Source organism: Rhodococcus sp. (in: high G+C Gram-positive bacteria) (genome assembly GCF_049286785.1).
In the GTDB taxonomy this organism is placed as follows: Bacteria; Actinomycetota; Actinomycetes; order Mycobacteriales; family Mycobacteriaceae; genus Rhodococcus_F.
The window spans coordinates 1-48,641 of record NZ_JBAQEO010000395.1; the positions used below are offsets into that span (position 1 = coordinate 1).

General features: G+C 65.7%; 43 protein-coding genes and 1 pseudogene. 24 read left to right on the top strand and 20 right to left on the bottom strand.

Annotated elements, in window-relative coordinates; all coding sequences use genetic code 11:
- Positions 1 to 1,103 (bottom strand): DUF475 domain-containing protein (locus tag WAW17_RS14690; RefSeq protein WP_422333687.1); only part of this gene is annotated, 1,103 nt, incomplete at its 3' end.
- Between the two features lie 130 nt (positions 1,104 to 1,233).
- Positions 1,234 to 1,809: a TerD family protein gene (locus WAW17_RS14695; RefSeq protein ID WP_422333688.1), complete on the bottom strand. Its 576-nt coding sequence runs from the start codon at positions 1,807 to 1,809 to the stop codon at positions 1,234 to 1,236.
- A gap of 253 nt (positions 1,810 to 2,062) precedes the next feature.
- On the opposite strand from WAW17_RS14695, the gene WAW17_RS14700 reads away from it, so the two are divergent.
- From WAW17_RS14700 to WAW17_RS14725, 6 genes are all read left to right on the top strand, one after another.
- Entirely contained in the window at positions 2,063 to 3,184 is a 1,122-nt protein-coding gene (locus WAW17_RS14700) for a hypothetical protein (protein ID WP_422333725.1), read from the top strand.
- Positions 3,185 to 3,197: 13 nt separating this feature from the next.
- Entirely contained in the window at positions 3,198 to 4,421 is a 1,224-nt protein-coding gene (locus tag WAW17_RS14705) for an HpcH/HpaI aldolase/citrate lyase family protein (RefSeq protein WP_422333689.1), read from the top strand.
- Positions 4,418 to 5,701, top strand: a complete 1,284-nt coding sequence (locus WAW17_RS14710) for a phosphoribosyltransferase family protein (protein ID WP_422333690.1) — start codon at positions 4,418 to 4,420, stop codon at positions 5,699 to 5,701. Before WAW17_RS14705 ends, WAW17_RS14710 begins: the two co-directional genes overlap by 4 nt.
- Positions 5,698 to 6,807 (top strand): cysteine protease StiP family protein, encoded by a 1,110-nt coding sequence (locus tag WAW17_RS14715; protein WP_422333691.1) that lies wholly within the window; start codon positions 5,698 to 5,700, stop codon positions 6,805 to 6,807. Before WAW17_RS14710 ends, WAW17_RS14715 begins: the two co-directional genes overlap by 4 nt.
- Before the next feature lie 47 nt (positions 6,808 to 6,854).
- Entirely contained in the window at positions 6,855 to 7,727 is an 873-nt protein-coding gene (locus tag WAW17_RS14720) for an HAD family hydrolase (RefSeq protein ID WP_422333726.1), read from the top strand.
- A 63-nt stretch (positions 7,728 to 7,790) separates the two neighbouring features.
- Positions 7,791 to 8,981, top strand: coding sequence for a TerD family protein (locus WAW17_RS14725; protein ID WP_422333692.1), 1,191 nt, complete (start codon positions 7,791 to 7,793; stop codon positions 8,979 to 8,981).
- Between the two features lie 35 nt (positions 8,982 to 9,016).
- On the opposite strand, the gene WAW17_RS14730 is transcribed toward WAW17_RS14725, so the two are convergent.
- From WAW17_RS14730 to WAW17_RS14740, 3 genes are all read right to left on the bottom strand, one after another.
- Positions 9,017 to 10,411, bottom strand: coding sequence for an ABC1 kinase family protein (locus WAW17_RS14730; protein WP_422333727.1), 1,395 nt, complete (start codon positions 10,409 to 10,411; stop codon positions 9,017 to 9,019).
- A 109-nt stretch (positions 10,412 to 10,520) separates the two neighbouring features.
- Positions 10,521 to 11,375, bottom strand: a complete 855-nt coding sequence (locus tag WAW17_RS14735) for an LLM class F420-dependent oxidoreductase (RefSeq protein WP_422333693.1) — start codon at positions 11,373 to 11,375, stop codon at positions 10,521 to 10,523.
- Positions 11,376 to 11,457: 82 nt separating this feature from the next.
- A complete protein-coding gene (locus tag WAW17_RS14740) occupies positions 11,458 to 11,778 on the bottom strand; it encodes a GYD domain-containing protein (protein ID WP_422333694.1) in 321 nt (106 codons plus the stop codon).
- Positions 11,779 to 11,936: 158 nt separating this feature from the next.
- Here WAW17_RS14740 and WAW17_RS14745 point away from each other — a divergent pair, with 158 nt between their 5' ends.
- The gene (locus WAW17_RS14745) at positions 11,937 to 12,758 is read left to right on the top strand and encodes a DUF72 domain-containing protein (RefSeq protein ID WP_422333695.1); all 822 of its coding nucleotides are present in this window, start codon (positions 11,937 to 11,939) and stop codon (positions 12,756 to 12,758) included.
- 64 nt (positions 12,759 to 12,822) lie between these two features.
- Positions 12,823 to 13,296 carry a hypothetical protein gene (locus WAW17_RS14750; protein ID WP_422333696.1) on the top strand — a complete coding sequence of 158 codons (474 nt, stop codon included), beginning with the start codon at positions 12,823 to 12,825 and terminating at the stop codon, positions 13,294 to 13,296.
- A gap of 26 nt (positions 13,297 to 13,322) precedes the next feature.
- Here WAW17_RS14750 and WAW17_RS14755 read toward each other — a convergent pair whose 3' ends face one another.
- The gene (locus tag WAW17_RS14755) at positions 13,323 to 13,838 is read right to left on the bottom strand and encodes a MarR family winged helix-turn-helix transcriptional regulator (protein ID WP_422333697.1); all 516 of its coding nucleotides are present in this window, start codon (positions 13,836 to 13,838) and stop codon (positions 13,323 to 13,325) included.
- Between the two features lie 73 nt (positions 13,839 to 13,911).
- Here WAW17_RS14755 and WAW17_RS14760 point away from each other — a divergent pair, with 73 nt between their 5' ends.
- The 5 genes from WAW17_RS14760 to WAW17_RS14780 all read left to right on the top strand — a co-directional run bounded on the left by WAW17_RS14760 (position 13,912) and on the right by WAW17_RS14780 (position 20,536).
- Entirely contained in the window at positions 13,912 to 15,339 is a 1,428-nt protein-coding gene (locus WAW17_RS14760; protein ID WP_422333698.1) for an FUSC family protein, read from the top strand.
- A gap of 32 nt (positions 15,340 to 15,371) precedes the next feature.
- Positions 15,372 to 16,454: a VIT1/CCC1 transporter family protein gene (locus tag WAW17_RS14765; RefSeq protein ID WP_422333699.1), complete on the top strand. Its 1,083-nt coding sequence runs from the start codon at positions 15,372 to 15,374 to the stop codon at positions 16,452 to 16,454.
- 78 nt (positions 16,455 to 16,532) lie between these two features.
- Positions 16,533 to 18,335, top strand: a complete 1,803-nt coding sequence (locus tag WAW17_RS14770) for an N-acyl-D-amino-acid deacylase family protein (RefSeq protein WP_422333700.1) — start codon at positions 16,533 to 16,535, stop codon at positions 18,333 to 18,335.
- Positions 18,332 to 18,943: a TetR/AcrR family transcriptional regulator gene (locus tag WAW17_RS14775; RefSeq protein WP_422333701.1), complete on the top strand. Its 612-nt coding sequence runs from the start codon at positions 18,332 to 18,334 to the stop codon at positions 18,941 to 18,943. The genes WAW17_RS14770 and WAW17_RS14775 overlap by 4 nt, the downstream gene beginning before the upstream one ends.
- A 129-nt stretch (positions 18,944 to 19,072) precedes the next feature.
- Positions 19,073 to 20,536, top strand: coding sequence for a DUF4185 domain-containing protein (locus WAW17_RS14780; RefSeq protein WP_422333702.1), 1,464 nt, complete (start codon positions 19,073 to 19,075; stop codon positions 20,534 to 20,536).
- 25 nt (positions 20,537 to 20,561) lie between these two features.
- Here WAW17_RS14780 and WAW17_RS14785 read toward each other — a convergent pair whose 3' ends face one another.
- Positions 20,562 to 22,211 carry an FAD-binding dehydrogenase gene (locus tag WAW17_RS14785; protein ID WP_422333703.1) on the bottom strand — a complete coding sequence of 550 codons (1,650 nt, stop codon included), beginning with the start codon at positions 22,209 to 22,211 and terminating at the stop codon, positions 20,562 to 20,564.
- A 237-nt stretch (positions 22,212 to 22,448) separates the two neighbouring features.
- Here WAW17_RS14785 and WAW17_RS14790 point away from each other — a divergent pair, with 237 nt between their 5' ends.
- The 4 genes from WAW17_RS14790 to WAW17_RS14805 are packed head-to-tail and all read left to right on the top strand — an operon-like array spanning position 22,449 to position 26,247.
- Positions 22,449 to 24,347, top strand: a complete 1,899-nt coding sequence (locus tag WAW17_RS14790; protein ID WP_422333704.1) for a hypothetical protein — start codon at positions 22,449 to 22,451, stop codon at positions 24,345 to 24,347.
- Positions 24,344 to 24,541: a hypothetical protein gene (locus tag WAW17_RS14795; RefSeq protein ID WP_422333705.1), complete on the top strand. Its 198-nt coding sequence runs from the start codon at positions 24,344 to 24,346 to the stop codon at positions 24,539 to 24,541. The genes WAW17_RS14790 and WAW17_RS14795 overlap by 4 nt, the downstream gene beginning before the upstream one ends.
- The gene (locus WAW17_RS14800) at positions 24,542 to 24,919 is read left to right on the top strand and encodes a hypothetical protein (protein WP_422333706.1); all 378 of its coding nucleotides are present in this window, start codon (positions 24,542 to 24,544) and stop codon (positions 24,917 to 24,919) included.
- Positions 24,916 to 26,247, top strand: coding sequence for a hypothetical protein (locus tag WAW17_RS14805; RefSeq protein ID WP_422333707.1), 1,332 nt, complete (start codon positions 24,916 to 24,918; stop codon positions 26,245 to 26,247). Before WAW17_RS14800 ends, WAW17_RS14805 begins: the two co-directional genes overlap by 4 nt.
- A gap of 16 nt (positions 26,248 to 26,263) precedes the next feature.
- Here WAW17_RS14805 and WAW17_RS14810 read toward each other — a convergent pair whose 3' ends face one another.
- Positions 26,264 to 27,070 (bottom strand): family 1 encapsulin nanocompartment shell protein, encoded by an 807-nt coding sequence (locus WAW17_RS14810; protein ID WP_422333708.1) that lies wholly within the window; start codon positions 27,068 to 27,070, stop codon positions 26,264 to 26,266.
- Complete coding sequence (locus WAW17_RS14815) at positions 27,067 to 28,113, bottom strand: Dyp-type peroxidase (protein ID WP_422333709.1); 1,047 nt, start codon at positions 28,111 to 28,113, stop codon at positions 27,067 to 27,069. The genes WAW17_RS14810 and WAW17_RS14815 overlap by 4 nt, the downstream gene beginning before the upstream one ends.
- 177 nt (positions 28,114 to 28,290) lie before the next feature.
- Between WAW17_RS14815 and WAW17_RS14820 the strand changes: the two genes are divergently transcribed.
- Together WAW17_RS14820 and WAW17_RS14825 are read left to right on the top strand one after the other, a co-directional pair.
- Positions 28,291 to 28,716: a pyridoxamine 5'-phosphate oxidase family protein gene (locus tag WAW17_RS14820; RefSeq protein WP_422333710.1), complete on the top strand. Its 426-nt coding sequence runs from the start codon at positions 28,291 to 28,293 to the stop codon at positions 28,714 to 28,716.
- Positions 28,717 to 28,718: 2 nt separating this feature from the next.
- Positions 28,719 to 29,384 carry a cyclase family protein gene (locus WAW17_RS14825; RefSeq protein ID WP_422333711.1) on the top strand — a complete coding sequence of 222 codons (666 nt, stop codon included), beginning with the start codon at positions 28,719 to 28,721 and terminating at the stop codon, positions 29,382 to 29,384.
- Here the strand turns inward: WAW17_RS14825 and shbA are convergent, their stop codons facing one another.
- Complete coding sequence (gene shbA, locus WAW17_RS14830; protein WP_422333712.1) at positions 29,385 to 29,984, bottom strand: RNA polymerase sigma factor ShbA; 600 nt, start codon at positions 29,982 to 29,984, stop codon at positions 29,385 to 29,387.
- Positions 29,985 to 30,153: 169 nt separating this feature from the next.
- On the opposite strand from shbA, the gene WAW17_RS14835 reads away from it, so the two are divergent.
- Positions 30,154 to 31,341, top strand: a complete 1,188-nt coding sequence (locus WAW17_RS14835) for an AAA family ATPase (protein ID WP_422333728.1) — start codon at positions 30,154 to 30,156, stop codon at positions 31,339 to 31,341.
- Between the two features lie 140 nt (positions 31,342 to 31,481).
- Complete coding sequence (locus tag WAW17_RS14840; RefSeq protein ID WP_422333713.1) at positions 31,482 to 32,198, top strand: M50 family metallopeptidase; 717 nt, start codon at positions 31,482 to 31,484, stop codon at positions 32,196 to 32,198.
- A gap of 31 nt (positions 32,199 to 32,229) precedes the next feature.
- Here WAW17_RS14840 and WAW17_RS14845 read toward each other — a convergent pair whose 3' ends face one another.
- From WAW17_RS14845 to WAW17_RS14855, 3 genes are all read right to left on the bottom strand, one after another.
- Complete coding sequence (locus WAW17_RS14845) at positions 32,230 to 33,237, bottom strand: NAD(P)H-dependent glycerol-3-phosphate dehydrogenase (protein WP_422333714.1); 1,008 nt, start codon at positions 33,235 to 33,237, stop codon at positions 32,230 to 32,232.
- 87 nt (positions 33,238 to 33,324) lie between these two features.
- A complete protein-coding gene (locus WAW17_RS14850; RefSeq protein ID WP_422333715.1) occupies positions 33,325 to 34,167 on the bottom strand; it encodes a class I SAM-dependent methyltransferase in 843 nt (280 codons plus the stop codon).
- A 129-nt stretch (positions 34,168 to 34,296) separates the two neighbouring features.
- Positions 34,297 to 36,996: a LuxR C-terminal-related transcriptional regulator gene (locus WAW17_RS14855; protein WP_422333716.1), complete on the bottom strand. Its 2,700-nt coding sequence runs from the start codon at positions 36,994 to 36,996 to the stop codon at positions 34,297 to 34,299.
- Between the two features lie 207 nt (positions 36,997 to 37,203).
- Between WAW17_RS14855 and WAW17_RS14860 the strand changes: the two genes are divergently transcribed.
- Positions 37,204 to 38,172, top strand: coding sequence for a glycoside hydrolase family 43 protein (locus WAW17_RS14860; protein ID WP_422333717.1), 969 nt, complete (start codon positions 37,204 to 37,206; stop codon positions 38,170 to 38,172).
- A 17-nt stretch (positions 38,173 to 38,189) separates the two neighbouring features.
- On the opposite strand, the pseudogene WAW17_RS14865 reads toward WAW17_RS14860, so the two are convergent.
- Positions 38,190 to 38,294: pseudogene (locus WAW17_RS14865) on the bottom strand (sulfite exporter TauE/SafE family protein); the annotation flags it as partial.
- A gap of 219 nt (positions 38,295 to 38,513) precedes the next feature.
- Between WAW17_RS14865 and WAW17_RS14870 the strand changes: the two are divergent.
- Both WAW17_RS14870 and WAW17_RS14875 read left to right on the top strand, forming a co-directional pair.
- Positions 38,514 to 40,448, top strand: a complete 1,935-nt coding sequence (locus tag WAW17_RS14870) for a 2-oxoacid:acceptor oxidoreductase subunit alpha (protein WP_422333718.1) — start codon at positions 38,514 to 38,516, stop codon at positions 40,446 to 40,448.
- A gap of 5 nt (positions 40,449 to 40,453) precedes the next feature.
- The gene (locus WAW17_RS14875) at positions 40,454 to 41,524 is read left to right on the top strand and encodes a 2-oxoacid:ferredoxin oxidoreductase subunit beta (protein WP_422333729.1); all 1,071 of its coding nucleotides are present in this window, start codon (positions 40,454 to 40,456) and stop codon (positions 41,522 to 41,524) included.
- A 4-nt stretch (positions 41,525 to 41,528) separates the two neighbouring features.
- Here WAW17_RS14875 and WAW17_RS14880 read toward each other — a convergent pair whose 3' ends face one another.
- The 6 genes from WAW17_RS14880 to WAW17_RS14905 all read right to left on the bottom strand — a co-directional run.
- On the bottom strand, positions 41,529 to 42,902 hold the full coding sequence (locus WAW17_RS14880) for an MFS transporter (RefSeq protein WP_422333719.1): 1,374 nt from the start codon (positions 42,900 to 42,902) through the stop codon (positions 41,529 to 41,531).
- A 148-nt stretch (positions 42,903 to 43,050) separates the two neighbouring features.
- Positions 43,051 to 43,845, bottom strand: a complete 795-nt coding sequence (locus WAW17_RS14885) for a 1,6-dihydroxycyclohexa-2,4-diene-1-carboxylate dehydrogenase (RefSeq protein ID WP_422333720.1) — start codon at positions 43,843 to 43,845, stop codon at positions 43,051 to 43,053.
- Positions 43,842 to 45,374 (bottom strand): benzoate 1,2-dioxygenase electron transfer component BenC, encoded by a 1,533-nt coding sequence (benC, locus tag WAW17_RS14890; RefSeq protein WP_422333721.1) that lies wholly within the window; start codon positions 45,372 to 45,374, stop codon positions 43,842 to 43,844. The genes WAW17_RS14885 and benC overlap by 4 nt, the downstream gene beginning before the upstream one ends.
- Positions 45,375 to 45,405: 31 nt before the next feature.
- Positions 45,406 to 45,915, bottom strand: coding sequence for a benzoate 1,2-dioxygenase small subunit (benB, locus tag WAW17_RS14895; RefSeq protein ID WP_422333722.1), 510 nt, complete (start codon positions 45,913 to 45,915; stop codon positions 45,406 to 45,408).
- Positions 45,916 to 45,929: 14 nt separating this feature from the next.
- Positions 45,930 to 47,321 (bottom strand): benzoate 1,2-dioxygenase large subunit, encoded by a 1,392-nt coding sequence (benA, locus tag WAW17_RS14900; RefSeq protein ID WP_422333723.1) that lies wholly within the window; start codon positions 47,319 to 47,321, stop codon positions 45,930 to 45,932.
- 131 nt (positions 47,322 to 47,452) lie between these two features.
- The coding region (locus tag WAW17_RS14905) for a glutamine synthetase (RefSeq protein WP_422333724.1) at positions 47,453 to 48,641 on the bottom strand (1,189 nt) is incomplete at its 5' end.

Here is a 48,641-nt window from a genome sequence, read left to right on the forward strand (position 1 = left end):
CCGACGGTGACCGGTTTCTGCTCGGCGATGTCGTCTTCCGAGCCGGCGGCGTCAATTCTGCGGTTGCGCATGATGCTCGTGATGAACGCGACACCGATGAAGGCGACACCGACCAGGCCGGTGATCAGCTCGTTGACGTGAACACCGATCGACACCAGCAGGATCAGCGACAGTGCGCCGATCGCCCAGTGGGCGCCGTGCTCGAGGTACACGTAGTCGGACAGGGTGCCCTTGCGGACCAGGAAGACGGTGATCGAGCGGACGAACATCGCGCCGACGAAGCCGAGGCCGAGGGCGATGATGATCGGATCCGAGGTGATGGCGAAGGCACCGATCACGCCGTCGAAGGAGAACGACGCGTCGAGGACCTCGAGGTACAGAAAGAGGAAGAAGCCGGCCTTACCGGTGGCCTTGGCCAAGTCGGTCGGCCCGCCGCTGGACTGGACTTCCTCTTCGCCTTCTTCGGGTGCGTTGAACAATTCACCGAGGCCGTTCACCGCGATGTAGGTGATCATGCCGGCCACACCGGCGATCATGACGGTGGAGACGTCATCGGAATCGGCGAGGAAGTTCGCGGCGATCAGGAGCATTGCGCCCGAGACGACCACCGAAAGCTGATCGAGCTTGCCGATACGTGCGAGGGGCCTCTCCAGCCATGACAGCCACGTGATCTCACGCTCCTCGAAGATGAATCCGAGGAACAGCATCAGCAGGAACATGCCACCGAATGCGGCGATCTGCGGATGGGCGTCCATCATGATCGACTCGTAGGTGGGGGAGCCGTCGGTGGGCGGGTTGAGTGCCAGGTCGAGCGCGGCAACGGGGCCGAGCCCGGACGCGAGCCACACGATGACGAGCGGGAAGATCAGACGCATGCCGAATACGGCGATCACGATGCCCACGGTGAGGAAGATCTTCTGCCAGAACTCGCTCATTCGCCGCAGCACGGTGGCGTTGATGACCGCGTTGTCGAAGGACAGGGAGATCTCGAGAATCGACAGTATGGCAACGAGGAGAACGGCCTCGAGGCCGCCGTAGACCGCAGCGACGACGAGCGAGATCGCCGTCACCACGAAGGAGAGACCGAATATTCGCAGAACCACGGAGCGTGGCCTTTCTTCTAGGGGCAATGCCGGGTGGCTACTGCTGGATGAACGCACACCGGAAGAGGGCTCCTCGGCGAAGAGGCTGCGGAGCCCTCTTCCGGTACGAGAGAAATCGAAAAGACGCTGGTCAGACGTTGACGCCGTAGTCGCGAGCGATACCCGCGAGACCGGAGGCGTAGCCCTGGCCGATCGCGCGGAACTTCCACTCCGCGCCGTGGCGGTACAGCTCGCCGAAGACCATGGCGGTCTCGGTGGAAGCGTCCTCGGAGAGGTCGTAGCGGGCCAGTTCGGTCCCGTTGGCCTGGTCGACGACGCGAATGTAGGCGTTACGCACCTGGCCGAACGACTGCGAACGGGTCTCCGCGTCGTAGATCGAGACGGGGAACAGGACGCTCTCGATGTTCGCGGGAACAGCTGCGAGGTTGACGTTGATCACCTCGTCGTCGCCCTCGCCCTCACCGGTGGTGTTGTCGCCGACGTGTTCGATCGAGCCGTCGGGGGAGCGTAGGTTGTTGAAGAATACGAAATGCTGGTCGGAGACGACCTTCTTGTCGGCTCCGGCAGCGATGGCGCTGGCGTCGAGATCGAAATCGGTGCCGGTGGTCGACCGAGCGTCCCATCCGAGTCCGACAGCCACGGCTGTCAGATTCGGCGCCTCCTTCGTGAGAGAAACATTGCCGCCCTTGGTCAAGCTGACGCCCATTCAGGGGTCCTTTCGAGAGGGGGTGGGTGGACCTCGACGGATGTCGAAGTTCCGGGATCGTTCTCCACCACGATAATGATTTTGTCCGACTTGTCCCATCACGGCAGTTGTCCACAGGTTTGTGCACAGGATTTTCGACGGACTCTGAGCGATCGGCGGGGCACGTACCATTCAGACTGTGACGAGCGGATGGTCGGGAGTCTTCCGAGGAAGGCCCCGAAACGACGAGTCGGCTCGTCGCGCCCACGACACGATGGTCGCAGCCTTTCTCGACATGGACAACCGGCAGAGCATCGCCGCAGCCGCGGTTGACGCGTCCCTTCAGTTGACTCCGGAGCGGGGAATCCGACGACTGTGGGAGCCGGTCCGCGATTCCTGCTACCAGGCCGCGACCGCCTATCTGGATGCGGAGGATCAGTTCGGCAGCGTCCAGACTCCGGCGGCCGCCGCGGCGTTCGAGCAGGTCACCCGGCAATTGGTGACGGCCACTCAGAAGCTTGACGAGTTCTACGCCGCCCACCGCGGACATCTCGACGAGGCCGGTGCGATGTTTGCGGCCGTCCCGCAACTCGCACAGCAGGCCGTCCAGGTAGCGCAGAACGCCCGTGAGGGTTTGCAGGGTGCGGGGGAGGCGTACGCGGACTATCCGTCGGTGCGGGCCGGTGACGCTGCGCTCGAAGCCGCGCTGGCCGCGTTGAGGGGCGCACGCGCCGCGAACGAGATCCGTTCGGCGGCGGCCCGGGTGCGGGACGAGTCGGCCGCGCTCGAGAAGGCGTTGGCAGCGGCTCCCGCCAAGGACCGCGACGCCCGTAACGCGGTGGCCTCCGTCACGACGAGGATCGCCGCCGTGGAGACGCGCAGTGAGCGGCTTTCGCCCGCCTACTCGGCGCTGTTACGCGAGTTCAACGCTGCGAGTTCCGCGGATCTGGTTCACAACGAACGCGAGAGTCACCGCCACCTCGAACAGGCCCGGACCGATCTGCAGCAGGCACAGACTGCACTGCGGACGGGAAACCCGGAAGTCGCGCTCGAACTGACAGGAGCTGCCCGCACACATCTTGCGGATGCCGAGGCGAAGGTCGACGGGGTCACCGACCGGCTCCGGCTGCTTCGGACGGTCCGGGAGAATCCGCGGGCCAAGGAGAACGAGATCAGATTTCACCTGCGCGACGCCCAGATGTTGGCTGTGAATTGTGGGCTCGTGAGGGAATGGGGTTCGGTTCTGGACGCTCAGCTCGAGCGGATAGATCGCATTGCAGGGACACTGACGGGCAGACATCCCGACTATTGGGCATACATCACTCAGCTCGACGCCGTGTCGGACTTCATTTCCGAGGTGGTTCACAAGATGAGAGGTCACGTGGCACAGAAATGACATGGGGGGACGAATGAGTATCAGCGAAGAGATGGCGGCGGCGGTGCCGTCCGAGTTGGGATCGGTGGTACCCGAGGTACGCCATTTTCGCCATCTCGACTCCGAGACGCGGGAGCGGTTGTTCCTCCACGCTCCGCAGTCGCTCGGTCCGGTCGAGGATCGTGTGGCCCTGGCCGTCGCGCTGGGCGCCACACTGTATGTGCCGGCGACCCGATCCGACCTCGCCGACACCGTGCTGCGGAGATCGGGCGAGGGCGTGTGTTCCATGGTTCTGGACCTCGAAGACGCCGTCGCCGACGACCAGGTGGAGTCTGCGCTGCTCAACGCTGTGGATGCGCTCGACCGGCTCGCCGCTCTCGGCGGCGCGAACATGCAATTGTTCGTCCGGGTCCGGGCAGCCGCCGACATTCGCCGGATCGTGGACCTGTCGACCATCGGGGTTTCCGTGCTGACGGGATTCGTGGTGCCCAAGTTCCGTGGCGACAGCGGACGAGTATTTCTCGAGGAACTGGCCGCCGCGTCCGAGCGGGTGGGTAAGCACCTGTACGTGATGCCGGTACTCGAGTCGCCGGAACTCGTTCACCGGGAAACCCGCGACGACGAACTCGCGCAGATCGGTGCCGTGCTCGCCGAGCACCGCGAGCGGATCCTTGCAGTGCGGATCGGTGCCACCGATATGTGTGCCACGTTCGGAATTCGGCGCGACCGTGATCTGACGATCTACGACGTGCGTGTGGTCGCCGATGCGATCGCCGCGATCGTCAACTACCTGGGCCGCTCCGATCACACCGGGCACGTCATCACTGGCCCGGTGTGGGAGTACTTCGCCGATCACGAACGGATGTTCCGCCCGACACTGCGCGCCACCCCGTTCGAGGAGCACGACGAGGTCCGGTTCCGTCAGCAGTTGGTGAGCCGTGATCTGGACGGTCTGTTGCGCGAGATCGCGCTCGACCGAGCCAACGGCATCCAGGGGAAGACCGTCATCCATCCCACGCACGTGGCGCCCGTTCACGCGCTGTCGGCGGTCACTCACGAGGAGTACCACGACGCTGTCGACATCCTGGGTGCCGAGAACATGGGTGGGGTCCAGGCTTCGGGTTACCGCAACAAGATGAACGAGATGCGCCCACATCGCAGCTGGGCCGAGAAGACGCTCGTCCGAGCCAGGGTGTTCGGTGTGACGAAGGAAGGAATCACATTCGTGGACCTGTTGACCGCTCTGGCCGTCCGATGACCTCCCCCGCCGCGGTGCGCGAGGTGCCCTGGGCAACGGAACATCTGGGACTCGCTCTCACGCAGGTGAGTTCGACCACGGGAATGACCATTGCCGACCTCGTCGAGCCGGGTCTTCGCCGGAACCCGCGCCGTGCACACCTTCTGGTCTCGACGGTTCTGGGTAAGCATGTACCGACGGATCCCCTCACCATCATCTCGGCGGGTGAACGCCTCGGCGACCTGGTGGCCGGGCTGCTGGGTGCGGACTCCGATGCCGTGGTTCTCGGATTCGCGGAGACGGCAACAGGTCTGGGCCACTGCGTGGCAGCACGGCTGTCCGCGCCGTGTTACCTGCACTCCACTCGCCGCGACGTTCCCGCGATCGGGACTTCCGCCGGCTTCGAGGAGGGGCACTCACACGCCACCAGCCACCAGTTGCAGCCGACGTCCGCGGAGTTGTTCGCCAACGACCGCCCCCTGGTGCTGGTCGATGACGAGATCTCCACCGGTGCCACAGCACTGGACGCGATCCGGGCGCTGCACGCGCTCACCCCGCGCAGTCGGTACGTCGTGGCCTCGCTCGTCGACATGCGCACCCAGGAACATGCGGTTGCGGTCGACGCCGTGGCCGACGAACTCGGCGTGCGGATCGACAGCGTGAGTCTCGCGGCCGGCCGGACGGAGCTCCCCGAAGGGCTCATCGAGAGTGTCGGGGCTCTTCCGGATCCGGTGCTCAATCCTGTCGGAAGCCGGACCGGAACCGTGGAGCGTATTGATATCGCCTGGCCCGCAGCGGTTCCGGAAGGCGGTCGGCACGGGTTCCTGCGTGCCGATGCCCAGCGGTTCGGGCGAGCGGTCGAGTCGGCGGCAGCTGCCCTCGGTGAGCAACTCGACCCCGCACGTCCCGTGATCGTCGTCGGGCACGAAGAGTTGATGTACCTCCCGCTGCGGATCGCCGAGTCGCTCGCGGCCACCGGTCGACGGGTGCGGTTCCAGACGACCACCCGGTCACCGGCGTACGTGCTCGACGAACCCGGATACCCCTTGCGCCGCGGTTTCTGCTTCACCGCCCCGGAGGCCGGCGAGGATCAGCCGCGGTACCTCTACAACGCCGAGTGGCCGGGCGAGGATGCGGTGGTGCTCGCGATCGTGGACGCCGCCGCGGATACCGGCCGTCTCACCGCGGACGGTGGCCTGCTCGACGTGCTCACCGCCGCAGGCGCCGACGTCGTTCTCGCAGTGGTTTCGGGAGCCGACCCGGTGTCGCTGCGGGCCGCCCGGATCGGAGCATCGTCATGAGCGGGCCGCTGACCGGACCGGACTTCGGGTCGTACGCGGCCGACGAGGTGCGCTGGCTCCTGAAGGACCTCTCACATGTGGACCTCGAGGCGGACGTCGCCGAGCGGGAGCTCCGTATCCAGGCCGGTGACGCGCACTACGCGGAATCCCTGCCGATCGAGTACCAACCCGACGCGCAGTACCGTGAACTGTTCGAAAAGGTGCTGCAGGACAGCGCCATCCGGCTGGCCCGGGCGGTCGGAACGGTGACGGATCTGGTGCTGGCCGAACGCGGACGGGACATCACACTCGTGTCGCTGGCTCGCGCCGGCACCCCTGTGGGCGTGCTCATGCGCAGGTGGGCGCGGGACGTACACGGGCTCGAGGTGCCCCACTACGCCGTCTCCATCGTCCGTGATCGCGGGATCGATGCGAGGGCGCTCGATTACCTTGCGCAGCATCATGATCCGAAGAACGTGGTCTTCGTCGACGGCTGGACGGGGAAGGGCGCCATCGCACGTGAGCTGTCGCAGGCTCTTGCGGAGTACCGGGAAACGGGCGGCGCCGAGTTCGACGCCGACCTTGCCGTCCTCGCCGACCCGGGCAACTGTGTCCGCACCTTCGGCACCCGCGACGACTTCCTCATAGCGTCCGCCTGCCTGAACTCCACCGTGTCCGGGTTGGTGTCCCGTACGGTTCTCAACGACACCCTGATCGGTCCCGGAGACTTCCACGGTGCCAAGTACTACGCGCACCTCGTCGGCGAGGACGTGTCGAATCATCTGCTCGACACGGTGTCCGGATCCTTTGCCGATGTGCGCGAGCATGTTCCCGGCGACGTCGAGGATCTGCTGCGATCCGATCGGACACCGAGCTGGGGCGGGTGGAAGTCCGTGGAGGCGGTCCGCGAACAGTACGGCATTTCGAGTGTGAACTTCGTCAAGCCCGGTGTGGGGGAGACCACCCGTGTGTTGTTGCGACGGGTCCCGTGGCGAGTTCTCGTCCGCGATCTCGATGCGCCCGAGCATGCGCATATCCGGCTGCTCGCTGCGGCGCGGTCCGTCCCCGTGGAAGAGGTTTCGGACCTGGCCTATTCGTGCATGGGCCTGATCAAGGATCTCTCGTGAACAGCGGTTCCAGGAGCGCGCTCGTCGCGACCGATCTCGATCGCACCATGATCTATTCGCGCATCGCAATGGAACTGGGCGTCGCCGAGAGCGACGTGGCGGAGTCATCGGATGCGGGGTCATCGGATGCGGGGTCGTCCGACGCGGACGAACTGCTGTGTGTGGAGATCTACGAAGGAAAGCCGCTGTCGTACGTGACCTCCACTGCCGCGGCCCTGCTGCGTCAACTCGCCGCCTCGGCGGTCGTCGTGCCCACGACCACCAGAACGCATGCACAGTTCCAGCGGATCGACTTGCCCGGCGCTCCGTGGCGGTATGCGATCACCACCAACGGCGGCAACATTCTGGTGGACGGTGTTCCGGACACGCACTGGCGCAGCGAGGTGGTGTCGGCGATCGCCGTAGGCGGGGCGTCGCGGGAGGAAGTGGAAGCCGAACTGGAGCGGCGTATCGACGACAGTTGGGTGCGCACGTTCCGGGTGGCCGACGAGCTGTTCTCGTATCTGGTCGTCGACCTCGATGCGATGCCCGCGGACTTCGTCGAGGACTGGGCCGGCTGGTGCGGCACCCGCGGCTGGGGAGTGTCCCGGCAGGGCCGGAAGATCTACACGATGCCGGGCGCCGTCTGTAAGAGTCGTGCCGTTGCCGAGGTCCGGTCCAGGCTGGTGGACGAAGGGGTATTGACGTCCGAAGCCCCGGTGCTTGCGGCGGGAGACGGCGCGCTGGACGCCAACATGCTCAGCAACGCCGATGCCGCGATCCGGCCGCGCCACGGCGAACTCGATGCTCTGGGCTGGCAGCATCCCAGGCTGTCCGTCACCGAAAGCAGTGGCATCTCTGCTGGTGAAGAGATTCTGCGCTGGTTCTCGGCGCGCGCCGCGACGGGTGCGGGGCCGAGGCCGATGGCACGACTTTTGTAGGTTGTAGGCAGATCCGAACATTCGGGACAATCCCGACGCTCCGACAGTGAAGGAATCACCGCAGTGTCCACTCCGCTTGCCAAAGGCCAGAACGGCCCCCTGAGCGTCAACGATGTCATCGTCTCGCTCGACCTGACGGCCGCCGCAGATCTGTCTGCCCTGCTGGTGACGGATGCAGGGAAGGTGCGTTCGGACGCTGATTTCGTCTTCTTCAATCAGCCGACGGGTCCCGGCGTCCAACTGGTGCAGGGTGCACCCGGGCAGGCGGCGTCGCTGAAGGTGTCACTCGGATCGGTGCCGGCCGATATCGCTCAGGTGCGTGCGGTGATCACCCTCGACGACCCCAACAGCAGCTTCGGGCGTTTCGCACCCCCGACCGCCCGCGTCGCCGACAGTGCCGGCAGCACCCTCTACGAGTACAAGATCGACGGCCTCGCATCCGAGTCGATCGTGATCGCGCTCGAGCTCTACCGTCGTCAGGGTGCGTGGAAGGTGCGCGCGGTGGGCCAGGGTTATGCCGGCGGATTCGCGGCCCTCGTCACCGACCACGGTGTCTCGGTGGACGACGCTCCCGCACCGGCAACACCGCCGCCCGCGCCCACTCCGCCCGCGCCCACTCCGCCTGCAGCCCCCGCTGCCCCTGCTGCTCCGGCCGAGGTGAGTCTCACCAAGGCACGCCCCGTCAGCCTCACCAAGGGGCAGAAGGTGACACTGCGCAAGGAGGGCGGCGTGGCGTTGACCTCCATCCAGATGGGCCTCGGATGGGACCCCCTCGAGAAGCGGGGGATGTTCGGAAACCGTTCGGCCAATGTGGACCTCGATGCTTCGGCTGTGCTGTTCGCCGACAACAACTTGATCGACGTCGCCTACTACGGACAGCTCACCTCGAAAGACGGGTCGATTCGCCACCAGGGCGACAACCTCACCGGTGAAGGCGAGGGGGACGACGAGGTGATCCTCGTGGACCTCACGCGCGTACCGCCGCACGTGACGACCATCGTCTTCATCGTGACGTCCTACCGCGGGCACACCTTCGAACAGGTGAAGAACGCGTTCTGCCGGCTGGTGGACACCACGACGCGCGCCGAACTCGCCCGATTCACCCTGCAGGGGGGAATGCCGTTCACCGGCATGGTGATGGCCAAGGTGTACCGCGCCGGCGGTGAGTGGAAGATGCAGGCCATCGGCGAGGGCATCCAGGCCAAGCACGCAGGCGAGGCCGCTCCACAACTCACGCGGTTCCTCGGCGTCTAGACCGGAAACGTGACGTTCGTCTGCTCGAGACGGCGTCATTCGTCCGGCAGTTCCACCCCGAGCTCGAGGGCCTTCGCGGCCACGGCGTCGGGGAAGACGTTGCGGAACAGGAAGAGGTCTTGTCCGAGCACCCAGCCGGGTGCGAGTTCGGTTGCGTAACGCTCGAAATATCCGAGTTGCTTCCCGAACAGCACGAGTTCCTCGGGGCTGGAGATACCCCAGATCCTGCCGATTCCCACCAACGCCATGATCAGCTCGCTGAGCCGGAGTTCACCCAGATCGCGGCCCAGGATCGGTGCGAGTGCGGTGGCCACCTGAAGTCCGAGCTCTTCGTCGGTGGCCTCGTGCTCAGTCGCGTAGCCGAGTGCCCGAATTCCGCGCGCCATCCGGGAGAAGTCGCCGTCGATCAATGTTGCGTAGAACATGTCGCTGAGGATCTGACGCCATTCGGTGGGCAATTCGCCGACGATGCCGAAGTCGAGCATGGCGATACGGCCGTCATCCAGAACCCACAGGTTTCCGGCGTGAACGTCGCCGTGGAAAGGGCCGTGCAGGAGCACCGATTCCAGCCAGACCTTCACTCCGCGACGGATCAGCATGCGGGTGTCCAGGCCCGAGATGTCGGGGAAGCGGTCCAGGGGCACCCCCCGCATACGTTCCATGCAGATCACGTGCGGGCCACAGTAATCCCAATACACCTCGGGAGTGGTGACGCCCTTGTTGTCGCCGAACGCCGCGATGTTGGCGCGGAACCGGCTCTGACGGTCGGCCTCCACGGCGCTGTTGAGTTCGGTCATCGTGGCGGAGTGAAGGTCGCGGATGATCGCGGTGGCGTTGGCGATACGAAAGAACTCGAAGAGTCGTTCGAGGACGCGCGCACCCCAGTATGCGGCACGTAGGTCCACGGCCATCCGGTGGAAGATGTCGGGACGCTGCACCTTGATGACTGCCTCCCGGCCGTCCGGCAGCACACAGGCGTGGACCTGGGCGACGGAGGCCGCCGCGAGCGGGACGTCGTCGAACGACACGAACAGGTCGTCGATCCGGTGACCCAGATCGGTCTCCACCACCGCGCGGGCCTGGTGCACGGGCACTGGCGGCACGTCGTCGAGGCAGCGCAGGCAGGCATTGGCGAGGGGGGCGGGGAACACCCCCGACGACGACGCCATCAGCTGTCCGACCTTCACGAAGGTGGGCCCGAGTACTTCGAAGCCGTCCACGAGGCCCTCCGACGCCGCCTCTGCGAGGGTGCGGCCGCGGGGTCGGAGGGGCCAGGTGACCACTGCGAGCACCGTGTACGCCAGGACGACGACCCCGATGACCAGAGCGCGCCACAATTCGGCACCGCCGAATCGGTCGAGGGCTGCCGCCTCGACGGTGAGGGCGGTGGCCGGTGGACCCGAAGCGTACGGGCCTACCGGGTGTGACATGGATTCATGCACAGTTCCGTTCCTTGCGTTCGAAACAGACCATACCCGGAGGCTCCGGGATCGTACCCAGTATGCGTCACCCACCGTCACACTATTTTGTTTGCACAACTCACAATCCGAGCGGACCTGCCAACGCGCGCAGACCCGGAAGGGGGTCGTCCGCCATCGGGAGTACCTGTACGGCCACATGATCGGCGCCCGCGTCGAGGTGTTCCCGGAGTTTGCCGGCAACGTACTCGGGCTCACCGTGCACGGCGAGCGCGTCGATGAGGTCGTCGCTTCCGCCATTGTCGATCTGCGCGTCCGTGTAGCCGAGACGTTTGAGGTTGTTGACGTAGTTGCGGAGATGCAGATAGGGGTTCTCGACGGCGGCGCGGCCGATGGACCGGGCCCGTTCGGTATCGGTATCGAGCACTACCTTGTGCTCGGGTGCGATCAGGACGTCGGGCCCGAGGAGTTCGCGGGCTTCTCGGGTGTGCTGCGGTGTGGTGAGGTAGGGGTGGGCGCCTGCCGCGCGGGCGGCGGAGAGTTCGAGAACCTTCGGTCCCAGAGCTGCGAGCACTCGTCGGCCGGCAGGCACACCGGCCGCATCCAGGATGTCGAGGTACTCCACCAACGCCGAGTACGGCTTGCTGTAGTTCAAGCCGGGCTGCTCAGGATGTCCGACGCCGATGCCAAGTAGAAAACGCCCCGGATGCTTCGCCTCGAGGCGATGGAACGATTCGGCGATCTCGCCGGCCGGTACGGTCCAGATGTTGACGATGCCGGTGGCGACCGTGATAGTCGACGTGGCGTCGAGTAATCGTTCGGCCACGACGAGGTCCGCGCGTGGGGAGCCGCCGATCCACAGCGTGCCGTAACCGGCCTCCTCGATCGCGGTGCCCAGTTCGGGCGCAAAAAAGGGGGCGGCGCGCCATACGCCGAATTGTCCGAGCTTCGGGGTTTCTGCTGTGGTCTCCGTCATGTGGCGTGCAACCCCGCTGCGTCGTCGTTCATTCCTTCCGTGGATGGTGCAGCCACGGAAGGTCGCCTACTCGTCCAGGCGCTCAACTCCCCGGTGGCCGGTACTCCGCTTCGGTGCGCACAGCCCGGTCCACCTGTTCCGGTGTCAGGAGCACGACCGATTCCGAGCGGGCAGCGCCCGAGGCCGTGGTGCGGATACCGAGTGCGGCGGCCGCTACCTCGTCCGGAACGTCACCGATCACGAAGAGATCACGTCCACCAAGTGCGAAATAGCAGGATTCGACTGTGCCACCCACGCTTTCGACCATCTGTGTGATCGCGTCGCGTCGTGCGGTGCCACCTTCGGCGAGCAATCCCTGCGCACCTTCCGGTGAGTACGTGACCTGCCAGAGGTATCTCGGCATCGGGTCCTCCTCGAGTGTGGGGATCACTCCATGGTTCACCCCCGGCGTGGACGCACGCAATAGGCCCGGCGTGGATGCACGCAATAGGCCCGGCGTGGACGCACGCAATAGGCCCGGCGTGGACGCACGCAATAGGCTTGCGACGCTACGCTCGTGGCATGGCTGAGGTCCGTGTGGGCATATCCGGTTGGACGTACGCCGGCTGGCGCGGCGACTTCTACCCGGAAGGACTCGCCCACCGCAAGGAGTTGGCTTATGCCGCTGGGAAATTGACGTCCATCGAAATCAATGGATCCTTCTATTCGTTGCAGCGGCCGACGAGTTACGCGAAGTGGCGAGACGAAACTCCGGACGATTTCGTATTCGCAGTGAAGGGCGGGCGCTACATCACCCATATGAAAAGACTCGTCGGGGCCGAGAGCGCGCTGGCGAACTTCTTCGCCTCCGGTGTGCTCGCGCTCGGTCCCAAGCTCGGACCGATTCTGTGGCAACTTCCTCCCACACTCGGATACGACGCCGGCGTCCTGGCCGACTTCTTCGAACAGTTGCCCCGCACCACCGAGGAGGCGGCGAAGCTCGCGCGCCACCACGACGAGAAACTCGGCGAGGACAGGGTGTTGACGGAGACCGACGCCGATCGTCCTCTGCGCCATGCGCTCGAGGTTCGTCACCACAGCTTCGACGCGGACGACGCCAAAGATCTGCTGCGCGCCCACCACATCGCGTTCGTCGTCGCCGACACCGCCGGCCGGTACCCGTTGGTGGACGTTCCCACCAGCGACTTCGTGTATGCCCGACTGCATGGTGACACCGAGCTGTATGCCAGCGGCTACAGCGACGAGGCGCTGGACGAATGGGCTCGCAGAATCGAGGTTCGACTGGAAGAGGGGCTCGATGCGTTCGTCTATTTCGACAACGACATGAAGGGCTACGCGCCCTTCGATGCGATGCGCCTGCTGGAGCGCTTGGGCGGAAGATGACGTGTCGGTGCTGCGTGGGAACGTGGACACCGCAGCTGCCGCCGGACGAGAAGAGGAACCATCGATGTGGCCCACCCATTGGCCGCGGACCGCGCGTGAGATCGCCGAGGCGATCGACTCCGGTGTCGCGGCGGCCCGAGCATCGGCCGAAGCGGGTGTGCGGTCGGCGGCAGACGAGCTGGCGGCGCTGCCTCTGGAGCAGGTGGGTGCGGTCTCTGCCGCGATCGTCCGCGAACTTCTCGAGACCGTGCATCCGGATGGTCTGACGGGCGAGGACGTGCAGGACGTTCTCACGCGGTGCGTACGGTCGGCGTCCGTCTGGTTCCCCACCGTGGAGGTCGATTCCCTGGTTTTCGTGCTCACCGGCGCGCTCGGCGTCGCGGATGTCGAGGAAACACCGACACGGCCCGGGCATACCGCCGAGGCGTCGATCCTGTTGATCTCGGATCTACTCGGGACAGCGGAGGCTCCGGCCGACGGCTACATCAGGCGGGCCCTCGACGAGATCGCCCGGGCCGAAACGGTGGAGATGCCCTGACTATGGGGTGGAGATGCCATGACGGCCTATGGTCGAACCCGGGACTCGACGTTGACGGCGATCCGGCGAAGTAGCCCGGCGAGTACTCCGAGTTCGTTCTCGTCGAGACCGGAGAGAAACTGCCGGTCGCGCTCGACACGTTTCGGGAATTCGGCGTCGACGAGTGCGCGTCCGGCTTCGGTGATGTGGATGAGTACCACGCGGCCGTCGCGCTCGAACGGCAGTCGTTCCACCAGTCCGGCACGGGTCAGTCGATCCACCTGTTTGGTGGTGGATGCCCCGCTCGCCATCGTCACGGCGGTCACCTCGCTGGCCCGGAGCGGACGATCGGCGCGGGCAAGCGCGCACAGAACCTCGAATTCGGCGCGAGAGACGCCCGCCGCATCCAGCGATCGATCGAGTTGGTGCAGGGCCTGTGATCCGATGCGGGTGATACGGCCCATCACCTCGATCGGTGAGGTGTCGACGTCCGGGTAGGTCGCGGCCCATTCACGTCGGACGCGATCGATGAAATCCTCATCCGGGTCGATTACGGGGCTCATGCGTTCATCGTAGCGACCAACTTCACAGTAGTTTATAACTGTTTTACTAGTGAAATATCTGTACGATCGCGTTATGCAGGCCTCCCCCCGACTCTCTTCTTCACCCGGTCGGTTCCATCACACGCGCGGTGCACTCGCGCACTCGGTGGCGCCATCGACCTGGCGTCGCGCGTTCGAGGTCCGGCCTGTCGATGCCACCACCGCTGTCGCACTGCGCGTCGGGGCGGCGACGGCTGCGGTACTGGTGGCCGGGGGTCTTCTCGGGCACCAGGAGCTCGCCGGCCTCGCGTCACTCGGCGCGTTGACCTCGGCGTTCGCCCGTAACGAGCCGTACCCGCGGCTGGCGCGGAAGCTGGCGGTCGTCGGCGCCGCGCTCATCGCCTACGTCGCGGGTGGTGCGCTGCTCGGCGCGACTGGTGTACCGCTCGGAGTGCAGGTAGCGCTGATGGCGGTGGCGGCGGGCGGTGCCGCCTGGATACTGGGCGGCTTCCGTATCGTCGGTCCCGGACCGGTCATCCTGATCTTCGCCGCCACGGCCGCGGTCGGTTACGCCACCGAAGTCTCCGACCTCGTGCCGGCGGTATCGGCGGTGACGCTGGGGGTCGTCGTGGGCTGGGGGGTCGCGATGATGCCGTGCCTGTTCGTTCCCCTGGGTCCGGCCCGGCTCGCGGTGGCACGGGCGCTCGCCGCGGTGTCCGCGTTGGAATCCGATCGCCGAGAGGCGTCGGTGGAATCGGCGCGTCAGGCCGTCGCGCACGCGCGGGACGTGATCGCGCACAGCGGCTGGCATCATGAAGCGCACCGGCAGCAACTCGCAGATCTGCTCGCCGACACGGATACCGCGATCGAGCGGTGGACACACGATCGTGACGTCGAGCAGCTACGCGTCGTTGTCGAGCACGAGAGTGCACTCCGTAAGATCAGGCGCCGCACAGATATTGCGGCGACCGGTGCTTCCGGGGTCCCGCTTCCGGGCGCGGAGAGCTTTCTGCGTTCCGGGTTGCGCGGCATGGCTTCCCGGCCGCTGACGGCAGACTCCGCTCGTGTCGTCGTTGCGGCGGCCCTCTCCGGATGGGTCTGTATCGCAGCCGGTTTCGATCACCCGCTGTGGGCGTCCATGGGTGCGATGGCGGCGATGCAGGGGCTGAATTTCAGTCACACTGTGCAGCGGGCAATTCAGCGTCTGCTCGGAAATGTGGGCGGTGCCGTCATCGCAGCAGTGTTGATCGCCGCCGCGCTCGGATACTGGCAGACCGTGGTCGTCATCGTCGTCCTGCAGACGGTCACCGAGTTGATGGTCGTCAAGAACTATGCCTTCGCGTCGACAGCCGTCACGCCCATGGCGCTGCTACTGACCGGTTTGGGATCCGCGGTGACAGCCGACATCGCGCTCAGCCGCGTCGCGGACACTCTGGTCGGTGTGGTGATCGGTGTCGTCGTGGCGGCGGTGACGATAAGCCGCGCCGACTACCATCACGTGCGGGCCCGGCCGCGTCCGTAGGCTCGGGCCAACAGACGATCGGGAGGCTGAACATGGTTTCTCCGACGGGATCCGGCGCGAGACGGGAGCCGAGTCCCCGCGACCTCCGCCGGTGGCGTCGCTACCTGGCCGACGAGCGCGCCGAGGCCGCCGTCTACCGCGACCTCGCGAAACGGCGGACAGGGGAGGAACGCGAGATCCTGCTCGCGCTGGCCGACGCCGAAGGTCGTCACGAGGAGCACTGGCGCGTACTGCTCGGGGACGACGTGGGCAAGCCCGTACGCGGTGATCTCCGGACCCGACTCCTCGGCGTCCTGGCCCGCCGTTTCGGTTCGGTGTTCGTCCTCGCTCTCGCACAACGGGCGGAGACTCGTTCGCCCTATCCCACGGACATCGACGCCACCGACGCCATGGGCGCCGACGAGCAGATCCACGAGGAAGTGGTTCGTGCACTCGCCGCACGTGGTCGAAACCGGCTCTCCGGCACCTTTCGTGCGGCCGTGTTCGGTGCCAACGACGGGCTGGTGAGCAACCTGGCTCTCGTCCTCGGTATCAGTGGCAGCGGGGTATCGAATCACATCATTCTGCTGACGGGCCTCGCCGGACTGCTCGCAGGTGCACTGTCGATGGGTGCGGGCGAATACGTGTCGGTGCGATCCCAGCGTGAACTCCTCGAGGCGTCGGCACCCGGGCACACGGCCCATGAGGTCCTGCCCCTCCTCGACGTCGACGCGAACGAGTTGGCGCTGGTGTACCGGGCGCGCGGCATGACCGCGGACGAAGCCGAGGAGCATGCGTCCGAGGTCCTGCGGAGTTCCCGGCCGCCCCTGCCGATATCGGGAGGGAATCTCGACCACGAGGTCGTCGGAACCGGTCTCGGTGCGGCGACCTCGAGTTTCTGTTTCTTCGCCTCCGGTGCGGTGATCCCGGTGCTGCCGTTTCTGTTCGGGATGGAAGGCACCGCCGCCCTGGTTGTGGCGGCAGCGCTCGTGGGCATCGCTCTGCTCGGAACAGGCCTGGTGGTGGGACTGCTGTCGGGCGGGCCACCGATCAAAAGGGCGCTGCGACAACTGGCGATCGGGTACGGGGCAGCCGCCGTCACCTATGCGCTCGGGATGCTCTTCGGTACGGGGTGACATCCGGCCGGGCAGAAAAAAGAGAGTGGGCGTCCTCTTTCTTCTGCTACGCTGCGATCACACTATGACGGAGGTCACATGAACGGCGATTTCGACCTGGTTGTGCGCGGCGGACTGTGGTTCGACGGTTCGGGTGCACCCGGCGCGGTACGCGATCTCGGGATCCGAGACCAGCGGGTGGTGCAGGTCAGCGCCGACCCGCTGCCGATCGGCGAGCGCACCCAGGTGGTCGACGCCGCCGGCAAATGGGTGATGCCCGGCTTCATCGACGTCCACACCCACTACGACGCCGAGATTCTGCTCGCGCCCGGGTTGAACGAATCCGTCCGGCACGGGGTCACGACCGTGCTGGTCGGCAACTGTTCACTCTCGACGGTCTACTCGGACCCCGTCGATATCGCCGACCTGTTCAGTCGCGTCGAAGCGCTCCCGCGTGACCACGTGCTCGCCGCGATGAAGGACGGAAAATCCTGGTCGTCGCCGTCGGAGTACATCGACGCCATCGAGGCACTCCCGCTCGGCCCGAACGTGGCCTCCTTTCTGGGGCACTCGGATCTGCGCGCGCACGTGATGGGCCTGGGCCGTTCGACAGATCCCGCCCACCGCCCCACCCGGAGCGAGATGAACCGGATGGTGAAGGCGGTCGAAGAAGCGATGGACGCCGGGTTCCTCGGATTGTCGACGATGACCAATCCGTGGGACAAGCTGGACGGCGACCGTTACCGCTCCCGGCAGTTGCCGTCGACCTACGCGAAATGGAAGGAACGCCGCCGACTCCACAAGGTGTTGCGGCGCAGGAAAGGGGTACTGCAGGCCATCCCCAATCTGAACACCAAGTACGACCTCGTGTTCTTCGCGGGCGCCAGCACCGGACTGGGCCGCACCCCGCTCAAGGTCTCACTGCTCGCCGCCGCCGACCCCAAGTCGGATCCGTGGCTGCACAGAATCTTCGGACCCATCTCGAGGCTGACGAACGATGTCGGCAAGGGCATGCTCCGGTGGCAGCACCTCCCCACCCCGTTCCGGGTGTACTCGGACGGAATCGACCTCGTGGTGTTCGAGGAGTTCGGATCCGGGCGCGAGGCCCTGCATCTCAAGGAGGAAATGGGCCGCAACGACCTGCTGTCGGACGAGGGTTACCGCCGCTGGTTCCGCAGAGACTTCGAGAAGCGGTTCTCGTCGCGCGTGTGGCACCGGGACTTCGACGACGCGTTCATCACGGAATGCCCCGACGAGTCGCTGGTCGGAAAGAGTATCGGCGACGTGGCGCGGGACCGCAGGATTCACGCGGTCGATGCCTTCCTGGACCTGGTCGTGGAGCACGGCACGGCATTTCGGTGGACCACGGTCATCACCAATCACCGTCCCGAGATTCTCAACCGCCTCATCAACCAGCCCGGTGTGACGGTGGGCTTCTCGGACGCGGGCGCGCATCTGCGCAATATGGCGTTCTACAACTACGGGATCCAGATGCTGCGACGGATCTCGGAATTCGAGGGCCGCGGCGAGCCGGTCATGCCGCTCGGTGAAGCCGTCTACAAGCTCACCGGTGAGATCGGCGAGTTCTACGGCGTGGATGCGGGACGGCTCCAGATCGGCGACCGTGCGGACATCGTCGTCGTCGACCCAGCCGGGCTGGACGAGGAGACCGAACGCTACGCGGAGGCCCCGATGGAGGAATTCGGTGGGCTCAAGCGGATGGTCAATCGCAACGACAAGGCCGTCACCGCGACCGTCGTCGCCGGTGAGGTGGTCTACCGCAGCGGTGACTTCGTCCCCGGATACGGCTCCACCGTCGGTCCGGGCCGGTTCCTGCGGGCCGGCGAGCCACGCGGAACAGTTCGCGCCGGAAAGCGGCCGGGCGCAGGGGTCTCCGTGTGAGCGGATCCGTCGCCGCGCCCCGCCGCACGCAACAGGAACGTCGAGAACAGACCATTGCCAAGATTCTCACCGCCGCGGTGGTGAGCCTGGGGGAGCGCGGCTACGCCGCGACCACCATGCAGGAGGTCTGCCATCGCTCCGGAGTGTCCTCGGGTGGTCTGTTCCGGCATTTCCCCACCCGGGTCGATCTGATGGTGGCCGCCGCGAATCATGTTCGCGCACAGCAATTCGAGAACTTCCGGTCCGCGCTCGAACGGGTCGACCCCGCGTCGATGGTCGACTGCCTGCGCCTGCTCCGCGCCGCGTGCCGCGCCCCGATCAACTCCGCATGGTACGAGTTGCTCGGCGCTGCTCGTACCGATACCGAACTGCGCGAACGTATTGCCACTGTCGCGGTCGAATATCATGCGGAGATAGCTGCGTTCGCGCGGACGCTGCCTGCCGCCGCGAACATTCCGAGCGCGCACCTCGATGCCGTGCTCTTCACAGCGGTGCATTTGTTCGATGGCGAAGCCGTGTCGAGTGTGCTCGACCCTCAACCGGATCAGGACGAACTGAGGCTGCAGATGCTCGCGCGGGCCCTGTCAGGCGGCTCCCTGTACGAGTGACGCCGCTGGTCGCGGGAGTCAACCCCCGGCGCGAGGGCGTGGAAACCGGTGATAACCGCTGGTCGGTGCTATGGTCCGCTCGGGATGTGCGCAGCTGCGTTGTCGTCCGGCGAGTCGATGGAGGGTCGGATGTCCAAGAGGTGGGTCGCCACGGCCGCCGCGGTGCTGATCGGGGCCGCGTACTCGGGCTCGGGTGTAGCGGGAGCCGAGCCCGTTCCGTTGCCGAACGGAGTGCCGGGAAGCGGCCCGTGCTCCACTGACCACTCCAACGAGGTGGCGTCGATCATCCCGGAGAACGTCGAGATTCCCATCCCGTATCCCGCGATCACCACGGTGCCGTATCCGGCGCCGGTCCCGGAACAGATCCGGATCGACACGCCGCCGCTGCCCCTGAACCCGTGCACCGACCCCTGCCCGGACCTGACCGATGAGACGGACACCGATTCCGGGAACCTGTCGAGCGCACTGAACATTCCGAAGGTGGGTGTGAAATTCACGCCCTTCTATTTCGGGATTCCGGTACCGGGCGCGGACATCGAGATCCCGCCGGCACCGGAGGTAGTCCACCCGGCCACGGTCGAAGCGCCGCGAAGCCCGGCTCCCCCCACGCCCCGCATCGGTGAGGTCACGCGAGTGGCCAAGGTGACCGGAGCCGGTTCCACGAGCCGGACCGACAAGCGGTACCAGGTGATGGGCACCGACCTCGGGATCATGTGGGAGAGCGCACCCGACCAGATAGCGGTGGCGTTCGGTGACACGATCGGCAAGGGTTTCCATCCGCCCGGCGGTCAGGGAGAGGACTGGCGCAGCAATGTGCTGGGTTTCAGTTCCGACCGCAACCTCGCCGACGGCATGAGCCTCGACAGCATGGTGCAGGACAGCCGTTGCCACGCGGCCGAACTTCTGAGCAGCCGCAAGCTGGATAACGTGGAGATCACCACAATTCCCACCTCCGGTTTCGCCATCGGCGATCGCCAGTACATGAGCTACATGTCGATCCGCACGTGGAACAGCATCCCCACCACGTGGTGGACCAACTACGGTGGCATCGCGTACTCCGACGACGGTGGCTCCACATGGACCAAGGATCCGCATGCCAAGTGGGAGAACATCTTCGGTGTGTCGAAGTTTCAGGTGGCGTCCATGGTGCCCCACGGCGACTACGTGTACATGTTCGGCACCCGAAACACCCGGTTGGGTGACGTGGGGCTCGCACGGGTTCCCAAGGACCAGGTGCTGAACACCACCGCCTACCAGTACTGGACGGACGGCAACTGGACGCCGGTCGGCGGATACACGGAGGCTTCGACGGTGGTGAAGGCGCCGGCCGCCGAGTTGTCCGTCCGCTTCGACGAGGCCACCGGCAAGTGGCAGATGGCGTACCTCGACACGCTGAAGGCGGCGATCGTGCTGCGGGAGTCCGATTCACCGCAGGGGTTGTGGTCAGAGGGTGCACCCATGGTCAGCGTGACCGACTACCCCGAACTGTACGGCGGGTTCATCCACCCGTGGTCGAGCGGAGACGACCTGTACTTCACACTCTCCACCTGGTCGGACTACAACGTCTTCCTGATGCGGGCGAAGCGAGAATAGTTCGGCGAGTGCTCGTACTCGACCTCTACCGTGCCAGCGCCCGGCCCGCGGCACGCCCGGAAAAGATGCACCCGCCGAGGAAGGTTCCCTCGAGAGCGCTGTATCCGTGGACACCACCACCGCCGAACCCCGACACTTCACCGGCGGCGTAGAGACCCGGGAAGGGTGTGCCGTCGGAACGGATCACCTGCGAGTCGAGGTTCGTCTCGAGGCCGCCGAGAGTCTTGCGCGACAGCAGGTGCAGGCGGACCGCGATGAGGGGACCGTTCTTGGGGTCGAGCAGTTCGTGCGGGCTGACGACGCGGGTGAGTTTCTCGGTGAGGACACCGCGCGCGTTCCGGATCGCCATGATCTGGAAGTCCTTGCTGTAACTGTTCTTCACCTCGCGGTCGCGGGCGACGATCTCACGTTCGAGGTCTTCGAACGCGAGCAGGGGTTGCGGGGTGAGTGCGTTCATGCCGTCGACGAGATCGCGGAGATTGTCGCGAACCACGAAATCGGCGCCGTGCTGTTTGAACGCCTCGACCGGTCCCGGTGCACCTTTCCTGAGCCGCTCGGCGAGCAGTTTGAAGTCGCGGCCGGTGATGTCGGGATTCTGCTCGGACCCCGACAGTGCGAATTCCTTCTCGATGATCTTCTGGTCGAGAACGAACCACGTGTAGTCGTGGCCGCTCTTTGTGATGTAGTCGAGTGTGCCCAGGGTGTCGAAGCCGGGAAAGTTGGGACTGGGCAGTCGTTTTCCGGTGGCATCGAACCACATCGACGACGGTCCGGGAATGATCCGGATGCCATGGTTCGGCCAGATCGGATCCCAGTTCCGGACACCTTCGGTGTAGTGCCACATGCGGTCGCGGTTCACGATGTTACCGCCGGCGCTCTCGGTGATCTCGAGCATTCGGCCGTCCACGTGCGCGGGTACACCGGAGAGCATGTTCTCGGGGGCCTTGCCCAGGCGAGGCGGCCAGTTCTTCTTGATGAGTTCCGGATTGCCGCCGATCCCGCCGGAGGTGACGACGACGGCCTGCGCGGCGAACTCGAACTCGCCGATCGCGGTGCGTGAACTCTTCACACCGCGAGGCTCGGCAGAGGGTTCCAGGACAGTTCCGCGCACACCGGTGGCGGCGCCATCGGTCACGACGATCTCGTCCACCTGATGGCGATGTTTGAAGGTGACCAGTCCCCGTTGCGAGGCGGCGAGGACACGTGTGAGGAACACCTCGACGACACCCGGTCCGGTGCCCCAGGTGATATGGAAGCGGGGAACCGAATTTCCCTGTCCGAGAGCCGAACCCCGTCCTCGCTCCGCCCACCCGACATTGGGCATGAGGCGCAGGCCGAGGTCGTGGAGGTACCGGCGTTTCTCACCGGAAGCGAACTCTACGTAGGCCTGCGCCCACTGACGCGGCCAGTGGTCCTGACGTTCGCGGTCGAACGCGGCGGTGCCCATCCAGTCCTGGAGAGCGAGTTCGAAGGAGTCCTTGATGCCGAGGCGTCGCTGCTCCGGGGTGTCGACCAGGAACAGTCCGCCGAGCGACCAGAAAGCCTGTCCGCCCAGGTTGGTGGAGTTCTCCTGGTCGACCACCAGGACCTTGCGGCCGGCCTTGACCATCTCGTACGTGGCGACGAGTCCGGCCAGGCCAGCGCCGACGACGATGACATCAGCTTGTTCGGTCACGAGAATTCCTCTTCCTGGGGATGGGTGGGGTCGCTACTGTGCTCGCGGGTGTGCCCAGCCCCCTTGGCAAGTTCCCTCCCGAAGCATCCGAACCACGACAACGAATCCGATGCGTCAGCGTATCGGATCAGCCGGTTGGGGCGAGGATTTCCCTCATCGGCGTACTCGATAACCAAATCTATCCATATCTACCTTTGATTGCAGATATGGATAGATTTGCGTACAGATCGTTCTCCGATGCTCGGAGGGCTGGCCTTTTCGGATCGATCCACCCATAATCACCCTGTGGCCCAAGTTACTGTAACTCCGAGTGCACTCATCCTTGCTCAGTCTGCTGAGGAGGGCGGCGGTGCGGAGCTGGACCAGATCATCGGGATCTCGGTCGCGACGGCGATCATCACAGTGGCCCTGCTCTGGATCGCCTACCTGCACCGCACCCGCAAAATAACCTGGCTGCAGTCGACGGCCGACTGGGCGAGCCGCGTGATGGATCGCCCCCCGTGGGTGGCGCTTCCCCTGCTGACGTTTCTCGGCACGATTCTGACCGCGTTCTTCGGCTTCATCTGGGATGTGAGCCTGCACATCGGCCGCGGCCGCGACGACGGTCCGCTCGCGAATCCGGCCCACTACTTCATCCTCGTCGGACTCTTCCTTCTCTTCGTCACGGGGATGCTGGCCATGATCCTGCCCCGGGACGAGAAGCCCGGTCCCGCCGCCATCAGCATCACCCGCACCTGGTCCGTCCCGGTCGGCGGCGTGCTGGTGGCGGGTGCCGGGTTGTACGCGCTCATCGGATTCCCGCTCGACGACGTCTGGCATCGGATCTTCGGTCAGGACGTCACCCTGTGGGGTCCGACGCATCTCATGCTCATCGGTGGTGCCGGACTGTCCCTCATCGGCGTGCTTCTTCTCGACTACGAGGGCCGGATGGCGGGTGCCGGCGCCACGACCCCCGACAGCAGGTTCGTCTGGTTCATGCGGTGCTTCACCTTCGGTGGCCTGCTCATCGGTCTGTCCGTCTTCCAGATCGAGTACGACTTCGGTGTCGAGCAGTTCCGGCTGGTGCTGCAACCGATGATGATTGCCGGCGCCGCCGCGTTCACCCTGATCGCGGCGCGGATCGCCCTCGGCCCCTTCTCGGCCGTCATCGCTGTGCTCCTCGCCGCTGCCGTCCGGGGGATCACCGCGCTGTTGGTGGGCCCGGTGCTCGGGGCGCCCACCAATGTCTTCGAGCTGTGCCTCGGCGCTGCGGTGGTCGTAGAGCTGCTCGCGCTGACGCCGCTGATCAAGAATCGGGTGGCTTTCGGGGTGGTGGCGGGTCTGCTGGTCGCCACCGTCGGGCTGTGGCTCGAATCCCGGTGGATCGACGCCGTGTACATCTACCCGTGGCCCACCAGCATGTGGCCCGAGGCGCTGGCCATGGCGGTGCCGGTGGGTATCGCGGCGGGGGCGTCCGGTGCGCTGCTGGCGCGAGTGCTGCGAACCGAGGGCCTTCCGCGCCCGGCGATCAGCCGCAGTATTGTGATCGCCACGATCCTTGTGGTGGGCGCCGCGACGGCCAACGGCCTCATCGCCACCGTTCCGGAGAATGCGACAGCCACCATCGACCTCACCGAGGCGACGCCCGAGGGCGGACGCATGGTGAACGCGGAGGTCCGAATCGACCCGCCGGATCTCGTGAGCGCCGATCCGGCGTGGGTGTCCATCCTGTCGTGGCAGGGTGGACCCGAACTGGACAACGGCTTCACGGTCGACCTCCTCGAGCGCACCGGGCCAGGGACCTACCGGACCAATGAGCCGGTGCCGGTCCACGGCACCTGGAAGACGTTGCTGCGCGTGCAGGACGGCCGGACCATGACGGCGGTGCCCATCTACCTGCCCGCCGACCCGGGGATCGGTGCCGAGGAGTTACCGGCGCTCACCTCGTCCACCCGCGAATTCGTTCCGGAGATCACTATTCTGCAGCGGGAGCGGAACTTCGATCACCCGTCATGGTTGTTCGGAGCGGCATCGCTCGTCGTACTGGCGTGCACCCTCGCTCTGATCGCGGCGCTGGCCTGGGGTGCGGGCCGGATCAGCCGATACACGAGCGGTCAGCACGCGCGGGACACACGTGAGGGCGTCGACGTCACATGAATACGACGCCCGATCCCGATGTCGTCTATCTCGCCGACCACTCGGTGTTGCTGGCGATCCCCGCGTTCGTCCCCGCGTTCCTGATCGTCGGCTTCATCATCTTCCTCGCCGTCCGTGATCGAAAGGCGGAGGCGACCGAGAATGCCGACCAGGCGAAGAGGGGCGACGCCGACGAGAAGGGCGAGGAGGACTAGATGACCAGACGGCTTGCCGGCCTGTTCGCAGTCCCAGCCATCGCACTGATGTCGGTCGCATTGATGTCGGTGACAGGGTGTGGATCCGAGGCAGATGCTCCGGCAGACCTCGGTGTCGTGATCGACGTCCGGATCAGCGGCGGTACGGTCACGCCCAGCAACGAGCGCATCGACGCGACAGTGGGGCGGCCCGTCGCGGTGCGCGTGGACAGTGACGCCGACGACGAACTGCACGTCCATGCGGTACCGGAGAAGTCGTTCGAGATCCGGCCCGGGGCAGGCCAGGAGTTCCGGTTCACGGTGGATGTTCCGGGGCAGGTGACGCTCGAACTTCATGAGACCGGCACGACGGTGGCGACGCTGCTCGTGCGTCCATGACGATTGTTCTTGCGCATGGTCTCGGCGGATCCACCGACCTTCCCATTCCCTTCACCTATGTGCTGATCGGGGCGACCTGGGCACTTGCGGTGTCGTTTGCGGTGCTCGCGTTCGCGTGGCGCACACCCAAGCTGGATCCGGACAGTCCGGGCCATTCGTTGCCGATCTGGGTGACTCGGTTCGCTGATTCACCGGTCACCCGGAACGTGTTGTCCGCCTTGGCTCTGCTGTTCACGATCTGGGTCGGGGTCGCGGCATTCTTCGGGCCGGCGGAGTCGACGGCGAACGCGTTGCCGGGTGTGTTCTATGTGGTGCTCTGGGTGGGTCTGGTCGTGGTGTCGCTGGCCGTCGGCCCGATCTGGCGCGTGCTGTCTCCGGTGCGCACGATGCATCGTCTGGTCTGTGCGGCACGAGGGCGTCCCACATCGGCCGGCAACTCGAGGTATCGCACCTCCTGGGGATACCGGCCCGCCGTCCTGGGACTGTTCGCGTTCGTCTGGCTCGAGCTGGCCTGGGACGACCCGGGTTCGGTGGCGGCCGTGCGCACCTGGTGCGTGGTATACCTCGTCGTCACGTCGGCGGGTGCCTTCGTCTTCGGGGAACGCTGGTGTGAACGGGGAGACCCGTTCGAGGTGTACAGCACTCTCGCGTCGAAACTGTCGCCGTTGAGTCGCAGACGCGACGACGGCCGGATCGTTCTCCGCAATCCGCTGGACCACCTCGGCTCGATGCCGGTCCGGGCGGGTTCGGTGGCGCTGATGGCAACCCTGCTGGGATCCACCGCATTCGACAGCTTCTCGGCCTTTCCATGGTGGTCCCGCACGGTGGACGGCTTCGACGGCGCGGCGGCGACTCTCGCGCGCACAGCAGGGCTCCTCACCTTCATCTGCTTCGTCGGAGTGTCGTTCTGGTTGGCCGCGAGGGCGACGGGTGGCCTGAGCGGCCGGCAGCGCGCGGGGTTACCCGGACAGCTGTCGCACTCACTGATTCCGATCGTCATCGGCTACGTCTTCGCGCACTATCTGACGTACCTGGTGGAGAAGGGTCAGGCCACAGCGATTCTGCTGGCCGACCCGCTGGGTCGCGGCTGGAATGTGCTGGGCCTCGGCAACGCGGAGGTGGCATACGTGCTGTCGGAGCATCCCGGCGCAACGGCCTCGATCAAGGTGCTCTGCGTGGTGACCGGGCACATCCTGGGAGTGATTGCCGCCCACGACAAATCCGTGAGCGTGCTGCCTCGGAACCATCAGCTCACCGGACAGCTGGCACTGCTGCTCACCATGGTGACCTACACCTTCGGTGGGCTGTACCTGCTGTTCGGAGGCTGACGCCCCCCGCGAAGAACTAGCGCGCCAAAACCACGGCAGCTTCCGCGGTGAGCGAGGAGAACGTGAACGTCTCTTCGAGGTAGAGGGTGACCTCGGTGGCGGTGTGACTGTCGTAGCCGATGGACAGGTCGGTGCCGAGCGTGAGTTGGTTGTCGCCGCCGCGGGTGGACAGCACGTAACCGCCGCGAATGGCCGGAGCCCAGATGATGTCGCCGGTGACGAGGTCACGCAGGTGGTGGAACACCGGATGTCCCTCGTCACGGGTTTCGCTGACCGCGGTGTAGGCATCAGCGTCCAGGACGACCGAGTACGGACCCTCGACACCGGCCAGGCGCAGCGCGGAGAGGGCGGAAGCCACGGCGTCCGGGAAGAGGAGCGGATCCTCGGGAAGGGACAGCGCCGGATTGTTACTGGAGGGGCCGAGCCCGTGGATACCGGCCTCCGCGTACCCCTCGAACACGGACTGATCCTCGGCGAACGCGATGGCCTTGGCCGCATCCTTGACGGGCTGCCAGTCGGAGTCGAGTGAGCCGCGGGCGACGTCGTCGACCTCGGCGCGGCTCAGGGTGAACGGGAACCGCAGTTCGACCAGCGGATGCACCTGCCGCAACTGCGCGCGAATCCTGCCGTCCGAGGTGGTGATCGGCTGGACTCGGCCCAGGTTGTGGGCGGAGTAGGAATAGCCGAAGGGTCCTGCGACGTCGACGACACGGCGACCCGCCACATGCCGCTTGAACGTGCGAGCGGCCTCTTCGCCGATCTGCTGCCAGGCGGCCTCCGTGACGGGGGCCAGATTCCGGTGCAGATTGCTCGAGTCGGTCATTGCGACACTCCTTTGAGACCACCAATTTTGAGGGACAGATCGTGCGGTCCGGCATGCGCCGGGTCTTCGGTGGTGATCGACTCGCCGGCGTCCGGTTCGTTGCCCAGCGACTCGAGAACCTCGCGGCTCGGCACGAAGAAGAGGGTGCCGGTGACCGCAGTCGAGAAATCGAGAATGCGGTCGTAGTTGCCGGGGGGATCGCCGAGGAACATCCGCCGCAGCATCAGTTCGGTGACGGCGGGATCCTTCGCGTAGCCGATGAAGTACGTGCCGTACTCGGCCTCGCCGAGGCTGCCGAACGGCATGTTGTCGCGCAGGATGTCGTGTTCGACGCCGTCGTCGTCGACGATCGTGTTCAACGCGACGTGCGAGTTGCCGGGTTTGGCATCGTCGTCGAGTTCGATGTTCTCGAGCTTGGTGCGCCCGATCACCCGCTCCTGCTCCTCGGTACCCAGCGAGTTCCACGCGGCCATGTCGTGGAGGTACTTCTGGACGATCACGTAGCTGCCGCCCCGGAAAGCCACATCCTCGTCGCCGATGTAGGCGGCATCCTCGGCGTCGGCGTCGGTGGGATTCTCGGTGCCGTCGACGAATCCGAGGAGATCACGGGCGTCGAAATAGCGGAAACCGTGCACCTCGTCGGCCACGGTGGCGGCAGTCCCCAGCGCGGTCATGATCTGCCGGCCGAGTTCGAAACACAAGTCGGCGCGGGCGGCCTTGATATGGAACAGGACGTCACCGGGTGTGGCGGGGGCACTGTGCACCGGTCCCGTCAACGGTACGAACGGATGCAGGCCCGCCGGTGTGCGGGAGGGGCCGATCCGATCCCAGAACGCTGCACCGATCCCGATCACGCAGGACAGGGTTCCCGCGAGTTCGCGAAATCCCACAGCCTTGATCAACCCGTCGATATCGACGACCACATCGCGCACCGTCGCGGCATCCTCGTCGGACCTGCCCACGACGACCACGAGAAAGAGCGATGCGGCCGTCGGTGGGGTGTCCACCGACTGCGGCGCGAACCGCGAGACCTGGCCTGGCATGCTGCCTCCGATCACTTCGACGAACGTCGTCGCCTCGAGGGCCGTCTTATCGAGAGCCTGCGCCCTAGTTAACCGTCTCGGACCGACAGACTCCATCGGACCCGCGCGGGCGGGTCCGACCGTTCGATCCGGGCGATAGCCCGGACACATGTCGGTGAGGTCTCCTACCCTGGAGTCATGCCCTTGTCTGTGCAGGAACGCGAACAGTTTCTGGCCGAGCCGCACATCGCGGCGCTGTCGGTTTCCGTGGGCGAGAACCGCGGGCCGCTCACCGTGCCGATCTGGTACCAGTACACGCCCGGCGGCGAGGTGTGGGTGCTGACCGGCGCGGGATCGGAGAAGGTGCGGCTCATCGAAGCTGCAGCCCGGTTCACCGTGATGGTCGATCGCCTCGAACCGACGATTCGATACGTGTCCGCAGAGGGCGCCGTCACGCGCATCGTCCCGGGTACCGACGCGATGAGCGTGGAAATGGCCCACCGGTATCTCCCCCCGGACCGGGCAGAGGCCTACCTCGCATACGCCAGGTCGGAGTTGGGTGAGCAGGTCGCCGTCCACATGCGGCCCGAGCACTGGCGTTCGGCGGATCTGGGTTCGATCTAGCTGTGCCCGTCGTCCGGAAGGTCGTGGATCTGTCACACACCATCGGTGACGGAATGCCGGTGTATCCCGGCGATCCGGTGCCGACGCTGACCCGGCACTGCACCATCGAGCGCGACGGCTACAACGTGCTCGAGATTCGGGTGGGCTCGCAGTCCGGCACGCACGTCGACGCTCCGGCACATCTGGACCCGGCGGGCGCCACCATCGACCGCCTGGCGCCGGAGTTGTTCGTGGGCAGGGGCGTCGTCTTCGATCTCCGCGGATTGCCCGCCCGGCAGCGGATTACCCGGGACCTGCTCGTGAGCCGCTGCGAAGAGGTGCGGCATGGCGACATCGCCCTGTTCCACACCGGATGGGCTCGTCACTACGGGAGCGACGCCTACTACACCCATCCCTTCCTCGATCCGGCGGCGTGCGAGTTCCTCCTCGAGCAGGGAGTTCGGACGTTCTGCCTCGACGCACCGAGCATCGAAGAGTCTGCGGGAGCCGAGCCCGGCTATCCCGTTCACCACCTGATCGCGGATGCCGGGGGAGTGATCGGCGAGAACCTGTGCAATCTCGAGCAGATCGACTTTCCCGATCCGCTGGTAAGTCTGCTCCCGATCAAGCTCGAAGCCGGTGACGGTGCCCCGACCCGAGCGGTGGCCATGCAGCTCGCTGCGGAGTGATCAGGATCGAGCCGCCCCGATCCTGGCGCGCAGATGGGTGAGCGCGCGGTGCTGGGCCACACGGACGGCGCCCGGGGTGGTCTGTAGGGCATGTGCGGTCTGCACCGCGGACATCCCCGCGACGACGCGCATGAAGAGGACCTGCCGGTGACGGGCGGGCAGGGTGCCGAGGAGCCGGCTCATGTCTTCACTCATCTCACGTCTCAGTACGTGATGCTCGGGGCCGTCCTCGGGCTCCGAGGTACGGTGCGCGGCCGTGGTCTGTGCGGTGGGGAGGAACATGCGGTTCGCGCGACGGCGCGTATCGGCCACCTTGTGTGAAGCGATACCGAAGATGAACGACAGCAGCGTCTTTCCCTGATCCTGGTAGGTACGTAGTGCGCTCATCAGTGCCACGCAGACCTCCTGGGTGACATCTTCGGCGGTGGTGTGCGGGTGCTCGGCCGACTCGAGCCTGCCTGCGCAGTAGCGGTGAACGACGGGGTGGGCGATGCGCAGAACCTCCCCGACGGCGTCCGGGTCACCGGCCGCGGCGAGGGGTGCGAGACGTTCCAGTTCCTGTCTGACGTCCGAAGAGACGTTGTGGTCCAGTTCGATCATCGTGTACTCCCTGTTCGGTGGCTGCTTCAAGCGTCGGGCGAACGGGAGAAACCGAGTAGGCACCGAAGGGTGAGAAGTGGACACCCCTTCTGTAGAAGTCCATAGCGGGATCTAGGACACGCGCTAGATGAGCGCAGATTCGGTGAGAGAAGTTGTTACCTTCGTGGCCATGGACCCCGTCCGGAACCCGTACGCGCCCGGCGCGGGACAGCGCCCGCCGGAACTCGCGGGACGAACGAAGCAACTCGACGCGTTCGATGTGGTGCTCGAGCGGATCGCTCGCGGTCGCCCGGAACGCAGTGTGGTGCTGACAGGTCTGCGCGGGGTCGGGAAGACGGTGCTGCTCAATCACCTGCGCTCCGCCGCCATTTCCCGGCGGTGGGGGACGGGCAAGATCGAGGCGCGCCCCGATCAGGACCTGCGGCGCCCGTTGTCGTCGGCACTGCACATGGCGGTTCGGGAGATCGCGAGTTCGCACCGCGACCCCGACCGGGTCGAGGAGTTCCTGGGTGTTCTCAAATCGTTCGCCCTGCGCGCGACGGCGGACAAGGGAATGCGGGAGAGATGGCAGCCGGGTATCGACGCCCCGGCGGTGAGGGGACGCGCGGATTCGGGCGACATCGAGATCGACCTGGTGGAACTGCTACTCGACGCGTCGTCACTGGCCCGGGACGTCGGTGTCGGTATCGCGCTGTTCATCGACGAGATGCAGGATCTCGGTGCGGCCGACGTGTCGGCCATCTGTGGTGCCTGTCATGAACTCAGCCAGGACGCCGCGCCGCTGATCGTGGTCGGCGCCGGGCTTCCGCATCTTCCCGCCGTGTTGTCGGCGTCGAAGAGCTACTCGGAACGGTTGTTCAGTTACCACCGGATCGACCGGTTGGACCGGGCGTCCGCGGACCGGGCGCTGATCGCCCCGGCCGAGCGGGAAGACGTGAAGTTCACCGACGAGGCGCTCGATGCGCTCTATGCGGCGGCGGACGGCTACCCGTATTTCGTGCAGGCCTACGGCAAGGCCACCTGGGATGTGGCCGCCGCCAGTCCCATCACCGACGAGGACGTGCGGGTGGCCGCACCCACCGCGGAGGAAGAACTGGCCGTAGGGTTCTTCGGTTCCCGCTACGAGAGGGCCACCCCCGCGGAGCGGGAGTACATGCGGGCGATGGCAGAACTCTCCGGCGACGACGGTCCCGTTGCCACAGCGTCGATCGCGACGGAACTGGGCCGCAAACCGGCGTCGCTGTCACCGGCGCGGGACGGGTTGATCAAGAAGGGCCTGATCTACTCGGCCGAGCGCGGATCGATCGGTTTCACCGTGCCGCACTTCGGTAAGTATCTACGCAGTCAGCACGACTGACGCACGTGCCGCTAGCGAAATCTAGGGGTATCTAGCAACCTCGCAAGATTCACGAATAGAATCATCACGTCCGCTTTGGGCTGATTCCGCAGCCGGCCGCAGGCGTTACATGAAGATGTCTCGCCGTACACTCGGCGCGGATGAATCAGCTGAGCTCGTTATGGGACCGCATGAGCGCGGTCAGTCCGGCCCCGCCGGCGTGGATCGTGCAGGTCGCCGCGGTGATCGCCGTGATCCTCGTACTGGAACCGCACGCGTGGCGGATCACCCGCAACGTGGTGACCATCATCCACGAGTGCGCGCACCTCATCGTCGCGTTGCTCTTCGGCAGAAGACTGAAGGCTGTCCGGTTGCACTCGGACACATCGGGTGTCGCCATTTCGTCGGGGAAGCAGACCGGACTCGGCGTCGTGCTCATGACCTTCGCCGGCTACGTGGGGCCCGCGGTCCTCGGTCTCGGTGCGGCGTGGGTGCTCGGCATCCAGCATGCGATCGCAGTGCTGTGGATCGGGGTGGTGGCGATCGCGGCGATGCTGCTTCTCGTCAGGAACCTGTTCGGGCTGTTTTCCCTCACAGTGGTCGGCGCACTGCTGTTCGCACTCGTCTGGTTCGGGGCACAGGATCTTCAGGTGGCCGCGGCGTATCTGATCACGCTGTTCATGCTCGTCGCCGCACCACGACCGGTCCTGGAACTGCAGCGCCAGCGCGCTCGGGGAAGCGCGCCGGAGTCGGATGCCGATCAACTCGCCCGGCTGACCCATGTCCCGGGCATCGTCTGGGTAGTCCTGTTCTTGTCGGTGACCGTGGCCTGCCTGGTGCTCGGCGGCTGGTGGATTCTCCGGCCGGTCGGCGGCTGACTCTCGCGGGGAACTCCTCGTCGACCAGAGATCAGGCCACTTCGTGTTCGCCGCCCGCCGCCACCCTGCGCAGGCCGCGGTAGGCGCCTTCGGGGGTTTGCCGTCCCGCGACCACGGCCTCGACCTCGGCGGCGATGGGCATGTCGACGTGGTAGTCGCGGGCCAACTCCATCACGGTCGGTGCCGTCTTGACCCCCTCGGCAACCTGTCCCAGTTCGGCGACCGCTTCCTCGACGGTCAGCCCGCGGGCGATGGCCTCGCCGACGCGCCGGTTGCGTGAGCTCGGGCTGATGCAGGTGGCGATGAGGTCGCCCACACCGGTGAGACCCGCGAACGTGCGGGAATCGGCGCCCATCGCCTCTCCCAACCTGGTCATCTCGGCGAGTCCCCGGGCAAGGACCATCGCCCGCGTGTTGTCCCCCACACCGAGTCCGTCGGCCATGCCCGACGCGATGGCCACGATGTTCTTGAGCACTCCGCCGAGTTCGCACCCCAGCACATCGGTGTTGCGGTAGACGCGAAATACCTTGGACGCGAACAACGGTTGCAGTGCCGTGGCCACCCGGACGTCCTGGGTGGCGACGACGGACGCGGCAGCGAGTCCGTTGATGATCTCGCGGGCGATGTTCGGGCCGGCGAGGAGCCCGACCGGGTGCCCGGGCAGGCATTCCGCGATCACCTCGGTAGGCCGTAACCGCGTACCCGGCTCGAGGCCCTTCGCCAACGACAGCACCGGGACCCATGCCCGCACCTCGTTGGTGATCTGGGCGAGGGTGCTCCGGACTGCATGCGAGGGAACACCCACCACCAGCACGTCTGCCTCATGTGCCGCCTCAACCAGGTCGGCGGTGGCCCGCATCGATTCAGGCAGAACGTGGTCGCCGAGATATCGGGAATTGCGGTGGTCGGAGTTGATCTCGTCCGCGACCTCCGCGGTGCGGGCCCAGAGAAGGGTGGGGGTGTTGTGGGCGGCCAGGGTTGCCACCGTGGTTCCCCACGAACCGGCGCCGAGCACCACGACGCGTACCGGTCGGGCCATCACCGATCACCCCTTCGACTGGAGCCACCTAACGGGTCCACCTTGTCACCCGGAGCCGGAACGCGTCGGACGATTCGCGAAGTCGCCTCAGTCGGTCCGCTTGCGGGCGGTGACGAGGAGGTACTCCCACTCCATCACCATTTCCGCGTTCTCCTGCCTGTGGCGTTCGGCCAGTGCGGACAGTTCGCGATCCAGGGCCGCAACCCGGTCGGGGTCGCCGGCGATGTTCTTGTACACGGCGATCGTGGGACCGTAGCGTTGCTTGAAGTAATCGCGGAACGCGTCGGGCGTGTCGAAGAGGTCGACGCGCAGGGTCTGCCGTCGCGCCGAGAAGTCGGTGACCCGGTCGCCCATCAGGGTCCGGACGTGATCTTCGCTTCCCCACAGCGGTGGCGGCTGCGCTCCGGGCGGCGGGGCGGGCGCGTACGGCTTCATCACCGCGAACATTTCACCGATGAATCCGGTGGGCGTCCAGCTGAGGAGCCCGATGGTGCCGCCCGGCTTGCACACCCGGACGAGTTCGTCGGCGCTCGGCTGATGGTGCGGGGCGAACATGACTCCGACACAGGACATCACGGTGTCGAACTCGTTGTCGCCGAACGGCAGCGCTTCGGCGTCGGCCTGTTTCCACTCCAATTCCACGCCGTGCTCGGCGGCCTGTCGCCGTCCCGGCTCGAACAGTTCGGGAGTGAGATCCGAGGCGACGACGGCCGCACCGGCCAGCGCGGCGGGGATGGCGGCATTGCCGGATCCCGCCGCGACATCGAGCACCCGGTCGCCGCGTCGTATCGCGCACGCCCCGACCAGAGTTCGGCCGAGGTCCGAGATGACGTCGGATGCCAGGGTGGGGTAGTCCCCGAGCGCCCACATGGCGCGGTGCTTGTTCTTCAGTTCGTGGTCCTCCACGATCATGTTGATGCCGTTGCTCATATCGGTCCTTTCGGTCGGCGGACATGCACGGTGTTCTTCCGCGTTCCACCTTCGACGGAGGGCACCGGCGGGCACAGCCACCCTGGGGGTAAGTTTCCGGCCCCCTTCATGCGCGTCGACCGTGCTCGGTCAACCCTCCTCTCGAAACTGCGCAGCGAGTTCACTGCGCGAGCGGATCCCGAGCTTCGCGTAGACACGGGTCAGGTGGTACTGCACCGTCTTCACCGACAGGAAGAGTTCGCCCGCGGCTTCCTTGTTGCTTGCGCCGGCAGCAACGAGTTCGGTGACCGCCCGTTCCTGGGGAGTCAGTTCGGCGAGCGTGAATGCGCTGCGCTTGATGTTGAGGCCGCCTGCCTTGAGTTCACGGTCGCAACGCTGCACGTACGAGGTGGCCCCGAGAGCGGAATAGCCCTCGCGTGCCGCCTGGATCACGGCGTCGGCGTCACGGCGTTTTCCCGCTCGTCTCAGCGTCTGGCCATACGCGAAATTCACCCGGGCACGGTCGTACGGGAGGGGCAGCGCATCCAGTTGCGCCAAGGCATCCTCGAAGGCCCTCCGGGCTGCCTCGATGTCGCCGCGGGCTCCGATGACGCGGCCGCGCGCGTAGCCGAGGCGGGCCATGGCGGATCGGTGACCACGCTCGGCTGCCCGCTGCTCATGGGGCACGAGGAAGGCGTCGGCATCGTCCACCCGGCCGGCCATCACCAGCGCATTCGCATAGACATCGGGCCAGGGCCAGAATCCGGGTTCGTCGATTCCTTCGCGTGGCTGCATGCGTGCGATCGGCTCGAGCGCCCTGATCACCGTGAGGTAGTCGGCCTCGACCTCCGCGCATTGGGCCCGGGCGAGCGAGAACGGGATGAACATGATCGGGTAGTCGTGAGCGCTCGCACCGGCCAGCCGCAGATGCTCATGGGCTGCGGGCCAATTGCCGCGCAACGCATGCGTCTGCGCGCCCGTCCAGTGCACGAGCGGCCGGACCAGATCGAGGGCCACGTCGTCGATCTGGCGGGCGGCACGCGACACGGTGTCGATGGCGTCGTCCCAGTCTCCGAGGACGAACTGGGTACGGGCCAGCCAGGCCTGCGCCCACAGGGAAATGCGGACCGAGCCCATCCGGAACGCGGTCGGCACGGCACTCTCGAGTTCCCGGCGTGCCGATTCGGGGTCGTCGAGAGCCAGGTCCAGCCAGCCGCGTGCCATCTCGAATCGCTGAGATTGCGCGCCGCGCGCAACCTTGGCGGACAAATCGTCGTACGCGACGCGTGCTTCCTCGACGCGTCCCGTTGCCGCCAGACCGAGGCCCATGACGGCCGCCGATTCGACGGCGGACGGGTCACCCGGGTCGACCAGGGCAACTGCACGACGACCCCACTCGACCAGGTCGGGGCCGTGCCAGCGAGACAGCGAATCGAGCACCCGGCGCTGGCAGATCACGGCCGCTGTCGCCGGATCGTTCTCCGGCTCGGCCGCCGCCCACGCCTGATTCAGGAGCAGGTCGGCCTCCGCGGGACGACCCCGCAGGATCGCCAGGTAACCGAGGACCGAGTCCCGCAGCGGGCTTGGCGGAAAGCTCTCGATCTCGGGGGCGAAGGCCAATGCCTGAGGAAGATTGCCCGCCCCGACGAGCGCGTCGACCGCGCGGATCAGCCGCCGCTCACGGACCGTCCGGTCGGCGGTGATCCGACTCGATTTGATCAGTGCATCCGCAACGGTCGACCACGCACCCATCTCCGCGCGATGTACGGCGAAACGGTCGAGTTCGTCTGCGAGCCCGGCGTCGCCGAGCGGGGTGGCCGCGGCGAGATGGTCGAGGCGCTCACCTTCGTCCTCCACGATCTCTGCGGCGCGTCGATGCAGCTCACGGAGCCGAAGGGGCGGCAGATGCAGATACACCGCGGCCCGGGTGAGGGGAGAAGGAAAGGCGAGTACGGCCACCCCGCGTCTCGCGGTCAGGTCGAGCAGACCGCGGCGATGCGCCTCGTCGAGGGCCTCGAGAGGATGCTCGATTGCGGCGAGTTCGGTCGCGTACGCGAACAGCGACTCCTCGGCGAACACGGCTGCCGACTCGACCAACGTCCGGGTGGGGTGTGAGCAGCTCGAAAGGTGCGCAAGCACAGTAGCCGCGAAGGTACGAGGAACGGGGAGGACGGACTTCCAGCGTCCCCATTCGGTGGGATCGACCTCGCGGAGGAGCTGTCTGAGGTGCCGCGGGTTGCCCCCGGTGTGCCGGGCGAGTTGCCGTGCCACGGGTGCCGGCAGATCGACATGGGCCACCGTGTCGGCGAGCCGGCGGACCGCGGTTTCGTCCAAAGGGCCGACGTGGATGCGTCGGCGATGCCGGTCGAGGATGTCGAGAACCTGCGGATCCACCTTCTCGGGTGGTTCGGAGGTGGTGATCAGGACGATCAGGGCAGGCTGGTGGATCTGGTGGACGGCCGACGTCATCGCCTGGAGTGACGGGAGATCGGCCCAGTGAGCATCATCGAGGACCACGACGAAAGGCTGATCGGCGGGCACGGCCGAGGCGACCGAACCGAATTCACGGGCGACATCCAGCGGATCCGTCGCGGCGAGCGGGGCACGGAGCAGCTGTTCTGCAACCCAGAACCGATGGTTCGACGCCCACTCCACACACGTCGCGAAGAAGCTCGGCACCTCGGGGTGCGCATCCAGAAAACTCTCCACCAGGGTGGTCTTCCCGATGCCGGGCGCACCGTCGACCACCGCAACGACAGGGCCTCGCGCGCCGGTCTCACGCAGGAAAGATTCCAGCAGGTCCCGCTCGGTAGAACGTCCGACGAGGTCGATGCTGCCCGAATCACTCACATCTCTCACCGTAACGCCGGAGCGGAAACGCGGGATCGCTTCTGCCCCGGGTTGCAGGTCCGATCCGTCGCCCGCCGTCTGCCGAAAGTCTCTCTGCAGATCAGCGACACTCGTGTACGGCGTCACCACACCGCCTTCGGTAACGATCCGCTGCGTGCGGCCAAAGTTACGCATGGTGCGCCTGCTGTCATAGATACTGCACCGGTGATGCCGACCAAACGAACCTGCTTTTCCGCCATATCGATGGTGATGCTCGCTGTCGCAGGCTTGCTGGTCGCGGCCCCGGGGAGCAGCGGCGCCGCACCGCCCGCCTGGCGATACACGATGGTGGCGTTCAGCAACGCCAGCGACCGCGACATGGATGTCTACGAGTCGGGGGACGCCACTCAATTCCAACCCGTCCGACTGTCGGCGTTTCGGCCCCCGTCGGGGCTGGTGCGTGACCCGAGCATCTTCCGGCACACGGACGGGTTCTATTACGTCACCTACACAACAGTCGACGGGGCGAACATCGGCTTCGCACGCAGCAGTGACCGCACCAACTGGACGCCCCTGGGGTCCTGGCCGGTCCCGTTCTGCTGTGCCTTCCTGCCGGGCACGGGGGACGGCACGGGTTCTGCCAGCCCGCCGGGCTTCTCGGGGTCGGCCGGGTTCAAGGACGGACCGTCACTGTCACCGTTCACCACGAAAGCCTGGGCGCCCGAATGGTTCGTGGACGGCGACCGCGTCAACGTCATCCTGTCGCTGTCGACCGGTGGAGGATTCGTGCCGTATCTGATGACGGCGCTGGAACCATCGCTCAGGTTGTGGAGCCCGCCTGTTCCGCTCGCCGGGATCGGCGCGGACCACATCGACACCACCGTGGTCAAGGTGGGATCGACCTATCATGCGTTTACCAAGAACGAGACGAAGAAGGTCATCGAGCATGCGGTCGCGTCGTCGGTGACGGGACCCTATTCATTCGTCCCGCCTGGAAATTGGGGCTCGCTGCTGGAGGGCCCAGCCCTGGTTCAGTTGCCGAACGACGCCTGGCGGATATATCTCGACGCCTATACCGAAGGAAAGTATCTCTATTCCGACAGCACGGATGGGCTGAACACCTGGTCGCCCGTACAAGAGCTTCCAGGCCTTTCCGGGTCGGTTCGCCATTTCGGCGTGATGAGAGAGCCGGCATAACGACGACTCGGTGACGGTCACGTCGTCAGCAAACGCCAGAGTCCGATCAGACCGAGGACGACGATCGCCGCACGCAACACGGCGGGGGACAGGCGGCGCCCGTAGCGCGCACCGACGACACCACTGTTGCCTCCGCCGTTGCCGCCGCCGTTGATGACGGTAACCTCGAAGATGCCGTAGCCAGGATTCAGGACGGTGATGGATGGCAATAGCGCAACTTTCGTATACATTCCCTTTGCCGGCTAACGCTTGTCCCGCGACGCGCGTTCGATCTTCGATTGCTTCGCGCAGCAGCAGCAGTTCGAGGAACACCACTAGGCGTAAAGGATCTGGTGTCGGTTATGGCGACGGAGACGAACTCCACCAAGTTGGAGCGGGTTGCGATTCGCTTCGCAGGCGACTCGGGCGACGGTATGCAGTTGACCGGCGACCGCTTCACCTCCGAGGCTGCCGCTTTCGGCAACGATCTCGCGACCCAGCCCAATTTCCCGGCCGAGATCCGTGCCCCTCAGGGGACCCTGCCCGGCGTTTCGTCGTTCCAGATCCAGATCGCGGATTACGACATCCTGACAGCGGGTGATCGTCCCGACGTTCTGGTGGCGATGAATCCCGCCGCGCTGAAAGCGAATCTCGCCGACCTTCCTCGCGGCGGAACGATCATCGTCAACACCGACGAGTTCACCAAGAGGAACCTGTCCAAAGTCGGGTATGCCGCCAGTCCGCTGGACGACGACTCGTTAGCGGACTACGTGGTGCATCAGGTGCCGATGGCAACGTTGACGGTCGGTGCGGTGGAACCGGCCGGCCTGAGCCGCAAGGACGGCGAACGAGCGAAGAACATGTTCGCGCTCGGCCTCCTCTCCTGGATGTACAACCGGCCCACACACAGCATCGAGCAGTTCCTCCGGACCAAGTTCGCCGCGAAACCGCAGGTCGCCGAGGGGAATCTCCTGGCCTTCAGGGCGGGGTGGAATTACGGGGAGACCACCGAGAGCTTCGCGACCACCTACGAGGTTGCCGCGGCGACGTTGCCGCCGGCAACCTATCGCCAGGTCACCGGCAACACGGCTCTTGCCTACGGCGTGGTCACCGCCGGCCGACTCGCCGGGCGGGATGTCTTTCTCGGTACCTACCCCATCACGCCCGCATCGGACATCCTGCACGAGCTGAGCAAGCACCGGAATCTCGGCGTCACCACATTCCAGGCCGAGGACGAGATCGCGGGTATCGGCGCCGCGCTGGGTGCGTCGATCGGCGGGGCCCTGGGCGTCACCAGTACGTCCGGTCCGGGACTCGCACTGAAGAGCGAGGCGATCGGGCTCGCGGTGATGACGGAAGTTCCGCTGCTGGTGATCGACGTGCAGCGCGGCGGACCCTCGACCGGACTGCCGACGAAGACCGAGCAGTCGGATCTCCTCCAGGCGATGTACGGCCGCAACGGCGAGTCTCCGGTCGCGGTGATCGCCCCGCGCTCGCCGGCGGACTGTTTCGACGCCGCGGTCGAGGCGGCTCGGATCGCGATCACCTACCGCACGCCGGTGTTGCTGTTGTCCGACGGCGCCATCGCGAACGGCAGCGAGCCGTGGGCCATCCCCGACGTCGCGGACATGGAGCGGGTCGACCCCGACTGGGAAACCTCGCCGACGGAAGACGCAACGTTCCAGCCCTACGCACGCGACCGGGCCACCCTCGCACGGGCCATGGCGGTGCCCGGCACTCCCGGACTCGAACACCGTATCGGCGGTCTCGAGAAGGCCGACGGAAGCGGTGACATCTCGTACGATCCGGCCAACCACGATCTGATGGTGCGGCTGCGCCAGGCGAAGATCGACGGCATAACCGTTCCCGACGTGGTAGTGGACGACCCTTCGGGTGAGGCCGAGCTGCTACTGGTCGGCTGGGGCAGTTCCTACGGGCCGATCGGAGAAGCATGTCGGCGAGCGCGCCGAGAAGGCAAGAAGATCGCGCACGTCCAGCTGCGGAATCTGAATCCGCTGCCGGCGAATCTCGGCGAGGTACTGAAGAGCTACGCGACGGTAGTTGTTCCGGAAATGAACCTCGGACAATTGGCGATGATCCTGCGGTCGAAGTTCCTCGTCGATGCCCAGCCGGTCACCAAGGTGCAGGGTCTTGCCTTCCTCAGCGACGAATTGCACAAGGTCATCAACTCCGCGCTTGCGGGCACGCTGCGGGAGCAGGAACTCGCGAAGACCTCCGACGCCCTTGCGTCGGCCACCTATCGAACGCCCCGACCGCGGCAGGAGGAATCGGCGTGACAGAGATGATCAGTCGTGTCGGCGAGGATCTGGGACTCAGTGCCACAGCCGACGTCCCCAAGACCGACGAAGCACAGAAGGCCAAGGACTTCACCACGGACCAGGAGGTCCGCTGGTGCCCCGGCTGTGGCGACTACGTCATCCTCGCGACCATCCGCAGCTTCCTGCCCGAGCTGGGATTGCGGCGCGAGAACATGATGTTCGTATCGGGTATCGGATGTTCGAGCCGGTTCCCCTACTACCTCGACACCTATGGTCTGCATTCGATTCACGGGCGGGCTCCGGCCATCGCGACGGGGCTTGCGGTGACGCGACCGGACCTGTCGGTGTGGGTGGTCACCGGTGACGGTGACGCGCTCTCGATCGGCGGCAATCACCTCATCCACGCGCTCCGCAGGAACGTCAACATGACAATTCTGTTGTTCAACAACAGGATCTACGGACTGACCAAGGGGCAGTATTCGCCGACCTCGGAAGTCGGCAAGGTCACCAAGTCCACGCCGCACGGGTCCGTGGACCACCCGTTCAACACGCTCTCCCTCGCTCTCGGCGCGGAGGCGACCTTCGCCGCCCGTGCTCTCGACTCGGACCGCAAGGGTTTGACGGCGGTGCTGCGAGAGGCGGCAGCCCACCGTGGCACGTCGTTCGTCGAGATCTACCAGGACTGCCCGATCTTCAACGACGGGTCGTTCGACGTGTTGCGTAAGGAGGGCTCGGAGCAGAGGCTCATCCCACTGGTGCACGGGGAGCCCATCGTGTTCGGTCGTGACGGCGAATACTGCGTGGTACAAAAGGGATTCGGGCTGACGGTGCAAGCGACGGCGGACGTCGTCAGTGCCGACATCGTCGTCCACGATGCGCACACCGACGACCCCGAATACGCACAGGCACTGGCGCGACTGTCGGACCAGGACCTGACCCACACGGTCACAGGCGTGTTCCGCAGTGTTGTTCACGATACGTACGACGACATGGTTCGTCTGCAGAACGAATTGGCGAAGGAGAGCGACCCGGTGGACGAGGGATCGCTGCAGCGCCTGCTGACCGGTCGCGACACCTGGACCGTCCAACGATGACCCTCTACGACGGCAGGGGTGTATTCACGATGGACGTGCCCTCGACAGCCGTAGTGGTCGCTGCCGAGGTCTCCTGCCGCGGCACGAAGAACGTCACGGACGCTCCCAGCACTGCGATGCCCGCGAAGACGTAGAACGCCACCTGACTGCTGATGCCGGCGCTGAGCAGTGCGCCGCCGATGAGGGGGCCGAAGATGCCGCCGAGCCGGCCGAATCCGGCGCACCACGCCACCCCGGCGCCGCGTGCGGAGGTGGAGTAGTAGTTGGAGACGAATCCGCAGATGAGGACCTGGGTACCGATGGTGCCGACACCGGCGATCGCCACCGAGACGAGCAGCACCGGAAGCGGGAAGCCGAGGGTGAGCAGAATCAGTGCGAGGGCGGCGAGACCGAAGGTGGTGGCGACCACCCGTTGCGGGCCGGTGATGTCCGCAACCTTCGACGCTGCGAGGCCACCGAGGATGGCGCCGCCGTTGAGTACGAGCAGGAACGACAGCGAACCTTTGGCGTTGTACCCGGCGTCCTCCATGATCTTCGGCAACCAGGTGTTGAGGCCGTACGTGAGAAGCAGTCCCGAGAAGCTCATCAGACCGAGAAGCGCAGTGCCCCAAGCGTACCGGCGGGTGGCGAGGGCGGCGAAGCCCACCTTCTCGACCGACGCCCGCTCAGCTGCGATCTCCTCCGCGTTCGGCATCGGGATTCCGGTGCGGTCCGAGATCCGCTGCGCCTTCTCCTCCTGTCCGCGGGCCACCAGCCACTTCGGCGATTCCGGCAGTTTCAGCAGCGCGAGGGGCAGCAGGAAGAGGATCGGGAGTGCGCCGATCCAGAAGAGTCCACGCCAGCCGATGGCGTCGCGGAGCACGATCGCGAGCAGGGAGGCGAGAACACCGCCGGCGGGGACGCCGCTGTAGACGATCGCGTTGTACAGGTTGCGCTTTCCTGCCGGTGCGAATTCCGCCACCATCGCGCCTGCGGTGGCGACGAGGCCACCTACACCGATGCCGGTCAGGAAGCGGAGTAACCCGAACATGGTGACGCTGGTGGCCGTCGCAGCCAGCGCCATGCCGATGGAGAACCAGGCGATGTTGATCAGCATCATGCGTCGTCGGCCCAGATAGTCACCGACCGCACCGGAGACGAGCGCTCCGACCATGACGCCGATGAGCGCGTAGGAGCCGAGGGCGCCGGCCTGTTGGGCTGAGATCTCACCGAGCTGGCTCGCATCGCTCATCAGGGTGGGGAGGATGGTGCCGTACACCACCAGGTCGTATCCGTCGAAGATGATGGCGATGGTGGCGATGGCAACGATCCACGTCACCGCGCTCCGATGCCGGGGGCCGGCCCAGGTGTCACGGTCGGTAGTGCCGGGTGGGGTCATGAGGTTCTCCGCTCGATGTGTGTGACGGGGGACTTCTTCGGGACGTGAAGTGTGCTGTATCACAAACGAATTCAGGGACAACAATGCCTCACCGGTGGGTCGGTTCGACCGGACCCACCGAGTGAGGCCGTTGTGGAGAGACTTGGGGTTACCCCAGATCACCACCGGCGACGGGAAGAACCGTGCCGGTGATGTACGAGGCCTCGTCCGAGGCGAGGAAGAGGATGGCCGCAGCCTGTTCGTCCAGCGTGCCGTACCGCTTCAGCAGCGAGGAGTCGACGGTCTGATCGACGATCTGCTGGTACCAGATCTTCTCCTGCTCGGTTTCGACGCCGGGGCCCCGGGGAACCCGTCGCGGTGGTGCTTCCGTTCCACCGGGTGCGGTGGCCACCACGCGAATTCCGTACTGCGCCGCCTCGAGTGCGAGCGACGCGGTGAGGGCGTTGACGCCGCCCTTCGCGGCGGCGTAGGGCACGCGGTTCACGCCGCGCGTCGCTACCGACGACACGTTGACGATGGTGCCCGACTGCTGTGCGATGAGGTGGGGCAGCACGGCCCGGCAGGTCCACAGGGTCGGGAACAGCGACCGCTGGACCTCGGCCTGGATCTGGTCGGCGGTGTAGTGCTCGTAGGGTTTGGCCCAGATGGTGCCGCCCACGTTGTTGATCAGGATATCGAGCCTGCCGTGCTGCTGATGCGCCTCGTCGATGGCGGCCTCCGCGCCGGCGAACTGCTCGAGGTCAGCCGTGATGCCGTGTGCCTCACTGCCGTTCTCGCGCAACTCTTTCGCGACGTCGTGGACCAGCTCGGCACGGTCGATCAGGATCACCGATGCGCCCTCGGCGGCGACGCGGGTGGCGACCACCAGGCCGATGCCCTGGGCTGCGCCGGTGACCGCGACGACCTTGCCGTCGAAACGGTGGGCGTAGATCGCCCCGCTCACGAGACCCGGCTCGCTTCCATCGCACGCTTCATGGTGGCCTTCGCGTGGTCGCTGTGATTGAGGATGAGCTCGCGTGCCGTGGCACGATCGCCCCTCTCGAACGCCGCGACGATGTCCAGGTGTTCGGTGGTGATGTTCTCGTCGACCCAATCGGAAGTATGGAGCACATTCGTCATGAGCTGGGTGACCTCGAGCTTGTTGTACGCCTCGAGGAGAACGTCATTGGAGGTGCAGCGGAACAGGAACTCGTGGAACGCGGCATTGGTCTCGGTGAAGGCACCGGCATCGGTGAAGCGATCCTTGTCGATCGAGGCGCAGGACGCCTCGGCGAGCATGCGGTACTCGAGCAGTTGCTCGGGCGTCATGCGTCCGATCGTCAGCTCCATCGCACCCAATTCGAGTGCCATCCGCGCGTCGAACTGCGCATCGGACTCCGACAGAGGAGCGTGCTCCTCGCCGATCTCGTAATTATCCTGCGCGGCGGCCGAATCGGCGCCCAGCGAGACCGGGAGGCCGGCGGAGGTCGCCGCATTGTTGAACTTCTCGAAGTAGAAGTTGGCCGGGGTGATCCCCTCGTTCTTCAGGTGATCGCGCACCGCCTCCACCATGGGCGGGGGCCCGCACAGGTAGACGTCCACGTCACCGTCATTGAGGTGATGCGGCTGGAACAGCGAGGTGACGTATCCCTTGTTGGGGGCACTGCTCGCGTCGTCGGAGACGCAGTAGTCGAACGTGAACTTCGGCAACGCAGCCGAATACGCTTCGAGCTTGTCCAGTTCCACGAGATCGGCGTCGGTCGACACACCGTAGACGAGGTGCACGGGATGCTCCGCTGCCGTGTCCTGCATCTTCTCCAGGATGGACAACAGTGGCGCCAGGCCGGTCCCGCCCGCGAGGAGCAGTGCGGGACGCTTCTGCTCGCGGAGGAAGAAGCTGCCCATCGGGCCGGTGAACTCGAGTGTGTCACCCACCTGGGCGCGGTCGCGCAGATACTCCGACATGAGGCCACCGTCGGTGATCTTCACCAGGAAGGACAGCTTGTCCGAGTTCGGGCCTGTGCTGAACGAGTACGACCGGGTGGCCGACGTTCCGGGCACCGTGACGTTCACGTACTGGCCCGGCAGAAAGACCAGATCGTCGCGGCCCTCGATCTCGATCGTGAACCCGATGGTGGTGTCGGAGAACTTCCGGATGTCGGTGACCGTCGACGTGTACGTGCCGGCGGCAGTCTTGGCGACATCGGACGTCGTCGGGATCTGCAGCACCAGATCGCTTTCCGGCATCATCTGGCAGGGCAGGCAGAACCCCTGCGCCGCCTCGTCGTCCGTGAGGGCCTCGTCGATGTAGTCGCCGCCGTCGAACGTGCCCGTCTCGCAGAACGACTTACAGGTTCCGCAGGCACCGTCTCGGCAGTCGAGAGGAATGTTGATCCGCGCGCGGTAGGACGCGTCGGCGACCGTCTCGTCGCCGTCACACTTGATGAAGCGGGTGATCCCGTCCTCGAAACTCAGTGCAACTTGAAAAGTCATGGAACAGCTCGATTCGAAAATAGTGAAGAGATCAGATGTGGTAAATGTCGACTACGTGATGGATGTAGTCGTTCTTGAGCACAACCTTCTTCTTCATGATCAGAGGCTGCTCACCGGAGAAATCGATTGTGTAGAAGGACGTCCCGAAGTACGTGTCCACCGTGTTGTACCGGAAATAGAGGGTGAACCAGTTGAATCGGACGTCCACGACGTCGCCGCGTGATTCCACGACCTCGACGTTGGTGATGTTGTGGCCGGTGCGGGGTTCGGGCAGGCTCGTCGCGCTCGAGCGATCGGTCTTGATCCGGAACACCCGGTCCTCGATGCCGCCCCGGTTCGCGTAGTAGATCAGCGAGATCTCGGTCATCGGGTCGGTGGTGAGTTCACCGTCATCGGCCCAGGCGGGCATCCAGAACTCGGAGTCGGGGTGGTAACACTCGATCCACTTCTCGAAATCGCGGTCGTCGAGGTGGCGCGCCTCGCGGTAGAGGAACTGCTCGATGTCGTGCTGTGTCACGATGGTTTCGGTTACTGCGGTCATGATCGTCGCCCTCCTCAGCGGTTGTCGTTCTCGGCATCGAGCGCCCGGTTGTCGTTCTCGGCATCGAGCGCTCTGCTCAGCGTCTGCACCCAGTAGCTGTGCTGGATCGGGTACAGGCCCTCGTCCTCGGTCTTCACACCGCTGGAGATGGGGTTGATTCCGATCTTCTTCGCGTGCTCGTCCGGTCCCTGCAGTTGATGCGTAACGCCACGGCTCAGATCGTTGAACGGGGCGGCGCCGGCCTGATACGTCTTCTGGCAGGACCGGAATTCCTCGAGGTCGTCGGGGGTGGCCATGCCGGTGGCGTTGAAGAAGTCCTCGTACTGGCGGATACGGGCGGCCCGCGCAGTGGGGCTCTCACCCTTGGGGGCGATGCAGTAGATCGTGACCTCGGTCTTGTCGACGGAGATGGGGCGGAAATGCCGGATCTGTGAACCGAACTGGTCCATCAGATACACGTTCGGGTAGAGGCACAGGTTGCGGGAGACGCCGATCATCCAATCCGCGCGATCCTCGCCGTACCGGGCGACCAGTTCGTCGCGGCGCTCGTTGAGCGGACGGTTGGCGGGGTCGGCCCACTTCGTCCACAACAGGAGATGGCCGTTGTCGAACGAGTAGTAGCCGCCTTGCTGCTTCGACCACTTGCCGGCGTCCATGGCCTTGGTGGGGTTGGTCGATTCACCGGATTCGCGGCGCGACGTGGTGGCGGCGTAGTTCCAGTGGGTGGCGGAGACGTGGTACCCGTCGGCACCGTTCTCGGTCTGCAACTTCCAGTTGCCGTCGTACGTGTACGTGGATGCGCCGCGCAGCACCTCGAGTCCTTCGGGCGACTGGTCCACGATCATGTCGATGATCTTGGTGGTGTCGCCGAGGTGCTCCTCGAGGGGTGCAACGTCCGGATTCAGGCTGCCGAACAGGAAACCGCGGTAGTTCTCGAAACGCGCCACCTTGGTGAGGTCGTGCGAACCGTCCTTGTTGAACTGCTCCGGATAGCCGGCTTCGCGCGGATCCTTGACCTTGAGCAGTTTGCCGGAGTTGTTGAACGTCCAGCCGTGGAACGGGCAGGTGAAGGTGGTGCGGTTGTCGGTCTTACGCCGGCAGAGCATCGCGCCGCGGTGGCTGCACGCGTTGATGAGGGCATTCAGTTCGCCCTCTTTGTTGCGCGAGACGACGATGGGCTGACGGCCCATGTGCGTGGTGAAGTAGTCGCCGACGTTCGGGATCTGGCTCTCGTGAGCCAGGTAGATCCAATTGCCCTCGAAGATGTGCTTCATCTCGAGTTCGAACAGGTCCTCGTCGGTGAAGACGCTGCGTCGTACCTGGTAGCGGCCGGTTTCGGCATCCTCGATCAGCGCAGCGGACAGTTTGGTGCGAAGTTCGTTCTCTGCATCCAGGGTCGCGGTCATGGGAACCTCCAATCTCGGGCGATACGCCCGCACCCGGACGGGGTTGCGTCCGGCAATGGCTCCACTCTGGCAGTATGTGTCCCCGGTCACACTAGGCATTTATCCGGAGTTGATTAGGACCTTCGCCTCTATCAGAAGGTCCACGCGAAGCGGAAACGTCCGGCGACCTCGCCGGGGTGCTGCGAGCCGTACTCGGCGAACTCGTAGTTCCTGACCGCAAGGAATGCTTCGAGTGTCAGTGGACCGAACAGGTGGCGCGCGAGTGCCGATCCCTCGAGATTCTGGAGTATTTCGGTCGACCCGGTGGGAAGCGTCGTGACACCGAGTCGAACCCGCTCTTCCTCGGCGAGGCCGGTTGGATTGACCGACACTTCGGGAGGAAGTGGCAGCGCCTCGGTGAGACCGGCGTGGGCGGCGCCGAGAATCGCCGTGCTGCTCAGATAGACATTGGACGACGGATCGATCGGTTTGATCTCGATGTGCGCTCCGTAGGGGTTCCCGGAGTTCAGTGCGCACAATCGCACCGCCGCCTCCCGGTTCTCCAGACCCCAGCAGCGGTGCGCGCCTGCCCACATCGCCGGTTGCAGCCGAAGGTGTGAGAGGACGGATCCGGCAAACACTGCCATGAAGTCCGGCAAGGCGCGGACAATGCCCGCGATGACGCTGCCCCCTGCCGGGGTGAGGCCGTGCGGCCCCGTGCCGCCCGAGAGGATCGGCCGGTCTCCCTGCCGGAACGACACGTGCTGATGGGCGCCGTTTCCCACATCCCCGACGACTGGGACCGGTGAGAAAGATGCCCGAAGGCCGTGGGCGCGCGCAACTCGGCTGACGAGGATGCGGGCGAGGGTCGCATTATCGGCAGCTGTCACGGGATCGGCAGGGGCGATGGAAATTTCGAATTGGTTGCGCCCCGCCTCGGCGTGAATCTGCTCGATCGCCAGATCTGCGACGTCGGCTGCCTCGAGCAGGTCCCCGACGAACCGCTCCTTCTCGAGAACGGCATTCAACCCGTACGAGGACCACTCTTCGGTCACCGAGCCGAAGAGCGTGAACTCGAGCTCGTGCCCGATCTGGGCTGTGACGCCGGCTTCCGCCATCTCCCGGACGATTCGCTGCAATAACCACCGTGTGCACGTGAGCGCCGGCGTCCCGTCCTGCTCGAAGAGCCCCGCCGGTGCCCAGAACATGCCGTCCCCGAGATGACGCACGCGGTCGCGTTCGATCCGAAGCCGGAGGTCGCCCGTGACCGTGTGGGACGGGGTGAACGAGAGGTGGTCGTCGATGCAAAACACATTCCAACTCGGTGACGCACCCGCTCCA

What these genes read in the sequence shown, in the direction of transcription:
- WAW17_RS14695 (WP_422333688.1), bottom strand. Translation starts at nt 1,809, where the DNA reads ATGGGCGTCAGCTTGACCAAGGGCGGCAATGTTTCTCTCACGAAGGAG.
- WAW17_RS14700 (WP_422333725.1), top strand. Translation starts at nt 2,063, where the DNA reads ATGGTCGCAGCCTTTCTCGACATGGACAACCGGCAGAGCATCGCCGCA.
- WAW17_RS14705 (WP_422333689.1), top strand. Translation starts at nt 3,198, where the DNA reads ATGAGTATCAGCGAAGAGATGGCGGCGGCGGTGCCGTCCGAGTTGGGA.
- WAW17_RS14710 (WP_422333690.1), top strand. Translation starts at nt 4,418, where the DNA reads ATGACCTCCCCCGCCGCGGTGCGCGAGGTGCCCTGGGCAACGGAACAT.
- WAW17_RS14715 (WP_422333691.1), top strand. Translation starts at nt 5,698, where the DNA reads ATGAGCGGGCCGCTGACCGGACCGGACTTCGGGTCGTACGCGGCCGAC.
- WAW17_RS14720 (WP_422333726.1), top strand. Translation starts at nt 6,855, where the DNA reads ATGATCTATTCGCGCATCGCAATGGAACTGGGCGTCGCCGAGAGCGAC.
- WAW17_RS14730 (WP_422333727.1), bottom strand. Translation starts at nt 10,411, where the DNA reads ATGTCACACCCGGTAGGCCCGTACGCTTCGGGTCCACCGGCCACCGCC.
- WAW17_RS14735 (WP_422333693.1), bottom strand. Translation starts at nt 11,375, where the DNA reads ATGACGGAGACCACAGCAGAAACCCCGAAGCTCGGACAATTCGGCGTA.
- WAW17_RS14740 (WP_422333694.1), bottom strand. Translation starts at nt 11,778, where the DNA reads ATGCCGAGATACCTCTGGCAGGTCACGTACTCACCGGAAGGTGCGCAG.
- WAW17_RS14745 (WP_422333695.1), top strand. Translation starts at nt 11,937, where the DNA reads ATGGCTGAGGTCCGTGTGGGCATATCCGGTTGGACGTACGCCGGCTGG.
- WAW17_RS14750 (WP_422333696.1), top strand. Translation starts at nt 12,823, where the DNA reads ATGTGGCCCACCCATTGGCCGCGGACCGCGCGTGAGATCGCCGAGGCG.
- WAW17_RS14755 (WP_422333697.1), bottom strand. Translation starts at nt 13,838, where the DNA reads ATGAGCCCCGTAATCGACCCGGATGAGGATTTCATCGATCGCGTCCGA.
- WAW17_RS14760 (WP_422333698.1), top strand. Translation starts at nt 13,912, where the DNA reads ATGCAGGCCTCCCCCCGACTCTCTTCTTCACCCGGTCGGTTCCATCAC.
- WAW17_RS14765 (WP_422333699.1), top strand. Translation starts at nt 15,372, where the DNA reads ATGGTTTCTCCGACGGGATCCGGCGCGAGACGGGAGCCGAGTCCCCGC.
- WAW17_RS14770 (WP_422333700.1), top strand. Translation starts at nt 16,533, where the DNA reads ATGAACGGCGATTTCGACCTGGTTGTGCGCGGCGGACTGTGGTTCGAC.
- WAW17_RS14780 (WP_422333702.1), top strand. Translation starts at nt 19,073, where the DNA reads ATGTCCAAGAGGTGGGTCGCCACGGCCGCCGCGGTGCTGATCGGGGCC.
- WAW17_RS14790 (WP_422333704.1), top strand. Translation starts at nt 22,449, where the DNA reads ATGCTCGGAGGGCTGGCCTTTTCGGATCGATCCACCCATAATCACCCT.
- WAW17_RS14795 (WP_422333705.1), top strand. Translation starts at nt 24,344, where the DNA reads ATGAATACGACGCCCGATCCCGATGTCGTCTATCTCGCCGACCACTCG.
- WAW17_RS14800 (WP_422333706.1), top strand. Translation starts at nt 24,542, where the DNA reads ATGACCAGACGGCTTGCCGGCCTGTTCGCAGTCCCAGCCATCGCACTG.
- WAW17_RS14805 (WP_422333707.1), top strand. Translation starts at nt 24,916, where the DNA reads ATGACGATTGTTCTTGCGCATGGTCTCGGCGGATCCACCGACCTTCCC.
- WAW17_RS14810 (WP_422333708.1), bottom strand. Translation starts at nt 27,070, where the DNA reads ATGACCGACTCGAGCAATCTGCACCGGAATCTGGCCCCCGTCACGGAG.
- WAW17_RS14815 (WP_422333709.1), bottom strand. Translation starts at nt 28,113, where the DNA reads ATGCCAGGCCAGGTCTCGCGGTTCGCGCCGCAGTCGGTGGACACCCCA.
- WAW17_RS14820 (WP_422333710.1), top strand. Translation starts at nt 28,291, where the DNA reads ATGCCCTTGTCTGTGCAGGAACGCGAACAGTTTCTGGCCGAGCCGCAC.
- shbA (WP_422333712.1), bottom strand. Translation starts at nt 29,984, where the DNA reads ATGATCGAACTGGACCACAACGTCTCTTCGGACGTCAGACAGGAACTG.
- WAW17_RS14835 (WP_422333728.1), top strand. Translation starts at nt 30,154, where the DNA reads ATGGACCCCGTCCGGAACCCGTACGCGCCCGGCGCGGGACAGCGCCCG.
- WAW17_RS14840 (WP_422333713.1), top strand. Translation starts at nt 31,482, where the DNA reads ATGAATCAGCTGAGCTCGTTATGGGACCGCATGAGCGCGGTCAGTCCG.
- WAW17_RS14845 (WP_422333714.1), bottom strand. Translation starts at nt 33,237, where the DNA reads ATGGCCCGACCGGTACGCGTCGTGGTGCTCGGCGCCGGTTCGTGGGGA.
- WAW17_RS14850 (WP_422333715.1), bottom strand. Translation starts at nt 34,167, where the DNA reads ATGAGCAACGGCATCAACATGATCGTGGAGGACCACGAACTGAAGAAC.
- WAW17_RS14860 (WP_422333717.1), top strand. Translation starts at nt 37,204, where the DNA reads ATGCCGACCAAACGAACCTGCTTTTCCGCCATATCGATGGTGATGCTC.
- WAW17_RS14870 (WP_422333718.1), top strand. Translation starts at nt 38,514, where the DNA reads ATGGCGACGGAGACGAACTCCACCAAGTTGGAGCGGGTTGCGATTCGC.
- WAW17_RS14875 (WP_422333729.1), top strand. Translation starts at nt 40,454, where the DNA reads ATGATCAGTCGTGTCGGCGAGGATCTGGGACTCAGTGCCACAGCCGAC.
- WAW17_RS14880 (WP_422333719.1), bottom strand. Translation starts at nt 42,902, where the DNA reads ATGACCCCACCCGGCACTACCGACCGTGACACCTGGGCCGGCCCCCGG.
- benC (WP_422333721.1), bottom strand. Translation starts at nt 45,374, where the DNA reads ATGACTTTTCAAGTTGCACTGAGTTTCGAGGACGGGATCACCCGCTTC.
- benB (WP_422333722.1), bottom strand. Translation starts at nt 45,915, where the DNA reads ATGACCGCAGTAACCGAAACCATCGTGACACAGCACGACATCGAGCAG.
- benA (WP_422333723.1), bottom strand. Translation starts at nt 47,321, where the DNA reads ATGACCGCGACCCTGGATGCAGAGAACGAACTTCGCACCAAACTGTCC.